A 56,987-nucleotide genomic window follows, 5' to 3' on the forward strand; every position below is an offset into this window, starting at 1 on the left:
GTTGCGGGGGCCGGATTTGAACCGACGACCTTCGGGTTATGAGCCCGACGAGCTACCGAGCTGCTCCACCCCGCGTCCGAATTGTACTGCCACCACAAGAGACAGAGCAGATGCCCCTTGCTGTCTTCGTCTCCACCGCCGCGCACTGCGCTTGCCATGGATACAAATAGTTGGTTGCGGGGGCCGGATTTGAACCGACGACCTTCGGGTTATGAGCCCGACGAGCTACCGAGCTGCTCCACCCCGCGTCCGTATTTTTTCGTCCAGGCTGAGCAGTAGCCTGTTCGAATTCTCTTGTTTATCAAACTATTGCAAGGCAAGCCTGATACAAGAACTCAGATGGTTGCGGGGGCCAGATTTGAACTGACGACCTTCGGGTTATGAGCCCGACGAGCTACCGGGCTGCTCCACCCCGCGTCTGAGGTCGCCAATAATAGGCGCCGGCGCTCAGATTGCAAGTAAATATCCTAAAAAAACTTCATTCGAAGATTAAACCGGCACAAATCGCAGGAATTTGCAACAGAGCGCCGATTTTTCAGACAAGCAGGTTTGGGGCCAGCTTGGCGCACTACACTCAGATGGTTTGTAACTCCTCGTTTTGGGTAGGTTTATCATGCGCATCTCCGCCGGTCATTGCCGTCAATTGGGGGCCACACCCGAGCACGACGGCGTCAACTTCGCCATCTGGGCTCGCCTCGCCAGCCGGGTCGAACTGCTGCTGTTCGCCAGTGCCGACGATACCACCCCTGAGGTGATCCCTTTGTCACCCCGTCTCAATCGCACTGCCTACTACTGGCACATCCATATAGAGGGCATCGAGCTCGGTCAACGCTATGCCTATCGCATCCAGGGCCCCTGGCGCCCCTACTACGGCACCCGCTTCGATGCGGACAAGGTGCTGCTGGACCCTTATGGCCGCAGCATCGAGCTGGGTGCCAACTACGATCGCTGGGCGGCGGCCCGCCCCGGCAGCAACCTGGCGGAGTGTGCCAAGAACCGGGTGGTGGACACCCGCCACTACGACTGGGAGGGGGACAAGCTGCCCGCCCACTCCCTCTCCCGCTCGGTGATCTACGAGCTGCATCTGAGGGGCTTTACCAAGTCGCCGAGTTCAGGGGTCGACCCCGCCCTGCGCGGCACCTACCTCGGTCTCATCGAGAAGATCCCCTATCTGCAATCCCTCGGCGTCACCGCGGTCGAGCTGCTGCCGGTATTCCAGTTCGATCCCCAGGACTCCCCCAGGGGGCTCTCCAACTACTGGGGTTACAGCCCCATGTCGTTCTTTGCCCCCCACGCCCAGTACGCCAGCGGCGAGGATCCCCTCACCGAGTTTCGCGACATGGTCAAGGCGCTGCACCGGGCCAACATCGAGGTGATCCTGGACGTGGTCTACAACCACACCGCCGAGGGGGGCGACGATGGCCCCACCTTCTCGTTTCGCGGCATCGACAACGAGGCCTACTACATCCTCGACGCCAATCAGAAGGACACCAACTATTCGGGCTGCGGCAACACCTTCAACGGTGCCCACCCGGTGGTGCTGCGCATGATCATGGACAGCCTCCACTTCTGGCGCCAGGAGATGCACGTGGACGGCTTTCGTTTCGACCTGGCGGCCATTTTGTCGCGGGACGAGTCGGGCCAGCCCCAGGCCAATGCGCCGACCCTGCGCACCATCGATACCGATCCTCGCATCGCCGACATCAAGCTCATTGCCGAGGCCTGGGATGCGGGGGGCCTCTATCAGGTGGGCAGCCTGGCTGGCGCCCGCTGGCGCGAGTGGAACGGCCAGTTCAGGGACGACGTGCGCCGCTTTCTGCGCGGGGATGACAATGCGGTTATGCCCTTCGTGGAGCGGCTGTGCGGCAGCCCGGACATCTACCACTACCATCACGCCGATCCGGAGAAGAGCATCAACTTCGTCACCTGCCACGACGGCTTCACCCTGTGGGACTGGGCCAGCTACAACGGCAAGCACAACGACGCCAATGGCGAGCAGAACCGGGACGGCTGCGATCACAACTTCAGCTGGAATCATGGTGAGGAGGGGCCGAGCGAGGATCCCCAGATCAACGCCCTGCGGCTGCGGCAAGCCAAGAACATGATGGTGGCCACCCTGCTCTCGGTGGGCTCCCCCATGCTGCTGATGGGGGACGAGGTGCTGCGCACCCAGCACGGCAACAACAACGGCTACTGCCAGGACAACGACACCTGCTGGATGCAGTGGCAGCCCGACGCCATGGGCCAGGAGATGTTCCGCTTCATGAAGGAGCTGATCCAGTATCGCAAGCACCTGTTCCAGCGCCCGGAGCAGGAGAGCATGCCGCTGTCGCTGACCGAGATCCTGCGCCACAGCGAGATCTGCTGGCACGGGGTCAACGCCGCCCAGCCAGACTTCAGCCCCCACTCCCACGCCATCGCCATGTCAGCCCTGTCGAGCGAAACCCGGCTGGCCCTCTACGTGCTGTTCAACGCCTACTGGGAGCCGCTCACCTTCAATCTGCCAAGCCCCCCCAAGGGGGTCGGTGGCTACTGGCGCCGGATCCTGGATACCGCCCTGCCCTCGCCCGAGGACATCAGCACCTTCGGTATGCCGCTGGAGGGGCTGACCCGGGAGTACCTGGCCCAACCGCGCAGCAGTTGCCTCTTCATCTGCGGTGCCGACGACTTTTACTAGGGGTCGCAAACCAGGGGCCGCACACGGCCAGCAAAAAGCCCACCCCGGGCAGCCGGGGTGGGCTTTTTCATGACGCCAGTCTGTCAGGCCAGCTGGTGTAGCACGCTGGTCGCCGCAAGCTGGGCGATGATGAGACCGCACAGGGCGGTGGAGACCACCACCGGGGCCGTCTCCTGCTGGCGATAGAGCGGGCTGAACCAGAGCAGCAAGGCCGCGATCAGCAGGGCAGCCTGGGTCAGTACAGCGGGGATCAGCGCATCGAGGCCGGCACTGCTTCCCTGCCAGCCCACCAGCACCGCCAGCCAGAGCAGACTCAGGATGGCGGCCACCAGCCCGGCCAGCGGCAACAGGGTATTGAACGCCTGCAGGCGGTGACGGGCCCGCAGCAGCATCAAATGGGCGAAGGCCGCCCCCAGCAGCACCATCTGCAGCAGGCCGCCAAGCCAGCCCTGGATCTGCAGCAAGCCGATGCCATAGACCAGCAGCGGCATGGCTGGCAGCCAGAACAGCGTGGCGGGAATGGCGCGCTTGCCCTCCAGCCTGGATTGGGCCAGCGACAGCACCACCCCCAGGATCAGGGCGGCAGCACCGCTCCAGATCAGCCAGTCGGCCGCCTTGGCCTCCACCGCCAGCATCAGGGAGAGGCCGGTGATCACCCAGACCGAGAAGAGCTGGGTGGTGATCCGCGAGCGCTGGCCCGGGCAGAGATCACCGCGCCAGAGCACCAGGCCCAGCGCGATGAGGGCCCCCAGCGCCATCAGGCCGGTCAGGGGAAAGAGCCAAAAAGGGAGTTGGACGAACATGACGCCTCCAGCAGCAAGGATTCAGAACGCGCCGATGGGCGCCGGATGAAGGGGCCGAGTATACCCAAAGCCGCCGCCATCCCCAATCCCTGCCAGGAGCACGGCCGTCATTGACCACTGGCAATCAGGCATCGGCAACGGGCGCCGGCCGCCTTGCCTGCCACGAGTTCAAGACCCTCGCCATCCGCTGCGACCAAGGCCGGCAGCGGTCAGCCCTGGCCGCGGGCCAGCGCCACCACCCGGGCGAACATCTGGCGCAGTACCGGCGGGATGTGCTCACCACCGAGTCGCTCCGCCTCCTCCACCACCGCCAGCGCCATGCCCGGCTTGCTGCGATGGTGAATCGCCTTGTTGATGATGCGCCCGGCGTTGAGAGTCGAGCGCCCCCCCACGCCGGCTTCACGCCGGAACACCGCCTCGAAGCCGTTGTGATAGAGATAGTGCTCTATGTCCGCCGCCGGCAACTGGGTCAAGCGATCCCGCTCCCGCTCGCCCTTGAGCAGGGAGCGGGCCGAGGTGGCGTACTTGACCCCCGCCTCGTCGCCGTCGGTGAGCAGATGCCACTCGATGCCAAAATCCCGCGCCACCTTGATAAGCGGTGACTGGCCGCACTGGGCGAACTCGATGATCCGCACCCCCTCTGCCCGCAGGCTGTAGCCGCAGATCTGGGCAAGCTCGGAGAGCAGCCAGATTTCGGTCTCACCCTCCACCAGCAGCCAGCAGCGGGCAAACATCGACATGGGGCGGTTGATGCGCACGTGGAAGGCTATCTTGCGCAGATCGTCGCTGCTGTAGCGCTCGCCCCCCAGCTGATGGCAGACGATGTCCTGCTGGCGGCGCACCAGCCGGCGGATCTGGTTGAGGGGCAGCGAGGAGAGCAGGTCCCCCGAATTGGTGGTGAGCAGCTTCTGCCCCGGCAGCTGTTCCAGCAGCCCCCAGGCCAGCGCCAGCATGGTGGGGTGCAGGCGGCTCTCCGGGTCTTCCAGGATCATGATGGGGCGCGCCCCCTGCTCCAGCTCCCGGTTGCCCCGTGCCTGCAGCAGGGTGGCCGCCATGCCCGCCATCGCCAGCTGCAGCGCCCGGTTGTCGGCATTGCGCAGCAGCGCCTGCAGATTGCCGGGGTTGCGCAGGGTCATGGGGCGATTGACGATCTCCCGCTGGCTGCGCGGCTTGTTCTTGATGGGGGCCAGCGCATTGAAGTAGTGATCCATCAGCTGGCGCACCGCCTGCAGCGCCTCCTTGAGCTCTGGCTCGCCGATGCGCTGGGGCTCGTCGATCAGCTTGTCGGCCAGCTCGCTCAACCGGTGCTCGGAGAGATCCCCCCACTGCAGGGTCTCCACCCCGTTGCGGGCGGTGCGGGCATCCCGCAGCCGAAACACCGGGTTCATGGTGATGAGCAGGCAGACCAGCTCATGGGCATCGTCGATGGGCAGGCTCTTGCCGATGCCGTCGAGAAAGTCGTGGGTGGTAGTGACAGTGCCGTCGCTCTGCAGTTCGGCGCTGGCGCGGTAGTGAATGCGGTGAAACTTGTCCTTGTGCTTGACCCAGGCCGCGCCAAGCCGGGCCAACCGGCGGGAGTGCAGGCACATCTGGGGTCTGTGCTCGCTGAAGGTGAGCACCAGTTGCAGGTGGCGGGCTGGCTCGAGTTCGGGATCTTCGGGCTGGTGAAAGTCATCGCTGCTGAACTGATAGGGCTCGGCATCCTGGCCCAAAAGACACCAGAGGGCGCGCAGCAGGCTGGACTTGCCCCAGGCGTTTTCGCCGATGAGCACTGTGGTGTTGTCCAGCCCGAGCGAGAGGCGATTTATTCCGCGAAAACCTTTGACTTCAATGCGTTCCAGAAACATGCGGCCATATCCAGTCCATCCTGATGGCGCAATAGTGGCAAAGTTGTCGGGAAAATCCTATCGGGTCGTGGCGATTTTCAGCGGGAACTGTGAGGAACGAGCGGTTCGGGCGGGGTCGGCATGCCAAGGCGGCCCTGGGGGGCATTCCAGTGGCTGAACCAGAGGTGGCGGGTACGGGTCTGACGTTTGCGATGATTCAAGGGCAACTCCTGTGCAGGTTGAAGGGACGAGGCTCCTCCTCGTTGCCAACCAATCTGCCGCCTATCTGTGACAGGAGGATGACAGCTGGCTGCGCCACTGCCCTGGCGTCAGGCCAAACGCCTCCCGGAAGCGGTTGCCAAGGTGGGCCTGGGACGAGAAGCCGCACTGGATGGCGATGCTGGCCAGGGAGTCGGCGCCGGCCAGCAGCTGCTTGGCCCGCTTGAGCCGCAGCCCCAGCAGGTAGCGGTGGGGCGGGCAGCCGAGGCTCTGGCCGAACATGCGGGCGAAGTGGTATTCGCTCAGGCCCGCCTCCTGCGCCAGCTCGGCCAGGGTGACAGGCTCCGCCAGATGGGCCAGCAGGTACTCCTGCACCCGCCGGATCACCCCTGGCGCCAGCCCGCCACGCACCTCGGGCAGGGGCGGCGCCTCCCGGGTGTGGTGGCGATAGGCGTGCAGCATCAGCATCCAGGCGCCGTGGGAGAGCGCCATCCGATCCACCTGGTGCTGCCAGTCCAGCTGCATCAGCTGGCCCTGCACCAGGGTGGCGGCCTTGGGATCGTCGATGAAGGTCTTGTCCTCCAGCAGCAGATGGCGCCCCTCCTTGTCGCACACCTCTTCGGCGATGCGGGTCAGGTGGGCCGGGGTGAAGTAGAGGTGGAAGAAGCGAAACTCCTCGCGCACCAGCCACTCGGATCTGTGGTGATCCGGCATGATGCACACCTTGCCGGTGCCGCCGTGGCCGCCCGGGCCGTCCAGCCGCTCGGTCTGCTCGCCCCCCTGCAGGTAGACGCTCAGGGTATGGTGGCCCGGCTTGTGGTAGCGGGTCTGATCGTAACAGTTGCGCCAGCTGGCGACGCCAAGGCCGGGTTCCAGCCAGCAAGCGTTCTCAAGGCGCGCGCCCGTGCTGACCAGTGCATCGAATACTCCCGCCGGCTTAGTCTGCAGCACCCGCTCCATTCCTCTTGTTGCTTGCCTGATGGCCCTTGTGCGCCATCTTAACGCGGCGCGGCGGCAAAGGCTGCGGCTACCCGCAAAAAACCGCAAGATGGTGTAAGCCCGCCGTCATCGCCCGCTGCATGCTGATCCCATGTCGTTGTCATCTCACCGGATATCCCATGAATCTGATGCTCTATCTTGCCACCGTCCTTATCTGGGGCAGCACCTGGATCGCCATCGCCTGGCAGCTTGGCCCCATTCCCATCGAGGTCTCGGTGCTCTATCGCTTCGCCCTGGCGGCGCTGGCGCTGTTTGCCCTGCTCACCGCCAGCGGCCGTTTCCCGCGCCTGCCCTGGGCGGGCCAGCGTTATGCCGCCCTGCTCGGCGGCCTGCTCTTTTCCACCAATTTTCTCTGCTTCTACCACGCCACCCTCTACATTCCGAGCGGCCTGTCGGCGGTGATCTTCGCCAGTGCCAGTATCTTCAACGGTCTCAACCTCTGGCTGTTCGAGGGGAAAAGACCCGGCCTGCGCTGGCTGCAGGGGTCGCTGTTGGGGCTCCTTGGCACCCTCTTGCTGTTCTGGCCGGTGCTGGCGGATGCGCAACTGGGTGCAAACGGCTGGAAGGGGCTGCTGCTCGCCTGCGGCGGTACCCTCTGCTTCTCGCTCGGCAACCTGGTCTCGGCCCGCGGCCAGCGCCAGGGCTACCATGTGCTGCAGTTGGTGCCCTGGGGCATGGTCTACGGGGTGGTGTTGCTGCTGGGCTGGGTCACCCTGCTCGGCCAGCAGCTGGTGATCCCGACCGATGGTCACTACCTGGCAGCCATGGTCTATCTCGCCCTGTTCGGCTCTGTCATCGCCTTCACGGCTTATCTCACCCTGGTGGGGCGGATCGGCGCCAGCAAGGCCTCCTACGCCACCGTGCTGTTCCCCCTGGTGGCGCTGACGCTCTCTACCTTCTACGAGGGGTTCATCTGGCAGCCGGTGTCGGTGGTGGGGGTCATGATCAGCCTGCTTGGCAACCTGGTGATCTTCGCACCGCCCCTGCGGGAGTGGCGCCTGCGCCCCGTCAGGGCAGCGAAGGATGCTTGATCCCAACCCCGTCAGCCCCTAAGGTAACGCCTTCCTACGCAGATGACGGGAGGCGATATGTTACTGGAAGGGCTGGAGACACTCTGCCTGCTGGCCAGCGAAGGCACCATGGCCAAGGTGGCCAGCCGGCTCTATATCAGCCAGTCGGCGGTGAGCAAGCGCATCGCCCAGCTTGAACAGCGCCTCGGCAAGAAGCTGGTCGAGCCGGACGGGCGCCAGATAAGGCTCACCCCCCAGGCACAAGAGCTGCTGGCCCGGGTCGCTCCCAGCCTCGCCGAGATGAAGGGGGTGCTGGCCGACAGCCAGACCCTCACCGACCTGACTCCCCTGCCCGTCGCCTGCTCCGAGACCCTGCTGGCGGGCTACCTCGCCCGCTTCATGCACGACTACCTGCGACAAGATCCCCACCTCGCCCTCTCCACCCACCATACCCCGGTCATTCTGGCTCGAGTGCGCAGCGGCGATGCCCTGCTCGGCATCTGCGCCGGACGCCTGCCACCGGGCCATGGCCTGGAGGCCAGGCTGCTGCTGGAGGAGCCCTTCTATCTAGTGGAGGGCGATCAGCGCGAGGGGGAAAACGCCGATCAAGGGCTGCGCCAGATCCTCACCATGGACCTGGACAACCCCTCCAATCGCTACCTGCGCGAACCGCTGGCGGCCCTTGGCCTTACCCCCGCCATGGAGCTTGACTCCTACCTGGCGCTGATCGAGCTGGCCAAGGCCGGCATCGGCCCGGTGCTGCTGCCGGCCGGCCTGCTGGCACTGGTCGGTGCACAGGGGACCCAGGCTCGCCCCCTCGCCGGGCTCGCCCGCCCGCTGCACCTGGTCTATCGGCCAAACAGCCTCAAGCGTGCGCGCATCGCCCAGCTGGTGCTGGCCCTGCAAGCCCACTTCCAGCCGCTGGCTGGCTGAGCGCCACAACACAAGGGGGCCCGATCTTGCGGATCGGGCCCCCTTGTGTTGACAGCCGTGACTGCCGGTGTCAGCGAAAAGCGCTTACCCCAGCCAGGCAAACAGCTCGGGGTACTGGCTCCACACCAGCTTGGCGGACATCAGCAAGGAGACGGTCACCAGCAGCGGCTTGATCAGCTTGACCCCTTGCTTGAGCACCATTTTGGAACCGAAACGGGCGCCGATGAACTGGCCCAGCGCCATGCAGAAGCCGACGCTCCACACCACCTTGCCCCCCAGCGCGAAAAACAGCAGCGAGGCGATGTTGGAGGTGAAGTTGAGCAGCTTGGTGTGGGCGGTGGCCCGCGCCATGCCAAAGCCCGCCAGCGCCACGAAACCGATGGCAAAAAACGATCCCGTGCCCGGCCCGAAGAAGCCGTCATAAAAACCCACCCCGCCGCCCACCAGCAGGGCGAACGCCATGGGAGCGAGGCGGCGGGAGCTCTCGGCATCGCTCACCCGGGGAGAGAAGAAGAAGTAACAGGCGAAGGCCATCAGCAGGAAGGGCAGCAACCGCTCCAGGATGGCGGCGTCGATGGTCTGCACCGCCAGGGTGCCAAGCGCCGCGCCGATGAAGGTGCAGATCACCGCTGGCCAGATGATGTGCCACTCCAGCAGCCCCTTGCGGGCATAGAACCAGGTGGCGGAGAAGGAGCCGAAACTGCTCTGCAGCTTATTGGTGCCAAGCACCAGCGCCGGCGGCATGCCGGTGGCGAGCAGGGCGGGCACCGTCAGCAGGCCGCCCCCACCGGCAATGGCATCGATAAAGCCGGCCACCAGGGCCACGCCGAACAGGGCAAGCAGGGTAAACAGTTCCAATTCCATCCATAGCCTCACAACATTGACGGGGCCGGCAAGGGCCGGCACAGCGCAGGCTCGCCATGAGCCTGATGAACAACGCTGGTCGCTATCCTAATGGGGCTTGGCTCATGAAGCTAACGAAACAGTGGCAGGCAATTGATTCCTGATTTTCATCAATGAATCATCCCTGTGAAGCGGCAGGCAAGCATGCCGCCCCCCTCACCCCCCTGCTCAGGCGGCATCGGGCGCGCAGGTCGCCTCATTGCCCTTGATGTCGGCCAGCGCCTGCTGCAGCTGAGCTTCATCCTCGCCGGGGGCCCGGCTGACCCGGCCCGCCATGTAACGGCTGCTGAAAAGATTGAACCAGAGCTGCAGTGCCTGCCCCGCCGCCAGCTCGCCGGCCACCTCCAGCACGCAGGCCGCCACTTCGGCGGTGCACAGATGCTCGTCGCAGTGCGCTACCCGCATACCATAGGTGGAGAGCGCATCGGGCTTGATGGAGAGCACCGGAAAGCCGTCCAGATAGGGGCTCTTGTTGAACATCTTGCGCGCCTCGGGCCAGGTGCCGTCCAGCAGGATGAACAGCGGCTTCTTGCCAGAAATCGGGGTCACCACCGAGGTGAGCCGGGCCGGCTCCTTCTCGCAGGCGGGAAACACTACATAGGGCTGCCAGACGGGATCCGCCAGCAGGGCCAGCAGCTCGGGATGGGGCTTGGTGCGCGACCAGAGAAACGCCCAGGTTGTATCCGGCAGCACATCAGCGATGAGGCGGCCGGTGTTGGACGGCTTCATCGGCTCGCTGTCGTACATCAGCAGGCAGAAGCCGGCCTCGGCCTTGAGCTCGGGGCGCCACTCGCAGGCACACCAGTCGTGGCGCAGCTGGCAGGCTTCGCAGCGCGGCACGCTGCCGCCACGGGCGAGAAAGGGTCGGGTCGAGACGCTCTTGCGCCAGATGCGCAGGCGATTGACGGCGTGATCGGGAATTGGCTTCATGGAACGCGGCTCTGGCGATGCCTGTGGCAGGACAAAAAGGGGGCAGATTGTAACGAGCCGTCCGCCGCGCAGCAAGGCCCCCCATCCGGGGCAAGCCGGGAGGCCACGCCTCTCTATACTTGGTCGTCAACCCATGCACCCACGCATGGGACACAGGAGGACAACGATGGCAGAACAAGATATTGCCCGCGAGCACGCCCTGGCCGAAGGCACTACCTTCACCTGGCACGAGCTCTATCTGCCCGATGCCGAGGCCGGGATCCGTTTCTACACCGCGGTGCTCGGCTGGGAGAGCCAGACCATGGCGATGGAGGGTGGCGACTACCCCATGCTGGTTGCCAATGGCAGGCCGATCGCCGGCGTGCAGGCTACCCGGGGCAATCCCGAGATGGCCGGCGTACCACCCCACTGGGCAACCTATATCGCGGTGGATGACGTCGATGCCAGGGTGCTCAGGGTCAACCAGCACGGCGGCAGCGTGGTGGTGCCCGCCATGAATATCCCGGGGGTCGGGCGCATGGCGCTGATTGCAGATCCACAAGGGGCGCACATCTGGCTGTTCACCCCGGAAGCCATGTGACATCGCCCACCGCAACAACGACAGAGGGGCCCGCAGGCCCCTCTTCATCATTCAGCTCGCCCTGCTCGGGCGCCGACCTCAGACCGCCTTGCGCAGGATCTGCTCAAGGTAGTCGGCGAAGCGGTGACCGTGATGCTCCAGCAGTTTCGGGAACATGGAGATGGAGGTCATGCCCGGGAAGGTGTTGATTTCGTTCAGCAGGATCTCGCCCTCTTCGGTCAGGAAGAAGTCGATGCGCGACAGGTGGGTCAGTTTGAGCTGACGGAACGCCTTGAGGGCGTACTCGTGAATGGCGTCAGCCTGCGCCTGGGTCAGCCCCCCGGCGCGCAGTGCGGTCTCGGTGTGACTGGCGCTGCTGTACTTCTCTTCATAGGTGTAGAACTTGTCCTGCGGCACGCAGATCTCGCCCGGGTAGGTCGCCACCAGCTCGTCACCGTACTGGTACACCGCCACTTCCAGCTCGCGCGGCTTGACCGCTTTTTCGATCAGCACCTGCTCGGAGTAACCGAAGGCATCGGCAATGCCCTTCACCAGATCCGCTTCGTTGCTGGCGGAGTAGCAGCCGACGGAGGAACCCTGGGAGGCCGCCTTGATGAAGACCTTGCCCCACTTGGCCAGCGCGGCTTTCGCCTCGCTCAGCGCCGCGTCGTTCTGCTCGGTCAGGAACAGATAAGGGGTGTTGGGGATGCCGATGGCGGAGAGCCACAGCTTGGTGCTGATCTTGTTGAAGCAGATCTTGCTCGCCTCGGCATCGCAGCCCAGATAAGGCAGGCCCGCCAGCTCGAGGAAGGATTGCAGGTCGCCGGTCTCGCCAGGGTAGCCGTGGATGCAGGGCACCACGTAATCCACCGGACGGGCCACGCTGTCAAACGACAGCAGCTTGTCCAGCCCCAGCTTGCATTCGCGGCCGTCGGCGCTGAGCCAGCGGTCGGCAAACATCTCGACCCGGGTCACGTCGACCCCAGGCAAAAGACCGAGCTGTTGCTCGAGAAAATTTGCGCTTCGCAGAGAGACTTCGTGCTCGGAGCCACCGCCGCCGCACAGCAGCAAGACATGCATGTTCTTCATTAGATGTGATCCCTTGGGAAAAGCGGCTTCGCCATCACCATTTAAAACCCAACCGCATTAAAACCGGACGAAGCCAGATACGAAGATAAGTGCGGGCCAGTGTAGCAAGGGAGATCAAGCCTTGTCAGCCGATGGGAGCCCCATCCGCCGACAACGGCCATAAAAATTCCCGCCTGTGTCAGAAATTGGATGAAAAGAGCTCAGCGCGGCGGATCGAGCCGGCCGTTGCCACTGCCGTTGACCCGAAACCAGCCGGCGATGCTGTAGCGCTCTTGGTTGGCGGGCAACACCTCGTGGGGGAACTCTTCGGATAAAAACAGCACCAGCCGCCCGCCCCGGGGCGAGACATCCATCAAAAACTGCTCGTCGTCATCGTACATCCGCAGCACCCCGCCTGCCTCTGGTTGCCAGTCGTTGTTGAGGTAGAACACCGAGGTGAGGCGGCGGTTGGAGCGCCCGGCGAAGGCGTCGCGATGAGTGGCATAGAAGTCACCGCTGCGATAGCGGGCAAAGTGGGCCTCGTAGTCGAACAGCCCCAGCATCAGCATCCGGTTGGCGGCCAGCCGCAGCGCTTCCATGCGGGCCAGATAGTCGGCCACCGGTGCCCCCAGGGAGGGTTCGAGCCAGTGGATCTGATCCCGGCGAATGGCGCGGTTGTCCTGATGCAGGGCATCGCGACCGATCCCCGCCGGCCGCCACGCATCCGGCAGACACGCCTTGAGGGCATCCACCTCGGCGGCGGTTAAAAAATCATCCACTATCACCCATCCCCGGGTGTATATGGCGTCCATGACGGCTTGATAGTCCAAGATTGACTCGCAACAAGTGGAGAGAGGGCGCTTTTTAGCGACTTCCAGGGCAAGACACAAACTGGTTTGCTTATCCTCAGAAGTCCCACCATCAATACGCTATCCGGGCGCACAAGGCCCCCATTATCTGGTCGCCCTCGCCAGCCTGTGATCCGGCGCACTCAAATGGCCTCAGACCGGGCCAGATCTTTCATGGCAAAGGGGAAAGCGGCGCTTGCTCCGCGCCGTCGCGCCCGTTACCGTGGAGCGATACGCCCTGAATGGGCCCCATGCAACAGGAGTGCTTCATGTCATTGCCCGACCTTATCCTGCAACGCCTTGACGGTACCGAACTGCCCTTGTCCACCCTGCAAGGCCAGGTCGTGCTGGTGGTCAACGTCGCCAGCCGCTGCGGCTTTACCCCCCAGTACACCGGACTGGAGGCGCTTTATCGCGAACTAGGCCCACGCGGGCTGGTGATCCTGGGCTTCCCCTGCGATCAGTTCGGCCATCAGGAGCCGGGGGATGCAGAGGAGATAGCCCGCTTCTGCTCCCTCGACTATCCGGTCAGCTTCCCCATCATGGCCAAGTGCGAGGTCAACGGCGAGCAGGCCCACCCCTTCTATCCGTGGCTCAAGAAGGAGAAACCGGGCCTGCTGGGGCTGGAGAACGTCAAGTGGAACTTCACCAAGTTTCTGATCGACCGGGACGGCAAGGTGGTTGACCGCTTTGCCCCCACCACCAAACCCGAGAGCCTGCGAGACGATATCCTGGCCCTGCTCTGAGGCCGCGGCACGCGGCGGCCGGACAACGCGACACGGCTGCTGCGTGCAGGGCGCGCATCTGCTATATTACGCCCCCGTTATCATTTCCATCTTGTGGCGGGTGCCAGCGCACCCACCATCCGCTGAGCCCAAGGCTCACCAGAGGAGTCTCTCTCGAACATGTCATTCAACGAACTGGGTCTGTCTCCGCACATCCTGCGGGCCGTCAAGGAGCTGGGTTACGAACAGCCAACCCCCATCCAGCAACAAGCCATCCCCGCCATTCTGGCCGGACAGGATGTGCTCGGCGGCGCCCAGACAGGCACAGGCAAAACGGCCGGTTTCACCCTGCCCATGCTGCAGCGCCTGCTGGCCAACCATGGCCGTGGCCGCCGTCAGGTGCGGGCCCTGGTGCTGACCCCGACCCGCGAACTGGCTGCCCAGGTGGGTGAGAGCATCATCAAATATGCCCACCACCTGCCGTTTCGCACCCTGATCGCCTACGGCGGTGTCAGCATCAAGCCCAACCTGGACGCCATCAAGCTCGGCATCGACATCCTGGTGGCCACTCCTGGCCGTCTGCTGGATCTGCTGACCCAGGGGGCGCTGACCCTGTCCGAGCTGGAAGTGCTGGTGCTGGACGAAGCGGATCGCATGCTCGACATGGGCTTCATCGTCGACATTCGCCGCATCATGAAGGCACTGCCGGCCGAACGGCAGACCCTGCTGTTCTCCGCCACCTTCTCAAACGAGATCAAGGCGCTGGCGGATGATCTGCTCAACAACCCCACCCTGATCGAGGTGGATCCCAGCAACACCGCCGCCGAGCAGGTGGCCCAGCGCATCATCCAGGTCGACCGGGAACGCCGCCGCGAGCTGCTCTCCCACATGATCGGCCGCGGCAACTGGCAGCGGGTGCTGGTGTTCGTGCGCACCAAGCAGATTGCCGATCGCCTGGCCCAGCAGATGCAAAAAGACGGGCTCGATACCGTCGCCATCCACGGCGACAAGAGCCAGGGTGCCCGCAACCGGGCGCTGGCAGATTTTCGGGAAGGCAAGGTGCGGGTGCTGGTGGCGACCGACATCGCCGCTCGCGGCCTCGACATCGATCAGCTGCCCCACGTGATCAACTTCGAACTGCCCCAGATGGCGGAGGATTACATCCACCGCATCGGCCGCACCGGCCGCGCCGGCCGTGGCGGCGAGGCCATCTCGCTGGTGAGCCAGGACGAGCTGGGCCAGCTCAAGGGGATAGAGGCGCTGATCGGCCAATCCCTCTCGGTGGAGATCCTGGAAGGGTATGAGCCAAGCGGCAAGCCGAGCCGGCAGACCCTGCCGGGCAGCAAGCCGGTACAAAACCCGCCGCGCGCCCGTGGCGCCGCCAATGCCAAGGGTGGCAACGGCAAATCCGCCGCAGGCAAGAGCAAGGCGAAGAGCGATGGCGGCAAGAAGCCAGCCCCAGCCCGCAAGCGGGAAGTGGTGGGCGAGGATATCGGCTTTACCCCCATGCGCCGCCTGCCCAAGGCCCAGCGCGACGACTATCAGGACAACTCCAACGAGGAGTAACAGGCCTTCCTGCTCACGTCATAAACAAAAAACCGCCCGAGGGCGGTTTTTTACTGGGCCGGTGTCACTGGCCTGCCAGTGTCATATGCAGCAATGGATAGGGTTTGCCCTGCCCGTCCAGTGGCGAGCGCCCCACCACCTCGAAGCCCAGGTGGCGATAAAAGCCGAGCGCCTGCTCATTCTGCTCGTTGACGTCCACCCGGGTCGCCCCCAGCCGGGCGATGGCATCGGCCACTAGCAGGCGGCCAACCCCGCCCCCACGCAGCGCCGGGTCGATGAACAGCATCTCGATGTTGCCCTCGTGCACCCCGCAAAAGCCGGCGATCCCCTGGTCGTTGCGGGCGCAAGTGAGGGTCACGGCGTCAAAGTAGTGTTCCAGAATGAGCTCGCGCAGGGTGGCGATCTCCTCATCCGGCAAGAAATGGTGGGTAGCGCGCACCGACGCCTCCCACAGTGCGATCAGGGCCTGATAATCCCCGCGCGATGGCTGTTCCAGTCTCATATCGTACTCACTCAATAGATTGATTGTTTGGAGCCTGCCCGGCCGGCGCCATGGCGTCGACATGCTTGAGGACAAACCCCTTCTCGATGCCGGCCTTGAAGCCGAGCGACGCATAGAGCCGGTGGGCCGCCTCGCGCCCCTCCCCCGACAGCAGCATCACCTTGTAGCAATCCTGCTGCCAGGCGAGCGCGAGGGCATGGGTCAGCAACTGTCGGCTGATGCCCCGGCGCCGAAACGCAGAGGCCGTCACCACGTGCTCCACCATGCCAAACGGCCGGCCGCCATTGGTCAGGGTCGCTACCACGCCGAGCTGGCAGGTGGCCGCCAGCTGGCCATCCACCTCCGCCACCAGCAGGTGAAGATGAGGCTGCGCCAGCAAGGCCGTCAGCGCCGTACGGGCAGCATCCGGCGCAAGTGCAGGGTCATGGGGGCGCAATTCCCGATAGAGCGCCAGCAGACCGGCCATGTCCTGCAGAGTACAGGCCCTGATGAGCGTCATCCTTCTTCTCCTTGAGCTGCGGGCGATGCGGCTTCACGCCTCGCGGGGGGCAAACATGATAATGGCCATGCCGCACAGGGCCACCAGCGACCCCACCAGATCCCACAAGCTGGGCCGGATGCCGTCCACCAGCCAGAGCCAGAGGATGGCCACGAAGATGTAGACGCCGCCATAGGCGGCATAGACACGCCCGGCTGCGGTCGGGTGCAGCGACAGCAGCCAGGCAAACAGCATCAGGCTCAACCCTGCCGGCAGCAGCAGCCAGACGCTGCGACCCTGGGTCAGCCAGAGATAGGGCAGATAACAGCCCAGGATCTCGGCCAGCGCCGTCACCAGAAACAACCCCATGGTTTTCAACTCGCCCATCGGCTACCCCATTATTCAACAACGTGTTCAACAACGTGTTCGGCAAAAAGAGCAATGGTAAGCCAAATGGCCGAGCCGGGTAAGCGGGACCGAGTAATAATCGCGAGGGGGAAGGATAGCGGATGCAACACGCAGCCGGCCTTCCCCCGCCCACACGGGGGAAGGCCAGGTCATCAGCGGGTCTTGACCGCCTGCAGCAGGACAGACAGATCCGGCCCGAACTGACGGGTGCGAATGGCCTCACGGATATCACTTTCGCTATAACGGCTGGCCGGATAGAGCAGCACGCAGGCGGTGTCGCCGGGCTTGAGGAAGTGGGTCTCGCCAAACGGGGTATAGCGGGTGGCCCCGATGCTGATGAGGACATGGGCCGGACGCCCGGCCTGGGCCAGCAGCCCCTGGATGTGCTCGGCCGGCCCCTCGTCCTGCTGATGGTTGAACTTGTCGATGGCCCACGTCAGCAGCTGGCCGTGGAAGTAGCTGTAATCCACCGCCGCGCTGTCGACTCCGTAGGGGTGCAGCTCGCCGTCCCGCTCCAGATAGCAGGCGATGCGGTAGTCATCGAGCTCGCAGCCGGCGGCGAAGTGGGAAAGGGGCAGCATCGCGGGGGCCAGCCCCTTGCTCTCTTCACCCCAGTTCTTCTTCTCGCTGATCTTTTTGGCGTTGGGACGGCGGATGGAGCAGTCGTTGTAGGCACCAAAGGCGCGCGGGTGGATGGCCACCACCTGCTCCCCCGCGTACTCCAGCTCGCACCAGAGCGCCACTTCCGGCTCTATCTGCACCTTTTCATCGCCGCTCACCGCCGCTTCCGGCAAGAAGATGGCGTCGCCGCTCAAGGGGAAGACGCCGAGCTGGCCGGGGTGGCCCGGCACGTAAAAGGGGAACAGCGCCTTGGGGGCGCTGGTGTCGCGCACCACCACCGTCACGAAATCCGAGGCCTCGCCGGCCTGCTCCAGATGACCGGCGAAATTGCCCGCCACCCCGAGTCCGATAAACTTGCTCTCTGCTGTCACTTGCATCTTGCTCACCTGCCTCTTGCCAAAGCGAAGGCAGCGGCCCGGCACGGGGCGGCTGCCGCAAACGTGGCGAGGATTAAAACACAGGGGTCTGCCCTCGCCCAGCCTGCACGCCCCATCCTGTGCGCCAGCGCGAACTTTTGCGAGCCGGTCGGCGAGCTTGTGAACAACCGCCATGCCCCAACTGACTCGACCGTGTGCGGGCCTGCCCTTGATCAGGGCGACAGGCGGCGCATTGATCAACCATGGGCCCCGGAAACAGATCGTTTCCACATCCTGCCGCCTTGCCCCTTGGGCCCGCCCGCCAACTTTGCTAGGCTGCCCGCCATGCCAATCCACACACTCAAGGATGCCTGCCGATGTCAGCACAGCACTTTCAGGGCCGCTTCGAGGTCGAGTTCAAATACAAGCTCGGCGATGTCGAGGCCTTCACCACTGCCCTCGCCGCCCTCAATCCCGAGGTGATGCTGGAGCGCAACCAGGAGCAGGACACCTACTTCGACACGCCGGACCGCAGCCTGAGCGCAGTGGGCAAGAGCCTGCTGATCCGCGCCATGCAGCCCTCCGGCATCCAGCTCTGGATCGTGAAGGGGCCCGAACCCGATCGCTGCGAGGCGGTCAACATCACCGACGCCGACAAGGCCATCAGCATGCTGCACACCCTGGGTTACCAGCTGATACTGACCCTTCGCAAAGTGCGCAGCATCTATTTCGTCGGCCCCTTTCACGTCACCCTGGATCACCTGGCGGGGCTTGGCGATTTTGCCGAACTGGCCATCATGACCGATGACGAATCCTTGCTGCCAGATTATCGCCAGCAACTGCTGTCCCTGGCCGCCCGGCTCGGGCTGAACCCCGAACGGCTGGAGAGCCGCTCCTATCGCACCCTGTGTGAACAAGCCACCACCCCATCACCAGAGAGACATTCATGATCGACAAACTCGCCTGGCTGACCTTCAAGGATCAGCAACTGCTCTGTGCCCGCTCCCACGGCAAGCAGATCTACTACATTCCCGGCGGCAAGCGCGAAGCGGGAGAGAGCGACGAGGCGGCGCTGATGCGCGAAATAGAGGAGGAGCTGGCCGTGGCCCTCAAGCCCGACACCCTGGCGTTTGCCTGCGAGTTCAGTGCCCAGGCCGACGGCAAGCCGCAGGGGGTCAACGTCAAGCTGCGCTGCTACACCGGCGAGGCTGACGGCACTCCCGTCGCCTCGGCGGAGATCGCCGAGCTGCGCTGGCTCGACAGCCGCCATATGGCCGAGATCTCTCCGGTTTCCCGGCTGCTGTTTGCCTGGCTGGTCGAACAGAAGCTCATCCGCTGAGGGAAACCCGCCTGGAGGGCGTGATCGGGCGCACCCGGCGAGCGACAACGACTTGAAACTGGCGGCAGAAACGGCGAGTCTAGCCAGTCATCCTGCCGCCGGTCCCGTTGGCGGCAGGCGCCGCGGCAGACCGGGCCGACGGCGTGAACTTCGTTGACAAGGACTCCTGATGGACATAGTTGAGGTTGATACCACCCAGGGCATCAAGCCTGCCCTCATCACTTTGCTGCAAGACAGCGTCGCCAGCGGCGCCTCGGTGGGCTTCCTGCCGCCGCTGACCGAAGAGCAGGGGCTCGTCTATTGGCAGGGCATAGAGACGGAGCTGGCCGCGGGCAGCCGCCGGCTCTGGGTCGCTTTCCTGCAACACCAGCTGGTCGGCGCCCTCCAGCTCTCGCTGTGCACCAAGGCCAATGGCCGTCACCGCGCCGAGGTGGAAAAACTGATGGTGCACAGTCTCCACCGTGGCAAGGGGGTCGGCCGTGCCCTGATGGCCAGCATGGAACAAGGGGCCAAAGAAGCCGGCCGCAGCCTGCTGGTGCTCGACACCCGGGTGGGCGATGCCGCTTCCCGCCTCTATCGCCAGCTCGGCTACCAGGAGGCGGGCCAGATCCCCGCCTTTGCCCGCAGTGCCGACGGCACCCTGGCGGCCACCCTCTTCTTCTACAAGCAGCTCTGAGCCACGCACCGCCTCCGCTTCGCACGCCTCTACACTGCTCGCCTCTACTCTGTAGCCACAGTGCGCCCTCCCCATGGAGGGCGCGTTGCGTTACCCCTCCCGCTTTCAAAAACAATCAAAAAAGTATCTGGATTAATTTTGAGTCTGCTATAGCCCCATTTGCATATGATTGTTCCTTCACCTCACCCTAGACGAGGCGTATGGTGTGGCAGAAAGACCCGTTTGCATACCAAACGGATACTGCTCACTGCCTTGAGGAATACTGCATGCCTATCCTGCCTCGTACCGTCACCTCCCCCAAAAAGTTCATCATTGGCCACGATCTGCTGCCCCAACTCCATGATCACGTAAAAGATTTCGGCGACAACGCCCTGCTCGTCAGCGACGAGTTCATTCTGGAGCGAGTACGGGAAGAGGCGCTGGCCGGCCTGCTGCAGGCTGGTCTGAAGGGAGCGGTCGAGAAGTTCAACTACGAATGCACCGACATCGAGATCCGCCGCCTGTGCGATCTGGCCGAGCAACAGGGAGCCAACGTCATCGTCGGCATCGGTGGCGGCAAGACCCTGGATGTCGCCAAGGCGGTGGCCTTCTACCTGCGCCGCCCCGTGGTGCTGTTTCCCACCATCGCCTCCACCGATGCCCCCTGCACCGCCCTCGCGGTGATCTACAACCCGGCGGGCGAATTCGAGCGCTATCTGTTCCTGCCCCAGAACCCGGATGTGGTGATCGCCGACACCGCCATCATAGCGGCGGCTCCCGCCCGCTTCTTTGCCGCCGGTGTAGGCGATGCGCTCGCCACCTATTTCGAGGCCCGCGCCTGTTACCGGGCGGACGGCATCAATCTGGTGGGCAAGCGCCCCTCCCGCACCGGCCTCGGGCTGGCCCGGCTCTGCTACGAGCTGCTGGGAGAGAACATCGAGCTGGCGATGGACGCGGTGCGCCACCATGTCACCACCCCGGCGCTGGAGCAGACCATCGAGGCCACCATCTATCTGAGCGGCGTGGGCGCCGAAGCGGGCGGCCTGGCGGCTGCCCATGCGGTCAACAACGGCATGTCGGTGGTGGCGGATCTGCACCGGGCCCAGCACGGCGAGAAGGTGGTGTTTGGCCTGCTCACCCAGCTGGTACTCGAGCGCGCGCCCCAGGCCGAGCTGGACGAGGTGATGCGCATCATCCAGCTGGCCGGCCTGCCCATGACCCTGCAGGAGATGGGGCTGAGCCGTTTCGTGGAGAGCGAATGGCGCCAGGTGGCCAAGCTTGCCTGCGATCCCCTCGACACCATGGGCAACATGCCGATGAGCGTCAGCGAGCAGGATGTCTACCACGCCATGATCGCGGCCAATGCCATGGCCGAGCGCTACCGGGCCCGTCACCCACGCGCCTGATCGGCACTCCAGCAAAGCCGTGATCACGCCGACAAGGCCGGCCCCAGCGGCCGGCCTTGTCATTCCCTGCCCGACCTGCTGCAATGGCCCCTTTATCCTTGGGACAAGGAGTCACCATGATATTGGAAGTCGCCCCTCTGCAGGTCATCCCCGGTCAGGCTGCCGCCTTCGAGCTGGCATTCTCCCAGGCCCAGCGCATCATCAGCACCATGCCGGGCTACGGCGGACACCAGCTCCAGCGCTCGCTGACCGATCCCCACCGCTATCTGCTGCTGGTCAACTGGCAGCGCCTCGAAGATCACACCCAAGGCTTTCGTGGCTCACCCCAGTACCAGCAGTGGAAGGCCCTGCTCCATCATTTCTACGATCCCTTCCCCACGGTCGAGCACTACCGGCAGGTCACCTTCGATGAGACAGAGCAGCGGGAACAGGATAACGGCCTGATCTGAACCAGATGCCCTGTGCCAGGACCAAGGTGACGGCTGAAGCGGCATTGCCTCGTTCGGTGTGCAACCAGATAAGCGGCGCAGTGGTGGGCTGTTAACTAAGAGAAGTGAGGAAGAGTGATCAGGGGGCCAAGCAGAACGTGGATCATCTACGCCCAGACTTGGCCCATGATGGGAAGATCAGGCCAGCCGTTCGGCCCGCGCCTTGATCAGGGGGGCGGCAAAGGCCTCCTGGGCCGCAATCAGTTGCAACTCATAGGCATCGGCCTGCCAGGTGTGCAGCAGTACCGCATCCACCGCCGCGTTGGTGCGCTCGAACGCGCTGACGGCATCGTAACCCGCCTGCAGATTGGCCAGCATCAGCGCGCTGATGAGATCCCCCACGCCCACCGGCTGGCGGGCAAACTCGTAGAGCGGACGGTCGATCAGATAATCCCCCTCGGGGGTGGCCAGCAGCATCTCGAAACGACCCGGCTCGCGGGCGGCACGTCCAAGATGCTTGACCAGCACCATCTTCACCCCACGTGCCAGCAGCTGATGGGCGGCGGCCCGCGTCTGCGCCAGATCCGTCAGATGGACGTCGCACAGGGTCTCCAGCTCCAGCAGATTGGGGGCCATGATGTCGGCCACCGGCAGCGCCTGCTCGGTCAAGAAACGGGTCACCCCAGGGGCGACGATGCATCCTTTCTCCGGGTGGCCCATCACCGGATCGCAGAAATAGATGGCGGCAGGATTGGCTGCCTTGACCGCGGCCACCACCGCCAGGATCTCGTCCCCCTGCTCCGCCGATCCAAGATAACCGCTCAGCACGGCGTCGCAGTGGGCCAGCACCTCGATGTTCGAGAGCCCTTCGCACAGGGCGCTGATATGCCCTGCGGGCATCGCCATTCCCTGCCAACCGGCCGCATATTGGGTGTGGTTGGAGAACTGCACCGTGTTGATGGGCCATACCTCCATACCGAGACGGCGCATGGGAAACACGGCGGCGCTGTTGCCGGCACAGCCGAACACCACGTGGGACTGGATAGAGAGAATGCGTTTCATCGACATCACCGCAGAGAAGAGTCAGGGGAAAGGCGCAATATATCGGATGAAGATATTGATCTTCCACCCTTGATCAGCACAAACCCTTATTTGGTCGGCAAAATTCTCGATGACGCTGGTTGCCATCGCCATCACCGGCCCCCTCTTTACTGACATGCCGCAGCTTGCAACCGCAAACACGGCCGACGTGGTCTAATAAAGTGATACAAAGGTTTTGTTTGATGGCATATGAGATTAATAAATGGGCTTTTGGTGCGCAGAGCCATCTGATGGCGAGTAAACAAGCGGGTGTCTGTGGCAGCCCTGGCCCTCAGGCAGCAAGGCAGCAAGGCAGCAAGGCAGCAAGGCAGCAAGGCAGCAAGGCAGCAAGGCAATGTAGTGGAAGGAGGCAACGGCATCGGTGCAAGTGAAGGTATCACCAGACAGCCAAAGGCCGGATCGGGCTGGTCAGCCCGATCCGGTTCATCAGGGGCGAGTGAAGTGGTAGACCCAACCCTCGTCCAAAGCCATCTCTGCGGGCGGCGCCACCAGTGCCGGTAACAGGGAGACACTCCCCTTGGCGGCATATTGCAGCGCCATCAGGGCGCAGATGGCGGCGTCGTAGCGATCGGTCCCCGCCGTCACATCGGCTGGCAGATGCACCAGCAGCTCGGCGCGCACCGCCGATGCCTTGCCCCCCACCTTGGCAAGGGCGGGATAGACCTCCAGCACGGCGCGATCGGCCTGCGGTTGCTGCTTGGGCACCAGCTGCAAGTCGGCCAATCGGGGCAGCATGGCGAGCGCCAGGGTCGCGTTGTTGCCGAGCCTGTCGAAGGTGGCCGAGAGCGGCTTCTTGCCATATTGCCGGTGCAGCCAGCGCTCGCAATCCCGGTAGGCATAAGGGTTGTCTATCTCGCGCTGGGGCACGGCGCACTCGGTCGTCCTCCCCGCCAGCAGCTCGACCAAGGCGCGAGGAAACGCCAGCGGCGCGTCGATCCCCAGCGCCAGCTGCGGGCAGGCCAGCACCTGCAGCAGGTGGATCTCGTCGTGCAGTGCCGGGCGCAGCAAGGCATCCAGATCCGGCGCAACCCGTGAGCTCAGTCGAAACAGGGGCGATACCCCAAACCAGTGCAGCCGCTGTTCACGCGCCTGCCACCCCACCACAGCCACCGCCTGGGCACTGCCCTGCCAGCCTCTTACGTCCCAGCCGATGCCGATGGCATCCATGTGTTCCATTGTCATGCCAGTGTCACCTCTGCACGCTATCAATGCAGCACAGGGTAATGGCTGGAGCCCCTAAAGCAAGGTTGGCGGCGCTGCTTAGAAGGATTTCTTGAAATTGATCAGCGGCAAGATGGGGAAAACCCCGTTCTCGGCGTAGTTGGCGAGGCCAATCTGCAGACCGTCCAGGTGCTTGGTGGCGTTGATGAAGCCCAGCTGGAAGGTGGCGCGCTCGGCATAGTTGACGAAGCCGACGTTGGCCAGGGCGTTGCCCTTGGCGATGTTGACGGCACCCCAGTTGAGGCCCTGCACATTGTTGGTCAGGTTGACGAAGCCAAGGTTGACGCCCTTGTCCTGACCCTCGTGCCAGTTGACCGCGTTGATCGCCACCCCGCCAAACTGGTGGCGTACCCGGCCGGCGCCGAGGAAGATGCCAAGCTGCAGACCGGTGAATTGATCCACGTCGGAGAGGGCGAAGACCGGCAGATCGATCCCCTTCACCTGACCGGTGCGCCCATAGAGAACGGAGGCTCTGGCCCCCTCGACCTGATGGGACGCGGGCAGATTGACGCCGGGCAAGGAGAGCTGGACAGGGGTACTGGCGTGGGCAACGCCGCCAAGGGCCGCAGCCCCCAGGGCAAGCAGCAGGCGAGCAGGTTTCATCGATGCATTCCTCAAGACTCAGGGAGTGGCATCAGCCTATCAGCCCCGCGACCTGGGAACGAGTCCCGACGGACGTGGCTGCGTCACCCCTCGTCTGAATCGGGCCAGCCAAACTGGACAGACCAGAATCAATATTTCGCCAAAAATTAACATTTATATTATTTACATCAAGCCTCATTTGGTAACACAATGCCTAAACGTGCGTTTGAACAGAGCAAATGACACGTGACGACTTAAGGATGTAGTCGAACGGATGTAACCGAAGAATGGGCCCATCGGCCTTTTGCAATACCCTTCTGCCAACCACGGAGACACGCGATGAATATGGACGTAATCAAGACCTTTACCGAGCAGATGCAAGGCTTTGCCGCCCCCCTCACCCGTTATAACCAGCTGCTGGCCAGCAACATCGAACAGCTGACCCGGCTGCAGCTGGCGTCCGCCAGCGCCTATGCCGAGCTGGGACTGAACCAGCTGCAGGCCGCCGGCAAGGTGCAGGATGCCCAGAGCCTGGCAGCCCTCGGCACCGTCCAGCTGGAGACCGCCTGCCAGCTCTCCCGTCAGATGCTGGACGACATCCAGAAGCTCAACACCCTCGGTCAGCAGTTCAAGGACGACCTCGACGCCCTGGCTGCCGACGGCATCAAAAAGAGCACGGGCAAGGCCTGATATCCCCCTGGCTGCCCGCTGCGGGCAGCCACATCTCCCCATGCTCCGTCACGACAGGCTCGCCCTGCGCCGGGGATGGGTGAAGGAGAGAACATGAGCCAATCATCTTACGGCCCGCTGTTCGAGGCCCTGGCCCACTACAACGACAAGCTGCTGGACATGGCCAAGGCGCAGACCGAGCGCACGGCCCAAGCCCTGCTGCAGACCAATCTCGACGATCTCGGTCAGGTGCTGGAACAGGGTAGCCAGCAGCCCTGGCAACTGATCAATGCCCAGATGAACTGGTGGCAGGATCAGCTCAAGCTGATGCAGCACACCCTGCTCAAAAGCGCAGGCCAGCAGAGCGAACCGCTCATCACTCCCGAGCGCAGCGATCGCCGCTTCAAGGCCGACGCCTGGAGCGAGCAGCCCATCTATGACTACCTCAAGCAATCTTATCTGCTTACCGCCAAGCACCTGCTGGCTTCGGTGGATGCCCTCGAGGGGGTGCCCCAGAAGAGCCGGGAGCGGCTGCGTTTCTTTACCCGCCAGTACATCAACGCCATGGCGCCAAGCAACTTTCTGGCCACCAACCCGGAGCTGCTCAAGCTGACCCTGGAGTCCGACGGTCAGAATCTGGTGCGCGGGCTGGCGCTGCTGGCCGAAGATCTCGAGCGCAGCGCCGATCAGCTCAACATCCGGCTGACCGATGAGTCCGCCTTCGAGCTCGGCCGGGATCTGGCGCTGACGCCGGGCCGGGTAGTGCAGCGCACCGAGCTGTATGAGCTCATTCAGTACAGCCCGACCACGGAAACGGTGGCCAGGACGCCGGTACTGATCGTGCCGCCCTTCATCAACAAGTACTACATCCTGGACATGCGGCCCCAGAACTCCCTGGTGGCCTGGCTGGTCGCCCAGGGCCAGACGGTGTTCATGATCTCCTGGCGCAACCCGGGTCCGGCCCAGGCCGACATCGATCTCGACGACTACGTGGTGGATGGCGTCATCGCCGCACTGGATGGCGTAGAGGCGGCCACCGGCGAGCGGGAAGTGCACGGCATCGGCTACTGCATCGGCGGTACCGCTCTCTCCCTGGCCATGGGCTGGCTGGCCGCTAGGCGCCAGAAGCAGCGGGTTCGCTCCGCCACCCTGTTCACCACCCTGCTCGACTTCTCCCAACCGGGGGAACTTGGCATCTTCATCCACGAACCCATCATTGCGGCGCTGGAAGCCCAGAACGAAGCCAAGGGCATCATGGACGGGCGCCAGCTGGCGGTCTCCTTCAGCCTGCTGCGGGAAAACAGCCTCTACTGGAATTACTACATCGACAGCTACCTCAAGGGGCAGAGCCCGGTGGCGTTCGATCTGCTGCACTGGAACAGCGACAGCACCAACGTGGCAGGCAAGACCCACAGCAGCCTGCTGCGCCGGCTCTATCTGGAGAACCAGCTGGTGAAGGGGGAACTCAAGATCCGCCACACCCGCATCGATCTCGGCAAGGTGAAGACCCCGGTGCTGCTGGTCTCAGCCATGGACGATCACATCGCCCTCTGGCAAGGGACATGGCAAGGCATGAAGCTGTTCGGTGGCGAGCAGCGCTTCATCCTGGCTGAATCGGGCCACATCGCCGGCATCGTCAATCCACCGGACGCCAACAAGTACGGCTTCTGGCAGAACGACACCGAGGCCGCCAGCCCCGAGGCGTGGCTCGCCGGCGCAAGCCACACCCCAGGCTCCTGGTGGCCGCAGATGGCAGCCTTCATCCAGAGCCGGGAAGAGGATCCCGCCCCCCTCCCTGCCCGCATCCCGAGCGAAGGGCTGGAAGCGGCGCCCGGCAGCTACGTCAAGGTCCGGCTCAACCCGGTCTTTGCCCAGACCCCCGAGGAGGAGCCAGCATGAGCACGCTTCCCTTCGAAGTGGGCCAAAAGGCCAGCCTGATCAAGCGGTTCGGTGCGGCAGAGGTCGAGGCGTTTGCCGGACTGTCGGAGGATTTCAATCCGCTGCACCTGGATCCCGCCTTCGCCGCCACCACGCCGTTCGAGCGCCCCATCGTGCACGGCATGCTGCTGGCCAGCCTCTTCTCGGGGCTGCTGGGCCAGCAACTGCCGGGCAAAGGCACCGTCTACCTCGGTCAGAGCCTCGCCTTCAAGCAACCGGTGTTTGTGGGAGATGAGGTGACGGCAGAGGTGGAGATCATCGCCCTGCGCAGCGACAAGCCCATCATCACCCTGGCCACCCGTATCCTGACGGCCACCGGCACCATCGCCGTCAGCGGTGAAGCCGTGGTGAAGTTCGGCTGAAAGCAGTTTGCTCCATGATCTCAGTCAGCCCGGCTACAGCCGGGCTGACTGCTATGGTGCGCGCCCCCAAAATGGTCTTGCAAGCCACAATTGCCTGCATAGAGGTGCCCTTGCCCTTTCCTTGACGACCCGAACTGCCTAGAATAACCGCCCTGCTGTTTCAGCCATTCATCCACTAGAGGATTTCCCATGGAGACGTTTCTGCTCGAAGGCCACCCCTTCGTTGCCTTGTGCGACCTTATCAAACATCAGGGTTGGGCCGATTGTGGCGGTGCGGCCAAGGCGCTGGTCGCCGAAGGGCTGGTAGAGGTGGATGGTCAGGTCGAGACCCGCAAACGCTGCAAGATAGTCGCCGAGCAAGTAGTCAACTTCAACGGCATGAAAGTGGTCGTGAAAGAAGGCATCAGCCCCGAGATCCTCTGACCTCGCTTGAATAAGGGCGCCGACGCGCCCTTTGGTATTCAGCTGGCCTTGATCGACAGGGTCAGCACGAAGCGCGCCATCGCCTCATCCCCGTTCAGCGACGGACAGGTGGCCACCACCTGGATGGGGCGGTTGATGCGCTGACCGCTGGCCAGCGACTCGTCGATCATGGCGTCGATCTCCTCCCCGGCCGCGCAGTCAAACTGCACATCCCCCTCGGGCCGTTTCAAAAACTCCCCCTGCACATCCTTGAAGGCGAAGTGCACCTTCTTGCGCCGCTGCCGCCCCTTCTCCATCACCAGCAGACCGCCCACCAGATCGGCGCCGGTCGCCAGCGCGCCGAAGTACATGCTGCCCAGGTGGTTGCGGGTGCGCCAACCGAGCGGAATGCGAATGCGCAACGCCTTGGCGCTCATCTCTTCGATGACAGGGGCACAAAATCCGATGACAGGGATATAGCGCCAGGCAAAGAGCCGGAGCGCCAGGTTGGCCTTCAAACGTTGCAAATCCATATGCAAACTGATCCGATGAGTTGATGTAAACAACATGTTGCCAGCATGGCTAGCGTTCGACAAGGACGCGGATCACGCTTGCCGTCATTTCCCCTCATCAAAAAAGAGGGAACCCCACGGGTTCCCTCTGCTCGTTCCTGTGGTATTCGATCAGGCCCGCCTCTCTTCCAGCCAGGCTCCCTGGCTCTGCATCTCGAACAACTGGGCATAATGGCCACCCAGCGCCATCAGCTCGCCATGGCTACCCCGCTCGTTCACCTGACCGCGCGAGAGCAGCAGGATCTCGTCCGCGTCGACGATGGTCGAGAGGCGGTGGGCGATGGCGATGGTGGTACGGCCGCGCCGTGCCGCCGCCAGCGCCGAAGAGAGGGCCAGCTCGGTCTGGGAGTCCACGCTGGCAGTCGCCTCGTCCAGAATGAGGATGCGCGGATCGCCCACCAGGGCGCGGGCAAAGGAGAGCAGTTGGCGCTGGCCGGCGGAGAGGTTCTTGCCCCCCTCCTCCATCAGGGTGCCCAGCCCATCCGGCAGACTTAGCACGAACTCGGCCAACTGTACTTCGGTCAGCGCCTGCCAGAGGCGCGCCTCGTCGATGCCGTCGCGGCCAAGACGCAGGTTTTCCGCCAGGGTGCCGACGAAGATAAAGGGATCCTGCTGGACCAGCCCGATGCTGCGTCGCACCGCCGAGAGCGACAGGCTCGCCATCGGCTGATCATCGAAGCGGATGGTGCCCTGATCCAGCGGGTAGAAGCCCATCAGCAGGCTGATGATGGTGGACTTGCCGCTGCCGGTATGACCCACCAGCGCCAGCATCTGACCCGGTTTGGTGGTAAAGCTCACGTCACGCAGCACCTGCTGCTCGCCATCGTAGGAGAAGCTCACCCGCTCGAAGCTCACCTGCCCCTTGAGCGGGCGCATCTCGCCCTCGGTGCTCTCGCGGGTTTCATCGAGCAGGGCAAAGACCCGCTCCCCGGCCACCATGGCCTGCTGCAACTGGTTGAGCTGGTTGGTCATCTCGATGAGCGGCTCGATCATCCGCCCCAGATAGCTGATGAAGGCGTAGAGCACCCCCACCTGGATGGCGCCCTCCGCACTCAGCCCCTCGCGGGCAAACAGCGCCAACAGGCCGATCAGCACCATCATGTAGAAGAGATCGATGAGCGGGCGCAGCAGGATGCCGTTGATCTTGAGGCTCTTGAGGCGCGCCGCCCAGTGCTGCTGGTTCACCTCGGCAAAGGCGTTGGCGAAATGGCGCTCCTGCACCATGGCCTGAATGACCGGCATCCCCTGCAGCGACTCGTTGAGACGGCTGTTGATGTCGGAGAGCAGGCTGCGGGTCGCCCGCACCACGGGCACGCTCAGTTTCTGATAGAGCCACATCACCCCGCCCACCGCCGGCAACAGACAGGCGCAAACCAGCATCAGCCGCAGATCCAGCAGCGCCATGGAGATGAGGATGCCGCACAAGAGCACCACCTTCTGCACCAGCAGCCCAATCACCTGCACATAGAGGTTCATGATCGCCTCGGTGTCGTTGGTGATGCGGGAGATGAGCGAGCCGGAGCGATGCTGGTCAAAGTAGCGGGCCGGCAGCCGGATGGCGGTGGCAAACACCTGCTCGCGCAGCCGCTGCACCACCGCCTGGGCGATGCGGTTGAAGCGCAGGGACTGCAGGTAAAAACCGGCCGCAGACAATACCTGCAAGCCGAGATAGCCGGCGGCGATGGCCGCGATGGCGGGCCACACCAGCTGGCGCGGCGTCAGGTAGTCATCGATGAACAGCTTGATGAGCAAGGGACCGGCCACTTCGGCGCCGGTGGCCAGCAGCAGGCAGATCCCCGCCTGAATGAGCCAGCGCGGATAACGGGCGCAGTACCCGAGCAGTCGTTTGATGGTCGGGTTCACAGGCGCTCCTCCACGTCTTGTTTCAGCCGCTGATGATGAGGCCCCAGGCCGGCATACCAGCACTCAGGTTCAGCTCCACACCGAGTGAAGGCGCTCTTGATGAGTGGGCTCACAGGCTCTCCTCCACGTCTTGTTTCAGCCGCTGATGATGAGGCCCCAGGCCGGCGGCATACCAGCACTCGGGCTCAGCGCCACACCGAGTGAAGGCGCTCTTGATGAGTGAGCTCACAGGCTCTCCTCCACGTCTTGCTCGAGACGCTGGTAACGCACCATGTCCGCGTACCAGCCGTTGTGGGCCATCAGGGCGCCGTGGCGACCCCGCTCACTGATATGGCCCTCTTCCAGCACCAAAATCTCGTCGGCCTGCTCCACCGCCGTCATCCGGTGGCTGACCAGGATCAGGGTACGCTTGTGGGCCTTGAGGGCGTGCAGGATCTGCTGTTCTGTATGGGCATCCACCGCCGAGAGAGCATCGTCGAGCACCAGGATGGGTGCCTCCAGCAGCAGGGCTCGGGCGATGGCGAGCCGCTGTTTCTGACCACCGGAGAGGGTCACCCCCTTCTCCCCCACTTCGGTCTCGTAGCCTTTGGGGAAACGGCTGATGTCGTCGTGCACGCAGGCGATGCGCGCCACCCGCTCAATCTCCTCCCGGCTGGCATCGGGGCGGCCGAGGGCGATGTTGGCGGCAATGGTGGTGGAGAAGAGAAACGGCTCCTGCGGCACATAGGCAAACTGGCCGCGCAGCTCACCCAGCGCCAGTTGCGAGATGGGCGCCTCCCCCATGCGGATCTCCCCCGCGGTGGGGTTGGCCAGTCGCATCAACAGCTTGAGCAGAGAACTCTTGCCCGCGCCGGTGCGCCCGACGATACCCAACATGCCGCCGGCTTGCAGGGTGAAATCCACATTGCGCAGCAGGGTGCGCTGCTCGAGCTGGTAGTTGAGCGCCACGGCGCGCAGCGGAAAGGCCGAGGTCAGCGCCACCGGCTGGGCCGGCTCTTCGATGTCGCTGCGCTCGCCGAGCAGGCTTTCAATCCGCGAATAGGCGGCGCTGCCACGCTCGATGATGTTGAACAACCAGGCGATGGCGAACATGGGCCAGATCAGCTGGCCGAGGTACATGGTGAAGCTGGTGAGCTCCCCCAGGGTCAGCTCGCCCTGCAGCACCAGGGCGCTGCCGCCGGCCACCGCCAGAAAGTAGGAGCAACCGATGCAGAGGTAGATGACGGGATCGAACTTGGCATCGATGCGGGCCACCGCCATGTTGCAGGCGCCCGCCTCCCGGGTCAGCTCGGCAAAGCCGCGATCTTCGAGCGATTCCACCGCATAGGACTTGAGCACCCGCACGCCGGAGAGCGCCTCCTGGGTCTTGTTGTTGAGCCGCGAGAAGGCCCCCTGCGCCGCCTTGAACTCCTTGTAGATCTGGGTACCGAAGCGGTTCATGAAGAATGCCATCACCGGCAACGGCAACAGGGAGAGCAGGGTCAACTGCCAGGAGTACTGGCTGCACATGATGGAGAGCACCAGCACCCCGACGATGATGGAGTCCACCAGGGTCAGCACCCCTTCCCCGGCGGTCATCTCCACCGCCTGGATGTCGTTGGTGGCGTGGGCCATCAGATCGCCGGTACGGTGGCGCTGATAGAAGTCCGGGCTCATGCGGGTGAAGTGGCTGAACAGCCGGTTGCGCAGCACATAGGCAAGCCGGTAGGAGGCGCCAAACAGCATGACCCGCCACACGTAGCGCAGCAGATAGATCAGCAGACCGAGACCGAACAACCCGGCCAGATAGCCCGTCATGGTTGCACTATCAAGGGACCCTTTGGCGATGCCATCCACCACCCAGCCCACCACCTTGGGCGGGATCACGGTCAACAGGGCTACCATCATCAACAGGGAGATGGCGATCAGGTAACGCCGCCACTGCTCCTTGAAGAACCAGCCCAGCCTTGCAAATACGCTCACGTAGATATCCTTTGTCGCGACCGGCCCAGGGCCGGCGCCCATCACGGGGAAGCTCAATGCAATCGCCCCCGGCTGGGGGCGATACGAGGGGGTCATGATAGCCTGAAGCAAGCGGCTTGAGAATTATTGCTATTTCACCTGTTACAACAAGCGATCATCACGCTGTCCGAAGCCGGCGTACGGTGTTTCATGCTGCTCCCCGGTGAGCAGGAAGTGGGACACCTCCTCCCGGGTCAGACTGAACACCTGTTGCAGCTGCTCCAGATCCTGCTCGGTCAGCTCCTCCTGCTGGCGCAACCGCCACTCCAGCTCACCGGCCATGATCTGCAGGCGGGAGGCGGAAATATTGGCGGAAACCCCCTTGAGGGTATGCAGCAACCGGCAGGCGATGTCGGGCTGCTGACGACGCAGGGCGGAGCGGATCTCCCACAGGTCGTCCTTGTGCTCCGACATGAACAGCTTGAACAGGATCTGCAGCGCCTCCTTGTCCTGCTCCAGCCGCCTAAGGGCATCCTCCAGATCCAGCACTCCCATCAGGTCGGGCGGTTTCACCTCGAGCGGCACCCGCCGCTCGCCGCTGGCGCTCTTCACCCACTGCAGCAGGTTGTTGTAGAGATCGAGCTTGCTGACCGGCTTGGTGACATAGCCGTTCATGCCGACCCCGAGGCAACGTTCCCTGTCCCCCGGCATGGCGCTGGCGGTCAGGGCGATGATGGGGACATCGTGCTTGTCGACCATCTTGCGGATCTGGCGGGTGGCATCCAGCCCGTCCAGCACCGGCATCTGCAAGTCCATCAGGATCACGTCGAAGGGCTGCTCGGCCACTCGCTCGACCGCCTCCCGACCGTTGCCCACCACGGTCACCAGGGCATCGACCCGGCGCAGGTATTCGATGATGAGCTGCTGGTTGACCCGGTTGTCCTCGGCCAGCAGTACCCGGATGCCTTGCAGCAGCTCGCGAAAATGCTGCTGATCCCCCTGCGCCTCGGCCTGACGGAACTGCTGATCGTGGGAGCTGCCGTTGAGCAACTCGTCCACCTTGGCCAGCAGGGCATTTTCGGTCATCGGCTTGGGCAGAAAGTGGGTCAATCCCATGCTCTCCATCCGCCCATGCAGTCCCTCCTTGGCCCAGGCACTGGTCATCAGGATCGGCAGACGGCGCCACTGGCTGTGCTGATACATCTCGAGCGCCAGATCCAGCCCGTCTTCCTGCCCCATACGCCAGTCCAGAATGGCCAGCCGGATATTCTGTCCCTCTTCCCGCAGCACCTGACGAGCCCGGGAGAGGCTGTTGACCGCCATCACCCTGGCACCGGCCCGACCCAGGATATCCTTAGCCAGATCCAGCACCAGCTCGTTGTCATCCATCACCAGCACCAGCGGCTGATGTTCGAAGAAGACCCGCCGCCCGGAGACACCATAGACAGCCTTGGTCATGGGGATCTCGAACTGGAAGACCGAGCCCGTTCCCGGCTTGCTCTGTACAGTGATCCGGCCCCCCATCAGTTCGACCAGACGCTGGGAGATGTTCAGACCCAGCCCGGAACCGCCGTATTTGCGGGTATTGCCTGCCTCCAGCTGGGTGAAGGGCTGGAACAGCTGGGCCTGTTTCTCCTCGGCGATGCCGATGCCGGTGTCACGCACGCTGAAACGCACCTGCATGGGGTGCTGGTTGACCAGGGTGATGGCTACCTCCACCTCGCCCCGCTCGGTAAACTTGATGGCGTTGTTGACCAGATTGACCAGCACCTGGCCGAGGCGCAGCGGATCGCCGCGCAGAAAATCCGGCACGGCCGGCGACTTGTTGATGATGACCTCGACCTGCTTGCGCTCGGCCAGGTCGGCAAACATGCCAGCCAGCGAGTCGATCTGCTCGCTCAGATCGAAGTCGATCTCCTCCAGGGTCAGCTTGCCGGACTCCACCTTGGTCAGATCCAGAATGTCGTTGATGAGCAGCAGCAGGGTATCCGACGAGGATTTGATCTTGCTGAGATAATCCCGCTGCTGCTGATCCAGCTCGGTCTGCAGTGCCAGCGAGCTGAACCCGATGATGGCGTTCATGGGGGTACGGATCTCGTGGCTCATATTGGCCAGAAAATCGCTCTTGGCCTGGGCCAGCAAGCCGGTCTGGCGCGACAACTCGCTCAGCTTCTGGTTGCGCCGCCACAGGGTCACCGCCACCAGCCCGAAACAGAGCATGGCCCCCCCCAATACCATCAGATAGAAGCGGCTCTTGAGGGAGGAGGCCTGCTCCATCTTGCTCTGCTTCCAGAGTGACAGCCCCTCCAGCTCGTGCATGTCGATCACCTGGTTGCGCAGCACGTGGTACTCCACCACCTGATGGCTGACATCCTCGCTCAGCTGGGTTAGCCCCGCCACTTCGGGATTGTCGGGATAGGCCGTCTTGAGGCGGCGCTGCAGGGCCTGCAGCCGCAGCTGCTCGCCCTTGTCCCAGCTGCGCTTGAGGTAGTGACTGAGCTGGGCCAGCTCGGTCAGGTCGATGGCAAGCTGAGAATCTGCCGGCAAGGTGGCCAGCAAGCCGTTCAGCTGCTTTTGAAACGGCTGCTCTATGTACTCGATCGCCATCTCCATGGAATAAAGCTTGGCCAAGTCGAGCAAATAGCTATCGATGTCGTGCAACAGGGATTGGGAGTGGGGATTGTCGGCAGAATCGGGATCGTTGCGCACCTGACGCACGAAGCTGTCGAGGTTGCTCGACAACTGGTTGAGACGTTGCTGTACGTTGCCGTCGTTGGCCTTCTCGCGGCCAAGCAGATAGACGGTGTCGGTATTGACCCGGTTGAGGATCAACTCTGCGGCAACGCTGAGCTCGGAGGCCTTCTGCTGCTGGCTGAGCAGCTGCCAGCAATAGCCGGAAAACCCCAGCAGCGATACGATGATCAGGCTAAGCACAACACGATTGACCCGTGTCACATTATTCATCCCGTCTCGATTCTCATGTCATGGCCACGCATCCACCGACATCATGTCGACACAGGATAACTGGCTGTGAAAGATAACTGACTACTATGTTACCGTTACTCTGCCCTGTCAGTGCAATAAGATGTTGCAGGGCTTATGCATACAGGAATCAATTATGTCATTTATCACTACCTATTGTAGCCATTGCTTCACCAGGAACCGCCTGCCTGAAGATAAAGTGGATTCAAACGCGAAACGTGGCCGCTGCAAGAGCGGGCTGTTCGCCACCACCCCGGTCAACGGCCAGGAGCAGCAGTTCGATACCCTGATCCAGTCAGACATCCCGGTCGTGGTCGACTTCTGGGCCAGCTGGTGCGGGCCATGCCTTCAATTTTCACCTGTTTTTCAACAAGTTGCCAGTGAACTTGAACCAAGACTCCGCTTCGTCAAGGTCGATACCGAGCAACAAGCCACCATTGCGGCCCGTTACGCCATTCGCAGCATTCCCACCCTGATGGTCTTCAAGCAGGGCAAGATGGTGGCACAGCGCAGTGGCTCCCTTCCTCCCAGCATGTTCAAGGAGTGGTTGCACAGCTTCATCTAGGCCACAAATGATACCGATATGTTTAATTTGTGTTTATTTAATGTTTTCATTTACCTTGACTCTGTGAGTCCCGGCATGCTTTGACCAGTTCCCCCTGTTTCAAACGGGGGGATGAATGTAATCTCGGCAACACAACAACAACCATAAATTAACCGAGAGAACAATATGCACACATCTGCAGTACCCTCCACTACCCCATCACGCTGGCTGGACATCAAATCCGGGATCGTCATCCTGGACGTGTTGCTGCTCTGTGCCATGCTGGCCTGGCTCCCCTTTGACCCCAACGTCAACAAGGGGCTGGGGATCCTGGTCTTCATCGCCATCCTGTGGCTGACTGAAGCAGTCAACATCACCATCACGGCCCTCTCCATCCCGGTACTTGCCACCCTGCTCGGGGTCTTTGACATGAGCACGTCGCTGACGGACTTCGCCAACCCGGTGCTGTTTCTGTTCTTCGGCGGCTTTGCACTGGCTGCCGCACTCTCCAAACAGGGGCTGGATACCCAGATCGCCGCCAAGGTGATGCAGCTTGCCAGAGGCCACCTCGGCTGGGCCGCCATCGTGCTCTTCACCATCACGGCTGCCCTCTCCATGTGGATCAGCAACACCGCCACCGCCGCCATGATGATGCCGCTGGCCCTCGGCATGCTGAAAGGTCTCGACGCCCACAAGGAGCGCCGTACCCTGGTCTTCGTCCTGCTTGGGGTTGCCTACAGCGCCAGCATCGGCGGCATCGGCACCCTGGTCGGCAGCCCGCCCAACGCCATCGCCGCCGCCCAGATGGGGCTGGGTTTCACCGACTGGATGAAGTTCGGCATCCCGGTGGTACTCATCTTCATGCCAGTGGGCATCGGCCTGCTTTATATGGTGACTCGTCCCAATCTCTCCCATCAGGTCAGCACCGAGCAGGTCACCATCCAGTGGACCGGTCAACGCAAGATCACCCTGCTCATCTTCCTGACCACAGTACTGCTGTGGATCGGCTCCCAGCCCATTGCCAAGGCACTGGGAGGCATTCCCCAGTTCGATACCCTGATCGCCATGGGCGCCATCGTGGCCATTGCCATCAGCCGGGTGGCCAGCTGGGATGACATCAACCAGAACACCGACTGGGGCGTGCTGATGCTGTTTGGTGGCGGCCTTACCTTAAGCGCCATCCTCAAACAGACCGGGGCCAACGCCTTCCTGGCGGAGCACCTCTCCAACGGTCTGGCCACCATGCCGATCTTCATCATCCTGCTCTGTCTGGCCGCGTTCGTGGTGTTCCTGACCGAGCTAGTCTCCAACACCGCCACCGCCGCCCTGCTGGTGCCGCTGTTTGCCGGGGTTGCCCAGGCGCTGGGTGTATCGCCCATCGTCGTCTCTGTGCTGATCGCCGTCGGCGCCTCCTGCGCCTTCATGCTGCCGGTGGCCACCCCGCCCAACGCCATCGTGTTCGCCAGCGGCCATATCAAACAGCGTGAGATGATGCGGGCCGGCCTGGTGCTGAACCTGGTCTTCACCGTCATTCTGACCCTGCTCGCCTACTTCATGGGTGACATACTGCACTGATATGCCTAGTACCAAGGCCCCTGACGGGGCCTTTTTATTGCCTCTTCTGTATGCAGTCTCGGCCAGACAGCCCCCCCTTCTCACCCGTTCACCACCTGTGAACAGCCACAGCTTGCACCTAAAAGAGTCGTACTATGGCGGCTCTGGTTTGACGTCTCCCTCTTGTGCTCTCTTTTCCGCAATCCCCCATCACCAACACCGCCCACCCAAAATAAAAAACCCCCGCATGGCGGGGGTTTGCTGGTTTACCGTCTCATCAGCCGATGCTGCAGGGTTTCAGTTGCCAGATGCGATCCACATAGTCCTGGATGGAACGATCGGAGTTGAACTTGCCCATGGTGGCCGAGTTGATGATGGCCTTCTTCGCCCACAGGGCCGGATCCCGATACCAGGTATCGATCAGCTTGTGGGCTTCCGAGTAGGAGGCGAAATCGGCCAGGGTCAGGTAGGGATCCCCCCCTTCCAGCAAGGAGCGCTTGATGGAGGAGAGCTCACCCGGACGACCCGGCGTGAAGTAGTCGGTATCAAACCAGTCCAGCACGGCCTTGAGCTCGGAGTTGGCATAGTAGAAGTCGTACGGGTTGTAGCCGCGGCCCTTCAATGCCTTCACCTCGTCCACGTTCAGACCAAAGATGGCGCAGTTCTCGGCTCCCGCCTCTTCGGCGATCTCGATGTTGGCGCCGTCCAGCGTGCCGATGGTGATGGCACCGTTGAGCGCCATCTTCATGTTGCCGGTACCGGAGGCTTCATAGCCGGCGGTGGAGATCTGCTCGGAGACATCAGCCGCCGGGATCAGTTTCTCGGCCAGGCTCACGCGGTAGTTCGGCATGAACACCACTTTCAGCTTGCCCTGGATGCGCGCATCGTTGTTAACCCGCTCCGCCAGCTTGTTGATGGCGTAGATGATGTCTTTGGCCAGCTTGTAACCGGGCGCCGCCTTGGAGCCGAAGATGAACACCCGCGGGTGCATGTCATAGTCGGGGTTGGCCAGCAGGCGACGGTAGAGCGCCATGATATGGATGAGGTTCAGCTGTTGACGCTTGTACTCGTGCAGACGCTTGATCTGGACGTCAAAGATCGCCTCCGAGCTCACCTCGATGCCGGTTTCGGCCTTGATCACCTTGACCAGCTTCTCCTTGTTGTGGCGCTTGATGGTCATGAACTGCTGCTGGAATGCCTTGTCGTCGGCAAATTTGACCACGCTGCGCAGCTTGTCGAGCTGCAGCGGCCACTCTTTGCCCACCACCTCGTTGTAAAGCTCGGCCAGTTCCGGGTTGCAAGCCAGCAGCCAGCGACGCGGGGTCACCCCGTTGGTGACGTTGCACATCTTCTGGGGCCACAGCTCGGCATACTCGGGGAACAAGTCTTCCTTCACCAGCTTGGAGTGGATCTCGGCCACACCGTTGACCTTGGAGGAGCCGATGACGCACAGGTTGCCCATGCGCACCTTGCGCACATCACCCTCTTCGATGATCGAGAGCTTGGCCTTGATGGCATCGTTACCCGGCCACTTGGGCTCAACCAGCTCGCTCAGGAAGCGGGCGTTGATCTCGTAAATCACCTCAAGATGACGGGGCAGCACCTTCTCGAACAAACTGACCGACCACTTCTCCAGCGCTTCCGGCAGCAGGGTGTGGTTGGTGTAGGAGAAGACCTGATAGCTGATGGCCCAGGCCGCGTCCCAGGTCAGCCCCTCTTCGTCCACCAGCACCCGCATCAGTTCCGGGATGGCCACGGTCGGGTGGGTATCGTTGAGCTGGATGGCAATCTGGGCGGCAAAGTTGCTGAAGTCGGCACCATGCACCCGCTTGTAGCGACGCATGATGTCCTTGATGGAGCAGGCACAGAAGAAGTACTGCTGGATCAGGCGCAGCTCTTTGCCCGCATCGGTCTCATCGTTCGGATAGAGCACCTTGGAGATGGTCTCGGCCTGGGCTTTCTCCGCCTGGGAATCGATATAGCCACCGGCGTTGAACACGTCCCAGTCAAAGAACTCGGAGGCGCGGGATTCCCACAGGCGCAGGATGTTGACGGTATGACCGCCAAAACCGACCACCGGGATATCCCAAGGCACTCCTTTGATCTTGCGGCCGGCGTGCCACACCTTCTTGAGGCCACCGTTGTCGCCAAAGACGGTCTCCACATAGCCGTAGAGCGGGATCTCCTGCACGGATTCCGGGCGGCAGATCTCCCAGGGGTTGCCATATTCACGCCAGGAGTCGGGACGCTCAATCTGGCGACCATCCTGAATTTCCTGACGGAACAGGCCGTGCTCGTAGTGGATACCATAACCGACCGCCGGGTAGTTCAGGGTCGCCAGGGAATCGATGAAGCAGGCGGCCAGACGGCCCAGACCGCCGTTGCCGAGCGCCATGTCGGGCTCTTGTTCACACAGATCGGTCAGTTCCAGACCGAGTTCACCCAGCGCCTCTTCGCAAACTTTGTATAGAGAGAGGTTGTGCAGGTTGTTGGAGGTCAAACGCCCCATCAGGAATTCAGCAGAGAGATAGTGAATCGCACGAGTATCTTTCTTGAAGTGAGTCTGCTGAGTACGGGTCAGGCGCTCGTACACCTGTTCGTTGACGGCGGCTGCGGTCGCTTTCCACCACGCTTCTGGCGAGGCTTTCTGTTCGCTTGTACCCAAGGTAGAACGCAGGTGACGCACGATACTCGCCTTGAGCTGATCTTTATCCAGTTGGAGATCCTGGTCTGTCTTCTTCTTGGTAGCCATAAACCATTTCCTTCGTTACAGAATAATAAATTGTTATCCCATCAGGGACCGGCGCTGTTGTTATCTCAGAATATGTTCCGGCGTGGGCATACTAGCTAAAGCCGCTGGTTTAAAAGTTAACGCAAGTCACACTTTAACGCATAAAAATGACAGTTCAAGCTTGAAAACCCTTTCCTGAAACCTGCCATTATGAATCTTTAATTTCATTAAAAATCATACAGTTAATCTCTTAATGAAAATATAAATACGTGAATAGGTTTTCAATGATTGCCAAGCGCTGAAAATCCTTGAAAATAACTGAAAATTCAGCGCACATTGAAAACGATTTCAATGTGCGCTGTTCATCAAAAGCAAAGACCAAGGCTGTTCGGTTGATTTCTGCGGGTCAGCCATGGGCCTTGAACTGGTTGCTCATGGGGTCATAGTGATAGCCTATCTGCAATAAGCGGGTAGCCAGCTGATCTTCCGTCATGTCGTAGTAGGCCAGCAACTCTTCCAGCCCGTCACACTCCAGCCGCAGCTTCTCGTTGATGATCCCGAGCAGGATATTGGCATCCAGTCGTTGCAAGGTACTGACGTCCATCTCATCTCTCCTCTGTGCAAGACATACTGTATAACCATGGGCGTCCCCTTCTGCTTTGTCCATAGGCGAAAAAACACCCACCACCAACATCAAATAAATAATCTTTATAATCAATACCATAGATCAAATCACTACCAATTCGATCACATTTTTGACCACAAATGGCTTGTCACTGGCATCAACAGCAACTACTGTATGCACATACAGCATGGTTATTCATACAGGACAAACATATGAGCCAGCCCATGAGTCAGCCCCCGGTCACCACCTCAGCCGGTATGAGCAATCCCTGGCCCACCCGGCATCAAGGCAACAGGGACGATGAGCGTTACAGCGCAACGATTGCCCATGAAGCCCCGCTGCTTGATGAGCTGGTGAGACTGAGCCATGGCGATACCGGCTGGATCCTGTTGATTGCACCACCCGGTCTGCCAGTAGCCAAGCAGTTGCAGGCACAGGGGATCAATCCCGCCAGAGTATTGGTGGTGCATAGCCCCAAGATCAAAAACTGGCAGCGTACGCTGGAACAGAGTCTGGGCAACGGCCGCTGCGCCGCCGTGCTGACCTGGCTGCCGGAGCAGGTCATGCTGGATCGCGCCAAGTTGAGCAAGTTGGGACAACGCTGCGGGGTACTGACCCGTTTCTTCGAGCCGGCCACATCCTCTCCTGTCCACAGTGGTTCACTGGTCTATGGCGGGCAGGATGTCTATCTCAACCACTGACAGGTGCCAAGAGTGCGAGGAGACACCTTGTCGGATTGGCTGGTGAGTTGAACGGGCTTTTCGGTAAGCGCTGAACAGCCCAGCAATCACTCAGTGACAAGAGCCCTGCAGCCATCAGACAACAGCGGCAAGTGCCTGCCAACAGAGGGAAGTGGAGGCCGGCATTGAAAGCAAGGCGCAGAGCCCGCGCACTGAGCACAGTTGGTAGTTGGTAGTTGGTAGTTGGTAGTTGGTAGTTGGTAGTTGGTAGTTGGTAGTTGGTAGTTGGTAGTTGGTAGTTGGCATGACTCAGTCGACTGCACGCAGGCCAAAAGAGAAGGCGACCCTGGGTCGCCTTCGTTCTGTCTGCTATGGCTGCAGTGGTATAACGGTGGTATCGATAACAGTCACGCGCCGTGTCCGCTCACGCTGTGCCTCGAGACAAGTCTCAAGAGCACGCGTGAACAGCCATCAAACAACTTTCGCTCACGCCAGCTTGCCGTCGAGCTCGGCAATCTTGGCAGACCAGTAAGCCGGGCCTGTCTCATGGATATTGTTGCCCTGAGAGTCGACCGCCACGGTTACCGGCATGTCTTCCACCTCGAACTCATAGATGGCTTCCATACCCAGGTCGGCAAAGGCCACTACCCGCGCCTTCTTGATCGCCTTGGCCACCAGATAGGCGGCCCCGCCGACGGCCATCAGATAGACAGCCTGGTGCTGCTTGATACTCTCGACGGTCTTGGGGCCTCGCTCGGATTTGCCGATCATGCCGATGAGGCCGGTTTCTCCCAGCATCATGTCGGTGAACTTGTCCATCCGGGTGGAAGTGGTCGGGCCGGCCGGGCCGACCACTTCGTCACGCACGGCATCGACCGGGCCGACGTAATAGATGAAACGGTCGGTGAAGTCGACCCCTTCCGGCATCCCCTCGCCTTTTTTCAGCATGTCGGCAATACGTTTGTGAGCGGCATCGCGACCGGTCAGGATCTTGCCGGAGAGCAGCACGGTATCCCCGCTCTTCCAGCTGGCAAGCTCTGCCTTGGTGATGCCGTCGACATTGACACGGCGCACGTTGCCGCCGGCCGAGCGGGTGATCTCCGGCCAATCTTCCAGCTTCGGCGGGGTCAGCTCGGCCGGGCCGGAGCCATCCAGTTCGAAGTGCACGTGACGGGTCGCTGCGCAGTTGGGGATCATCACCACCGGCTTGGAGGCAGCGTGGGTCGGCGCAGATTTTACCTTCACATCCAGCACGGTAGTGAGACCGCCGAGCCCCTGGGCACCGATCCCCAGCTTGTTGACCTTGTCATAGAGTTCAACCCGCAGCTTCTCTTCGGTGGTCTCCGGACCACGGGCGATCAGCTCCTGGATGTCGATATGCTCCATCAGGGCCTCTTTGGCCAGTACAGCTGCCTTCTCGGCGGTACCGCCGATGCCGATCCCCAGCATGCCCGGTGGACACCAGCCGGCCCCCATGGTCGGCACGGTTTTGAGTACCCACTCCACCACGTCGTCGGAGGGGTTGAGCATCACCATCTTGGACTTGTTCTCGGAGCCGCCGCCCTTGGCCGCAATGCTCACTTCCACCTTGTCACCCGGGATCATGTCGATGTGCACCACGGCCGGGGCGTTGTCCTTGGTGTTCTTGCGGCTGCCGGCAGGGTCGGCCAGCACGGAGGCGCGCAGCGGGTTGTCCGGATTGGTGTAGGCACGGCGGGTGCCCTCATCCACCATCTCCTGCACCGTCATGTCGCTGTCCCACTGTACCTGCATGCCAATCTTGACGAAGCAGGTGACGATGCCGGTATCCTGACACAGGGGGCGATGCCCTTCAGCGGACATGCGGGAGTTGATCAGGATCTGGGCCAGGGCGTCCTTGGCGGCCGGGTTGATCTCGCGGTCATAGGCAGCCTTGGCGGCCTGCACGAAATCGAGGGGGTGGTAGTAGGAGATGTACTGCAGGGCGTCGGCGATGGAATCGATAAAATCCTGTTTTTTAATGATGCTCATATCATCCTCACTGGTCCTTGTCTCCGGCGCGATGCAGAGCAAGGGCTTCCATATGAGCCGTGCTTCGGTGGGGTGGTGCCAGGCGGCTTGCCTGTCGGCCCGATAAGACAACGGCGTGTTTTTTCTAAAAATTCCGGCTGCTATGATACGCTTGCCACCCCCGTACCGGCTAGGGAGCAGGCTGTAAACTGTTGCCTGTGTAACAAAAAATGAAACCAACGTTGCATATCCACCATTTTGATCACCAGACGGCGCTCCATGCCCTGTTCGCACGCCTTCATCATCTGCCCTGGGCCATGTTGCTGGAATCCGCCGGCCCGCTGGGAGCGGACAACGGCTTTGACATCATCACCGCCGATCCGCTGGCCACTTTGCAGACCGAGGGAGCGCTGACCCGCATCGCGCAGGGAGATCAGCACGAATCCAGTGAAGATGATCCGTTGATGCTGCTGGCCCAACGCCAGCACGCCCTGCTGGGAGAGGTCATCAGTCAAGCGACGCACCTGCCCTTCATCGGCGGTGCACTCGGCCTGTTTGGCTATGATCTGGGCCGCCGTTTCGAGCGTCTGCCAAGCCTGGCTGCCCGTGACGTGACCATCCCGGAAATGGCGGTCGGCATCTATGACTGGGCCCTGCTGCGGGACGTGGCAACGGGCCAGTGGCAGCTGGTGCACTGGGGCGATGAGGCCGGCCTTGTCCGCCGCCTGCAGTGGCTTGAGGCGCAGCAGGCAACCGCCACTGAGCCCTTTGCCTTGCAGGGAAAATGGCAGAGCAACATGAGCCGCGCGCAATACGGTGACAAGTTTGCCAAGGTCCAGGCCTATCTGGCCGCCGGGGACTGCTATCAGATCAACCTGACCCAGCGCTTCAGCGCGCCCTATCGGGGCGACGAGTGGCAGGCCTATCAGGCGCTGTCACAGGCCAACCGTGCCCCCTTCTCGGCCTTCCTGCGCTTGCCGCAGGGCGCGATATTGAGCCTCTCCCCCGAGCGCTTCCTGTTGCTCGACCAGCGCCATATCGAGACCAAGCCCATCAAGGGCACCCGCCCGCGGCTGGCCGACCCGGAGCAAGATCAAGCCAGCGCCCTGGAGCTGGCTGGCGCCGACAAGGACAGATCGGAAAATCTGATGATCGTGGATCTGCTGCGCAACGACATCGGCCGGGTGAGTCGGCCCGGCTCGGTCAGCGTGCCCAGCCTGTTTGCGGTAGAGTCCTTTCCGGCGGTGCATCACCTGGTGTCCACCATCCACGGCGAGCTGGACGCGCAGTGGCAGGCGGTGGACCTGCTGCGCGCCTGTTTCCCTGGCGGCTCCATCACCGGCGCCCCCAAGATCCGGGCCATGGAGATCATCGAAGAGCTGGAGCCCCAACGGCGCAACGCCTACTGCGGCAGCATCGGCTATCTGAGCCAGCATGGCCGCATGGATACCAGCATCTGCATCCGCACCCTGATCGCCGCACAGGGCCAGCTCCACTGCTGGGCCGGTGGCGGCGTCATTGCCGACTCCGACGTGGACGACGAATATCAGGAGACCTATGACAAGGTGGCCCGCATTCTGCCGCTGCTGGACACACTGCGTTGAAAGCCTGACAAAATGGATTACAGCAACTGGAGCGAAGAAGAATCGAGATGGAACGTGCCGAACTGCTGACCCGCTTTTTATTGCAACGCCCCGCCCCCGCCCACCGGCTGACGGTGGACGGGCTCAAGCCCGCCGCCGTGCTGCTACCGCTGGTCGAGCGGGCCGACGGCCTGCAACTGCTGCTGACCCGGCGCAGCCCGCACCTGCGCCACCACGCAGGGCAGATAAGCTTCCCCGGCGGCAGACAGGATCCGGACGACCGGGACCTGATCCACACGGCGCTGCGGGAAACCCAGGAAGAGCTCGGCATAGTCCCTGCCCAGATAGAGGTGCTGGGTACCCTCACGCCCCTCAACACCGTCTCCCAATACGACGTGCTGCCGGTGCTGGGGCTGGTCACGGCCGACTATCAGCTCACCCTGAGCCGGGACGAGGTCGACCAGGCTTTCGAAGTGCCGCTCAACCACCTGCTGGATCCACGCCACCATATCGCGCTCACCATTCCCAGAGCCGATCACCTGCACACCATCTACTGGATCCCCTGGCAGCACCACTTCATCTGGGGCGCCACCGCCAGCATGATCCGCCAACTCTATCGGCAACTTGCCATATAACATTTTGCCTACAAAAGGTTGTGCAACATTCGCGCATTAACATTAAACTAACGCAGGTTTTTATAAAAAATAATTGATTAATTCTTCTTTCGATCACATTTCCACAAAAGAATGCGGGTTTGAGCCCCATAAAGGTGAATTTGATCAACATTTTTGATTAAAAAAACCGTATCCTTGCGCCGATTCAATAAAAACCACAATTCGGGGTGAGACACATGTCTAATACTGTCACCGGCGCACAGGACGTTGCGACCTCACAGGAGCAAGGAACCCGCTCCATCCAATCGCGTGGTTGGACCAAACAAGACACCAGCTGGGTGATCAGCCTGTTCGGCACCGCCGTCGGCGCCGGCATTCTGTTTTTGCCCATCAACGCCGGCATGGGTGGCTTCTGGCCACTGGTGGTGATGGCGCTGCTGGTCGGCCCCATGACCTACCTGGCCCACCGCGGCCTCGCCCGCTTCGTACTCTCCTCCAGCAGACCCGATGCCGACATCACGGAAGTGGTGGAAGAGCACTTCGGCGTGGGTGCCGGCAAGTTGATCACCCTGCTCTACTTCTTCGCCATCTACCCCATCGTGCTGATCTACGGGGTGGGCATCACCAACACGGTTGAGAGCTTCATGGTCAACCAGTTGCAGATGACGGCGCCCCCGCGCTGGATCCTCTCCATCGTGCTGATCATGGGCATGATGTCGGTGATGCTGGCCGGTGAAAAACTGATGCTGAAGGTGACCGAGTTCCTGGTCTACCCGCTCATCGCCATCCTGGTGGGGATCTCCTTCTATCTCATCCCGGACTGGACCGGCGCGGCCCTCTCCCAGATGCCGTCCGGCAAAGACTTTGCCATTACTCTGTGGCTGACCATTCCGGTGCTGGTGTTCTCTTTCAACCACAGCCCGGCCATCTCCAGCTTCTCGCTGGCCCAGCGCCGCGATCACGGCGAGCACGCGGTCGAGAAGTCTGACGCCATCCTCAAGCGCACCGCCACCATCCTGCTCGGTTTCGTGATGTTCTTCGTCTTCTCCTGCGTGATGAGCCTGACCCCGGCGCAGCTGGCAGAAGCCAAGTCTCAGAACATCGCCGTGCTCTCCTACCTGGCCAACCAGCACGCCAGCCCCATAATCTCCTACTTCGGCCCGCTGGTAGCATTCGTGGCCATCGTCTCCTCCTTCTTCGGCCACTACCTGGGTGCCCGTGAAGGCCTGAAGGGGATGATCGTCCAGAACCTGCGCAAGTCCGGCAAGGAGCCGAACCACAAGAAGGTCGAGATGTTCATCATCGCCTTCTTCATCCTGACCCTGTGGGGCACCGCGGTGATCAACCCCTCCATCCTCGGCATGATCGAGTCAATGGGCGGCCCCATCATCGCCACCATCTTGTTCATCATGCCGATGTACGCCATCAAGCGCGTACCGGCCATGGCGAAGTATCAGGGCCATATCAGCAACGTCTTCGTGGCTGTGATGGGGATGACGGCCATCTCCGCCATCCTCTACCAACTGCTCGGCTGACACTCGGCCATGCCAGCAACAATGCCAGCCGGGTAACCGGCTGGCATTTTTTATGGTGCCAACAGCAGCGGATGATGGCTCTCCAGCAGGCGAGCATGCACAGGCATGTTGGCCGACGCGCCACTCGCAAACACCGGCCCAGCTCCCCATCCCTCCTATTCCCCTCTTATCTCGTCATCCCCCTCGAACGGCAACCGGCAATTGGCCAGCCCGTTACGCGGGCAGCTTATACAAGCCGGTGCCACACCGCCTGCCTGGCAAGGCGTTCATCCGGGCTCTTGATGCGCCCACTGCATCAACTTCATCCTCCCCCCTAATCTCCTGCAGATGCAGACCGGACCAGCCCCCAGACCACCAGACAATAAAAAACGCCCTCGAATGAGGGCGTTTTCAGTGCGGTGAAGGCGGTGCTATCAGGCTTCGCTGTTGGGCATCGGCGCGGCATCCAGCAGGGTTTCATCTTCGGCCATGCAGGCCGCGGCGGTAAACAGCACGTCGGTGGAGCTGTTGAGAGCCGTCTCTGCAGAATCCTGCAGTACCCCGATGATGAAGCCCACGGCGACCACCTGCATGGCGATGTCGTTGCTGATGCCAAACAGGCTGCACGCCAGCGGGATCAGCAGCAGGGAGCCGCCGGCCACGCCGGACGCGCCACAGGCACTGATGGTGGCGACCACGGAGAGCAGAATGGCGGTCGCCAGATCCACTTCCATCCCCAGGGTGTGTACCGCCGCCATGGAGAGCACGGTAATGGTGATGGCGGCACCGGCCATGTTGATGGTGGCACCCAGCGGGATGGAGACCGCATAGGTGTCTTCCGGCAGGCGCAGTTTCTCGGCCAGCGCCATATTGACCGGGATGTTGGCGGCGGAGCTGCGAGTAAAGAAGGCGGTCACGCCGCTCTCTTTCAGGCAGGTCAGCACAAGCGGATAGGGGTTGCGTTTGATCTTCCAGAACACGATCAACGGGTTGACCACGAAGGCGATGAACAGCATGCAGCCGATCAGCACCACCAGCAGTTGGGCATAGCCGAACAGGGCGTCAAAACCGGTTTCCGCCAGGGTGGAGGCAACCAGGCCCAGAATACCCAGCGGCGCGCAGCGGATCACCGCTTTCACGATGGTGGAGACACCGTGGGACAGGTCGGTGATCACTGCCTTGGTCCCCTCGCTGGCGTGGCGCATGGCGATGCCAAGGCCGATGGCCCAGGCCAGAATGCCGATGTAGTTGGCATCCAGCAGCGCCTTGACCGGGTTGGTCACCACGTTGAACAGCAGGGTCTGCAGTACCTCGGTGATGCCGCCCGGCGGGGTGATCTCGGCACTGTTGGCCACCAGATGCAGGTTGGAGGGGAACAGGAAGCTGGCCACGACGGCGACCGCAGCAGCCAGGAAGGTACCCAGCAGATAGAGCAGCAGGATCGGTTTCATGTTGGTCTTCTGGCCCTGCTTGTGGCCGATGATCGCAGCCATGACCAGTACAAAGACCAGCAGCGGGGCGACCGCCTTCAGGGCGCCAACGAACAGGCTGCCGAGCAGACCCGCTGTTTTGGCCCATTCCGGCATGAACATGGCAAGGAGGATACCGAAGACCAGACCGACCAGGATCTGGCTAACCAGGCTGGTACTGTTGACCAGTCTTACGAGGGGGTGTTGTTGTGTCATCAAATAGTCCCTGAGCACCGAAGTGCGTGAATCATTAGTCCTGTTGGCAACCGCTACGCCAGGCGACACCCATGTCACGGCTGACGTCATCTGCCCCGGCAAGCCTTCTGTTGAGCCTGTCCGGTAACACACGGGGTTGCGGACAAGGAATATCCCATCTGCAACCGCTTTTTTCCATATAATCACTGAAAAATATCCGGTTTACCTCACAAAAAAACCACAACAATGTGATAACACAATATCAACAGCATTCAAATGGATGCCGTTTTCCCTCGCGTGGCCATCCAGACACTCCCCGGCGGTGGTATCATGACGGTTTTTGCGCTGGAGCCCTGCCATGATCTCATCCCTGTTGACCCGTCACTTCGGCTTCGATCGGTTAAGACCGGGACAGGAGGCGGTGATCAGCCGATTACTGGCCGGCCAGAGTGCCGCCGCCATCTTCCCCACCGGCTCCGGCAAGTCCCTCTGTTATCAGTTGCCGGCGCTTGCCCTGCCCCATCTGACCCTGGTGATCTCGCCGCTGATCGCGCTGATGCACGATCAGCTCGCCTTCCTTCGCAGCAAAGGGATCGCCGCCGCCACCCTCGACTCGAGCCTGACCCCGGAAGAGAGCCGCCGGGTGATGCAGCAGGCCAGCGATGGCCAGCTCAAGATCCTGATGATCTCGGTAGAGCGGCTCAAGAACGAACGCTTTCGCCGTTTCATCCAACAGGTGCCGCTGTCGATGCTGGTGGTGGACGAGGCCCACTGCATTTCGGAGTGGGGCCACAACTTTCGCCCCGACTATCTCAAGCTGCCGGATTACCGCCGTGAATTGCAGATCCCGCAGGTGTTGCTGCTGACGGCCACCGCCACTCCGGCGGTCATGGCCGACATGCAGGCCAAATTCGAGATCGAGGATGAGGGGCTCATCGTCACCGGCTTTTATCGCGCCAACCTGGACTTGGCCGTGGTACCGCTGCCTGACGAGGCTCGCGATGGCTGGCTGCATGCCGAGCTGGCTCGTGACCCTGCCGCACCGACCATCATCTATGTCACCCTGCAGCACACCGCAGAGCAGTGCGCCGCCCGCTTGCAACAAGCCGGGATCAGGGCGCGCGCCTATCACGCCGGGCTCGATGCCACCCTGCGCAGCCAGATCCAGCACGACTTCATGGCCGGCAAGCTGGACTGCATCGTGGCGACCATCGCCTTCGGTATGGGGATCGACAAGGCCGATATTCGCCGGGTGATCCATTACGATCTGCCCAAATCCATCGAAAACTACAGTCAGGAGATAGGCCGCGCCGGTCGGGATGGTCTGCCTTCCCGCTGCGTGGTACTGGCCAATCGCAGCCAGTTGCCGGTGCTGGAAAACTTCGTCTATGGCGACACCCCGGACAGAGCGGCCATCGTCACCTTGCTCGAGATCCTGCAGCAAAGCGGCAGCGAATGGGAATTTGGCTTGCTGCGCCTCTCCAACGACACCAATATCCGCCAGCTGCCGCTCAAGACCCTGTTGGTCTACCTGGAGATGGCGGGCATCATAGCGCCGGCCTACAGCTATTTTGCCGAGTATCGCTTCAAGTTCGTGCTGGACAAGGCCGACATCCTGGCCCGGTTCAATCCGGCGCGACGCCAGTTTCTGGAGCAAGTGTTCGCCAATGCTCCGCAGGCGCGCAGCTGGTGCACCATGGACTTCGAGGCGCTCTGGCAGGGTTATCAGGGGGAGCGGTCGCGGGCCGCTGCCGCGCTGGATTACCTGCAGCAGCAAGGCTGGATTGAGCTGGAGAGCAAGCAGATGACCGAGGTTTATCGGGTGCTGCAACAAGATCTGGACATAGCACCGCTGGCCGATCAGCTGCACTCACTGTTTGAAAAGAAAGAGCAAAGCGAGCTGGCGCGTCTGCAAGCATTGCTGGGGTTCTTTACCTCTAGCAGTTGCCTGAGCCATGAGCTGGCCCGCTACTTTGCCGATCAGGCCGCGCCCACCCATTGCGGGCACTGCTCAGTCTGTCGGGGAGAGGTGGCACAGCTTCCCTCCTTACCCAGCCGGACACTCCCCAATGAACAGGGGCTCAGAGCCTGGTGCGATCCACTGGTGGCCCTGTGTCACAGTCGGGATCCCCGCATCCTGACGCGTTTCCTGTGCGGCATCACCACCCCGCTCACCACCCGGCTCAAGGCCAGAAGCCTGGCTGGATTCGGCCAGCTGGCGTCCCACCCCTTTGCCGATGTGCTGGCGGCCGTATCCAACATTTATGCCGCTCGCCAACAGGAATAAGCGGCCTAAACATCGGGTAGAGCCCAAAAAAATAAGACCCTCGCATCTGCGAGGGTCAAGCCAACGGAAACGTGCTTAAACAGAGCTTTGTATCAGCAACCAGCCACTCTCTTGCTAAAGCGCTGACTGCCTGACACAGGGCCAATCTAGAGCAGTCGCAATGTAGCGTCAATGTAAAAATTAGAGCTAAAACACCAAACAAAACACTTTCCGTGCACGTAAACGTAATGCCGGTTCGTCTCGTCTATGCCCTGCCCCTTGCCCCGTCTGTGCTGCAGCCAGTCTCCCAAATAAACACGATGTCATTTCCATTTTCTGACAAACATTTATTTTTTATGTCTTTGACATTTACCTCACTATCGTGGCAAAAATAATTTAACAGTCAGTAACATAGGTGTGTCACTGATTGCGCCTTCCCGCATTGGGTCGGGAAGTACCCTTGCAAATTTAAACCAATAGTTGGTGATGGATTACTGGGGGCTGTTGACTAGGCTTAATGAGGTAAACAGAACAAAAGTAGTGATCCACTCTTTTCAGGGTAAGCGACTATAACGAGGGCAAAGTTATGGGCATCTTCGAGCATTATCAACAGCGATATGAGAAAGCCAGGGAAGAGGAATACACCATCCAGGAATTTCTGGATATGTGTAAGCAGGACAAATCCTGCTACGCCTCCGCCGCCGAGCGTTTGCTGGTCGCCATCGGCGAACCGGAAATGATCGACACCTCGGTCAACCCCAGACTCAGTCGCCTTTTCTCCAACCGCGTCGTGGCACGCTATCCCGCCTTCAAAGATTTCTACGGCATGGAAGAGGCCATCGAACAGATTGTCTCCTATCTCAAGCACTCCGCTCAGGGCCTGGAAGAGAAGAAGCAGATCCTCTATCTGCTGGGGCCGGTTGGCGGTGGTAAATCCTCGCTGGCAGAGAAACTAAAATCCCTGATGCAAAAAGTGCCTGTCTATCGCATCAAGGGTTCACCGGTCAACGACCACCCCTTCTGCCTCTTTGATATTGAAGAAGATGGCGAAATTCTGGAGAAGGAGTACGGCATCCCGCGCCGTTATCTGCGTCCCATCATGTCCCCCTGGGTCGCCAAACGACTGCACGAGTTTGGTGGCGACATCACCAAATTCAAGGTGGAGAAGGTCAATCCCTCCATCCTCGACCAGATTGCCATCGCCAAGACCGAACCGGGCGATGACAACAACCAGGACATCTCCTCGCTGGTCGGCAAGGTGGATATCCGCATGCTGGAGCACTTTGCCCAGGATGATGCCGACGCTTACTCCTACTCGGGCGCGCTGTGCAAGGCGAACCAGGGGATCATGGAGTTCGTCGAGATGTTCAAGGCGCCCATCAAGGTGCTGCACCCGCTGCTGACCGCCACCCAGGAGGGCAACTACAACGGGACCGAGGGGCTCTCCGCCCTGCCCTTCGACGGCATCCTGCTGGCCCACTCCAACGAATCCGAGTGGCAGCAGTTCCGCAACAACAAGAACAACGAGGCCTTCCTCGACCGGGTCTACATCGTCAAGGTGCCTTACTGCCTGCGCGTGTCGGAAGAGGTGAAGATCTACGAGAAGCTGCTGGTCAACAGCGAGCTGACCGATGCCAAGTGCGCCCCCGGCACCCTTGAACTGCTGGGACAGTTCTCCGTGCTGTCACGCCTCAAGGAGCCGGAAAACTCGAGCCTCTACTCCAAGATGCGGGTCTATGATGGCGAGAGCCTCAAAGACACGGATCCCAAGGCGAAAAGCTATCAGGAGTATCGCGACTACGCCGGCGTGGACGAAGGGATGAATGGCCTGTCGACCCGCTTCGCGTTCAAGATCCTCTCCCGCGTCTTCAACTTCGACCACGCGGAAGTGGCGGCCAACCCGGTACACCTCTTCTATGTGCTGGAGCAGCAGATCGAACGCGAGCAGTTCCCGCAAGAGCTGCATGATCGCTACCTTGAGTTCATCAAGGGCTATCTGACTCCACGTTATGTTGAGTTCATCGGCAAAGAGATCCAGACCGCCTACCTCGAGTCCTACTCCGAGTACGGTCAGAACATCTTCGACCGCTACGTCACCTACGCCGATTTCTGGATCCAGGATCAGGAGTACCGTGACCCCGAGACCGGCCAGCTGTTTGACCGCGCGTCGCTCAACAGCGAACTGGAGAAGATTGAGAAACCTGCCGGGATCAGCAACCCGAAAGATTTCCGCAACGAAATCGTCAACTTCGTGCTGCGTGCCCGGGCCAACAATGCAGGCCGTAACCCCAACTGGACCAGTTACGAGAAGCTGCGCACCGTGATCGAGAAAAAGATGTTCTCCAACACGGAAGAGCTGCTGCCGGTTATCTCCTTCAACAGCAAAACCTCAGCCGAGGAGCAGAAGAAGCACGATAACTTTGTCGAACGGATGATGGAGAAAGGCTACACCCGCAAACAGGTGCGACTGCTCTCCGAATGGTATCTCAGGGTACGCAAGTCATCCTGACCCTGACTGTTCAAGGGGGAGTTATGGCGCATTTTATCGACCGCAGGCTCAACGGCAAAAACAAAAGCGCTGTCAATCGGCAGCGCTTCATCCGCCGCTACAAGAAGCAGATCAAACAAGCGGTCTCTGATGCTGTCTCCAAGCGCAGCATTCAGGACGTAGACACAGGCGAGAGCATCAGTATCCCGACCAAGGATATCGGCGAGCCCCATTTCCATCAGGGGCAAGGCGGCAAACGGGAGATGGTGCATCCCGGCAATGACCAGTTCGTCTCCGGCGACAAGATTGACCGCCCCAAGGGAGGAGGCGGCGGTCAAGGCTCTGGCGAAGGGCAGGCTTCCAACCAGGGAGAAGGAGCGGACGACTTCGTCTTCCAGATCTCCAAGGATGAGTATCTCGATCTGTTGTTTGAAGATCTCGAGCTGCCGCGGCTGCAGAAGACCCAGCTCAACCAGCTGATGGAAGTCAAAACCTACCGGGCGGGCTACACCTCCAACGGGGTGCCCGCCAACATCAACGTAGTGCGTTCGCTGCAAAACTCGCTGGCCCGTCGGATGGCGCTGCAGGCCGGCAAGAAGCGCCAGCTGCATGAGCTGGAAGACAGGCTGGCCCTGCTGGCGGCAGATCCCAACGAACATTTTGCCGAAATAGCCCAGCTCGAGAAGGAGATCAGGGAGCTGAAAAGACGGATCGACGCGGTGCCTTTCATCGACACCTTCGATCTCAAATTCAACAACTTCGTCAAGCGGCCCGTCCCCTCCAGCCAGGCGGTGATGTTCTGCCTGATGGACGTGTCAGGCTCCATGGATCAGGCCACCAAGGAGATGGCCAAGCGTTTCTACATCCTGCTCTATCTATTTCTTAGCCGGACCTACAAAAACGTCGAGGTGGTCTATATCCGCCACCATACCCAGGCCAAGGAGGTGGACGAACATGAGTTCTTCTACTCCCAGGAAACCGGCGGCACCATCGTCTCCAGCGCCCTCAAGATGATGAACGACATCATCAACGAGCGTTATCCTGCCCATCAGTGGAACATCTATGCGGCGCAAGCCTCGGATGGCGACAACTGGGCCGACGACTCGCCACAATGCCGGGAGATCCTGGCGCGGGACATCATGCCGCGAGTACGGTACTACTCCTATATCGAGATCACCACCCGTGCCCACCAGACGCTGTGGCACGAATATGAATCGGTCGCCAGCGAGTTCCCCCACTTCGCGATGGAACACATTCGCAAGGTAGAGGATATCTATCCGGTATTCCGGGAGCTGTTCAAGAAGCAAGCGGCGTGAGGGAGGTCATATGGTAGAAACCGCAAGAAAAGTCGCACCGCTGGACGATGGCCCGGACTGGAACTTCGACCTGCTGGACATTTACCATCAGGAGATAGCCCGGGTCGCCAAGTTCTATCGACTGGATACCTACCCCAACCAGATCGAGGTGATCACGGCAGAGCAGATGATGGATGCCTACTCCAGCGTCGGCATGCCCATCGGTTATCAGCACTGGTCATTCGGCAAGCGCTTCATTCACACCGAGCGCAACTACAAACGTGGCCAGATGGGGCTGGCCTACGAGATCGTCATCAACTCGGATCCCTGCATCGCCTATCTGATGGAGGAGAACACCATGCCGATGCAGGCATTGGTGATGGCCCACGCCTGCTACGGCCACAACTCCTTCTTCAAGAACAACTACCTGTTCAAGACCTGGACCGATGCCTCCTCCATCATCGACTATCTGCTGTTCGCCAAGAACTACATCACCGAGTGTGAAGAGAAACACGGCATCGATGCGGTGGAAAAGCTGCTCGACTCCTGCCATGCCTTGATGAACTTCGGGGTAGATCGCTACAAGCGGCCCCAGAAAATCTCGCTGGCCGAAGAGAAGCGGCGCCAGAAGGCACGGGAAGACTATCTGCAGACTCAGGTCAACGAGCTGTGGCGCACCCTGCCCAAGCAGCACAAGGCCTCCGGGGTGGAAGACAGACGCTACCCGGCTGAACCACAGGAGAACATTCTCTATTTCATCGAGAAGAATGCCCCTCTGCTGGAGCCCTGGCAGCGCGAGATAGTGCGCATCGTGCGCAAGATCAGCCAGTACTTCTATCCGCAAAAGCAGACCCAGGTGATGAACGAAGGGTGGGCCACCTTCTGGCACTACACCATCCTCAACCACCTGTATGACGAGGGCAAGATCAGCGATCGCTTCATGATTGAGGTGCTGCACAGCCACACCAACGTGGTCTACCAGCCCCCCTACAACAGTCGCTACTACTCGGGGATCAACCCCTACGCTCTCGGCTTTGCCATGTTTACCGACCTGCGCCGCATCTGCGAGAACCCCACCGAGGAGGACAGATACTGGTTCCCCGATTACGCCGGCAGCAACTGGGTCGATACCCTGCATTTCGCCATGCAGAACTTCAAGGATGAGAGCTTCATCAGCCAGTTCCTCAGCCCCAAGGTGATGCGTGACATGAAGCTGTTTGCCATTGATGACGACGATCTGAAGAACTATCTCAAGGTCTCCGCCATCCACAATGACGAGGGTTACCGCCAGGTGCGCAATACCTTGTCGGCCCAATACAACCTGAGCAACCTGGAGCCCAACATCCAGGTATTCAACGTGGCGGTGAAAGGCGATCGCTCGCTGACGCTGCGCTACGTGCCGCACAACCGGATCCCGCTGGGTGACTCCCGTCACGAGGTGCTCAAGCATCTGCACCAGTTGTGGGGGTTCGATGTGGTGCTGGAGCAGGACAATGGTGAACTGCCTGCCGATATCATCGGGCGTTGCCCAGAGAAAAAACCGGCTTGAGCAAGCAACCATCCACCATAAAAAAACGCGCCATTCGGCGCGTTTTTGTTGCATCAGAATACGATCAGTTGTCGCACAGATTGCTCGGCATGTCCTGACGCAGACGGGTCCACAACTTGCCTGACTCGATGCCGTACTGACGTACCGTCATGAACACGGCCTCGTGATTCTTGGTCTCGGCCAGGTTCAGCAAGGTCTTGTAGTAGGCATCGGCTGCTTCACGGGCCTGCTTGTCGGAGAAGTAGTAACGGCCAACCCGGCTATACAGCCCCTTGAAGCCGTTGAGGATCAGGGCATAGATCGGGTTGCCTGAAGCAAAGGAGAGCTGGTGGTGCAGGCGATAATCAAACTCGGCATAGGCTTCCGGGGAGTTCTCTACCGCGTCGGCACCGCGCAGGATCTCGGCGGCTTGCTCCGGATTGTTGCGGATCGCACCACGAATGAAGATGGTGCAGATGTTGGTGCGCGCCGACAGCAGCTGGGCCACCAGATCCGGCACCTTGTCCTGATCCAGTCTGGCCAGGGTCTCCAGAATGTTGAGGCCCGAGGTTTCCCAGAAGTTGTTCACCTTGGTCGGTTTGCCATGCTGAATGGTGAGCCAGCCATCACGGGCCAGACGCTGCAGCACTTCACGCAAGGTGGTTCGAGTCACGCCAATCAGCTCGGACAGCTCACGCTCGGCCGGCAAGATGGATCCTGGAGGAAAGCGATTGTTCCAGATGGACTCGATGATATATTCCTCGGCAAACCCTGCAGGGCTCTGCGCTTTTATGACCATGTAGTGACTCTGTTGTAGTACGTAAAAAGGCTCACGAATAATAGCAAAGCAGGGAGGGCTGGCAAGCAGAAGGTCGGTCCTCTGCTCACATAAGCAGGCCATTTTGTTAAAAATATGTATTGATTGCAGCGATGGGTGTCAGCCAACCCCATCGATTGGCGATAAAACGGCCAATCTCGTGGGCAAGGCCGACTATGTTATTTATAGTTAATGCTCTTTTT

49 protein-coding genes and 3 tRNA genes are annotated in these 56,987 nt (G+C 61.5%); 25 read left to right on the top strand and 27 right to left on the bottom strand.

Translation table 11 applies throughout. The features are described 5' to 3' along the window. Position 1 precedes the first annotated feature (1 nt). The 3 genes from PG899_RS01740 to PG899_RS01750 all read right to left on the bottom strand — a co-directional run bounded on the left by PG899_RS01740 (position 2) and on the right by PG899_RS01750 (position 417). Positions 2-75 (bottom strand) — tRNA-Met (locus PG899_RS01740). 96 nt (positions 76-171) lie between these two features. Then, a tRNA-Met gene (locus PG899_RS01745) sits at positions 172-248 on the bottom strand. Positions 249-340: 92 nt separating this feature from the next. After that, positions 341-417: transfer RNA gene (locus tag PG899_RS01750), tRNA-Met, on the bottom strand. Positions 418-613: 196 nt separating this feature from the next. Here PG899_RS01750 and glgX point away from each other — a divergent pair. Next, positions 614-2,677: a glycogen debranching protein GlgX gene (glgX, locus tag PG899_RS01755; RefSeq protein WP_190284247.1), complete on the top strand. Its 2,064-nt coding sequence runs from the start codon at positions 614-616 to the stop codon at positions 2,675-2,677. Between the two features lie 83 nt (positions 2,678-2,760). Here the strand turns inward: glgX and PG899_RS01760 are convergent, their stop codons facing one another. The 4 genes from PG899_RS01760 to PG899_RS01775 form a co-directional block, all read right to left on the bottom strand. Beyond that, positions 2,761-3,480, bottom strand: a complete 720-nt coding sequence (locus PG899_RS01760) for a hypothetical protein (RefSeq protein ID WP_076360836.1) — start codon at positions 3,478-3,480, stop codon at positions 2,761-2,763. A 209-nt stretch (positions 3,481-3,689) separates the two neighbouring features. Then, complete coding sequence (locus tag PG899_RS01765; RefSeq protein ID WP_011706231.1) at positions 3,690-5,327, bottom strand: ATP-dependent endonuclease; 1,638 nt, start codon at positions 5,325-5,327, stop codon at positions 3,690-3,692. A 77-nt stretch (positions 5,328-5,404) separates the two neighbouring features. Continuing rightward, on the bottom strand, positions 5,405-5,527 hold the full coding sequence (locus PG899_RS01770) for a hypothetical protein (RefSeq protein WP_254902163.1): 123 nt from the start codon (positions 5,525-5,527) through the stop codon (positions 5,405-5,407). Positions 5,528-5,588: 61 nt separating this feature from the next. Further along, the gene (locus tag PG899_RS01775; protein WP_190284246.1) at positions 5,589-6,476 is read right to left on the bottom strand and encodes a helix-turn-helix domain-containing protein; all 888 of its coding nucleotides are present in this window, start codon (positions 6,474-6,476) and stop codon (positions 5,589-5,591) included. 167 nt (positions 6,477-6,643) lie between these two features. On the opposite strand from PG899_RS01775, the gene PG899_RS01780 reads away from it, so the two are divergent. Together PG899_RS01780 and PG899_RS01785 are read left to right on the top strand one after the other, a co-directional pair. Next, a complete protein-coding gene (locus PG899_RS01780; RefSeq protein WP_043163776.1) occupies positions 6,644-7,555 on the top strand; it encodes a DMT family transporter in 912 nt (303 codons plus the stop codon). Positions 7,556-7,612: 57 nt separating this feature from the next. Continuing rightward, positions 7,613-8,467 (top strand): LysR family transcriptional regulator, encoded by an 855-nt coding sequence (locus PG899_RS01785; RefSeq protein ID WP_190284245.1) that lies wholly within the window; start codon positions 7,613-7,615, stop codon positions 8,465-8,467. Between the two features lie 84 nt (positions 8,468-8,551). On the opposite strand, the gene PG899_RS01790 is transcribed toward PG899_RS01785, so the two are convergent. Continuing rightward, a complete protein-coding gene (locus PG899_RS01790; protein ID WP_011706235.1) occupies positions 8,552-9,331 on the bottom strand; it encodes a TSUP family transporter in 780 nt (259 codons plus the stop codon). Between the two features lie 207 nt (positions 9,332-9,538). Beyond that, entirely contained in the window at positions 9,539-10,300 is a 762-nt protein-coding gene (locus tag PG899_RS01795; RefSeq protein ID WP_190284244.1) for a tRNA-uridine aminocarboxypropyltransferase, read from the bottom strand. A gap of 166 nt (positions 10,301-10,466) precedes the next feature. Between PG899_RS01795 and PG899_RS01800 the strand changes: the two genes are divergently transcribed. Further along, entirely contained in the window at positions 10,467-10,880 is a 414-nt protein-coding gene (locus tag PG899_RS01800; protein ID WP_042067492.1) for a VOC family protein, read from the top strand. Positions 10,881-10,958: 78 nt separating this feature from the next. On the opposite strand, the gene PG899_RS01805 is transcribed toward PG899_RS01800, so the two are convergent. Together PG899_RS01805 and PG899_RS01810 are read right to left on the bottom strand one after the other, a co-directional pair. Continuing rightward, positions 10,959-11,948: a D-alanine--D-alanine ligase gene (locus tag PG899_RS01805; RefSeq protein WP_190284243.1), complete on the bottom strand. Its 990-nt coding sequence runs from the start codon at positions 11,946-11,948 to the stop codon at positions 10,959-10,961. A 200-nt stretch (positions 11,949-12,148) separates the two neighbouring features. Then, on the bottom strand, positions 12,149-12,757 hold the full coding sequence (locus tag PG899_RS01810) for a 2OG-Fe(II) oxygenase (protein ID WP_043163784.1): 609 nt from the start codon (positions 12,755-12,757) through the stop codon (positions 12,149-12,151). 287 nt (positions 12,758-13,044) lie between these two features. Between PG899_RS01810 and PG899_RS01815 the strand changes: the two genes are divergently transcribed. Then, positions 13,045-13,521, top strand: coding sequence for a glutathione peroxidase (locus PG899_RS01815; RefSeq protein ID WP_190284242.1), 477 nt, complete (start codon positions 13,045-13,047; stop codon positions 13,519-13,521). Positions 13,522-13,680: 159 nt separating this feature from the next. Further along, positions 13,681-15,066, top strand: coding sequence for a DEAD/DEAH box helicase (locus tag PG899_RS01820; RefSeq protein ID WP_139707234.1), 1,386 nt, complete (start codon positions 13,681-13,683; stop codon positions 15,064-15,066). Positions 15,067-15,130: 64 nt separating this feature from the next. Here the strand turns inward: PG899_RS01820 and PG899_RS01825 are convergent, their stop codons facing one another. The 4 genes from PG899_RS01825 to PG899_RS01840 form a co-directional block, all read right to left on the bottom strand. Then, entirely contained in the window at positions 15,131-15,568 is a 438-nt protein-coding gene (locus PG899_RS01825; protein ID WP_016350593.1) for an acetyltransferase, read from the bottom strand. A 7-nt stretch (positions 15,569-15,575) separates the two neighbouring features. Beyond that, positions 15,576-16,067: a GNAT family N-acetyltransferase gene (locus PG899_RS01830; RefSeq protein ID WP_103826821.1), complete on the bottom strand. Its 492-nt coding sequence runs from the start codon at positions 16,065-16,067 to the stop codon at positions 15,576-15,578. A gap of 33 nt (positions 16,068-16,100) precedes the next feature. Continuing rightward, positions 16,101-16,433: a YnfA family protein gene (locus PG899_RS01835; RefSeq protein ID WP_011706244.1), complete on the bottom strand. Its 333-nt coding sequence runs from the start codon at positions 16,431-16,433 to the stop codon at positions 16,101-16,103. Positions 16,434-16,606: 173 nt separating this feature from the next. After that, on the bottom strand, positions 16,607-17,452 hold the full coding sequence (locus PG899_RS01840; protein ID WP_190284241.1) for a DUF5718 family protein: 846 nt from the start codon (positions 17,450-17,452) through the stop codon (positions 16,607-16,609). Between the two features lie 356 nt (positions 17,453-17,808). Between PG899_RS01840 and cyaB the strand changes: the two genes are divergently transcribed. The 5 genes from cyaB to PG899_RS01865 all read left to right on the top strand — a co-directional run bounded on the left by cyaB (position 17,809) and on the right by PG899_RS01865 (position 21,280). After that, on the top strand, positions 17,809-18,381 hold the full coding sequence (gene cyaB, locus PG899_RS01845) for a class IV adenylate cyclase (RefSeq protein WP_190284240.1): 573 nt from the start codon (positions 17,809-17,811) through the stop codon (positions 18,379-18,381). After that, the gene (locus tag PG899_RS01850; protein WP_190284239.1) at positions 18,378-18,770 is read left to right on the top strand and encodes an NUDIX hydrolase; all 393 of its coding nucleotides are present in this window, start codon (positions 18,378-18,380) and stop codon (positions 18,768-18,770) included. The genes cyaB and PG899_RS01850 overlap by 4 nt, the downstream gene beginning before the upstream one ends. A gap of 169 nt (positions 18,771-18,939) precedes the next feature. Next, entirely contained in the window at positions 18,940-19,446 is a 507-nt protein-coding gene (locus PG899_RS01855; RefSeq protein ID WP_041217453.1) for a GNAT family N-acetyltransferase, read from the top strand. Between the two features lie 266 nt (positions 19,447-19,712). Beyond that, positions 19,713-20,831, top strand: a complete 1,119-nt coding sequence (locus PG899_RS01860) for a glycerol dehydrogenase (protein WP_016350588.1) — start codon at positions 19,713-19,715, stop codon at positions 20,829-20,831. A 116-nt stretch (positions 20,832-20,947) separates the two neighbouring features. Beyond that, entirely contained in the window at positions 20,948-21,280 is a 333-nt protein-coding gene (locus tag PG899_RS01865) for an antibiotic biosynthesis monooxygenase family protein (RefSeq protein WP_041217451.1), read from the top strand. 177 nt (positions 21,281-21,457) lie between these two features. Here PG899_RS01865 and pdxY read toward each other — a convergent pair whose 3' ends face one another. From pdxY to PG899_RS01880, 3 genes are all read right to left on the bottom strand, one after another. Next, entirely contained in the window at positions 21,458-22,321 is an 864-nt protein-coding gene (pdxY, locus tag PG899_RS01870) for a pyridoxal kinase PdxY (protein ID WP_190284238.1), read from the bottom strand. A gap of 465 nt (positions 22,322-22,786) precedes the next feature. Then, positions 22,787-23,542 (bottom strand): DUF429 domain-containing protein, encoded by a 756-nt coding sequence (locus PG899_RS01875; RefSeq protein WP_158197201.1) that lies wholly within the window; start codon positions 23,540-23,542, stop codon positions 22,787-22,789. A 78-nt stretch (positions 23,543-23,620) separates the two neighbouring features. After that, a complete protein-coding gene (locus tag PG899_RS01880; RefSeq protein ID WP_190284237.1) occupies positions 23,621-24,184 on the bottom strand; it encodes a VC2662 family protein in 564 nt (187 codons plus the stop codon). Between the two features lie 318 nt (positions 24,185-24,502). Between PG899_RS01880 and PG899_RS01885 the strand changes: the two genes are divergently transcribed. From PG899_RS01885 to ybcJ, 4 genes are all read left to right on the top strand, one after another. Further along, the gene (locus tag PG899_RS01885) at positions 24,503-24,853 is read left to right on the top strand and encodes a phasin family protein (RefSeq protein ID WP_190284236.1); all 351 of its coding nucleotides are present in this window, start codon (positions 24,503-24,505) and stop codon (positions 24,851-24,853) included. A gap of 93 nt (positions 24,854-24,946) precedes the next feature. Beyond that, entirely contained in the window at positions 24,947-26,731 is a 1,785-nt protein-coding gene (locus PG899_RS01890; protein ID WP_190284235.1) for a class I poly(R)-hydroxyalkanoic acid synthase, read from the top strand. Beyond that, complete coding sequence (locus tag PG899_RS01895; protein ID WP_190284234.1) at positions 26,728-27,132, top strand: MaoC family dehydratase; 405 nt, start codon at positions 26,728-26,730, stop codon at positions 27,130-27,132. The genes PG899_RS01890 and PG899_RS01895 overlap by 4 nt, the downstream gene beginning before the upstream one ends. A 189-nt stretch (positions 27,133-27,321) precedes the next feature. Next, a complete protein-coding gene (gene ybcJ / locus PG899_RS01900; RefSeq protein ID WP_005324920.1) occupies positions 27,322-27,555 on the top strand; it encodes a ribosome-associated protein YbcJ in 234 nt (77 codons plus the stop codon). Positions 27,556-27,593: 38 nt separating this feature from the next. On the opposite strand, the gene PG899_RS01905 is transcribed toward ybcJ, so the two are convergent. The 4 genes from PG899_RS01905 to PG899_RS01920 form a co-directional block, all read right to left on the bottom strand. Next, entirely contained in the window at positions 27,594-28,067 is a 474-nt protein-coding gene (locus tag PG899_RS01905) for a DUF4442 domain-containing protein (RefSeq protein WP_005300417.1), read from the bottom strand. Positions 28,068-28,217: 150 nt separating this feature from the next. Further along, positions 28,218-29,969 (bottom strand): ABC transporter transmembrane domain-containing protein, encoded by a 1,752-nt coding sequence (locus tag PG899_RS01910; RefSeq protein WP_190284233.1) that lies wholly within the window; start codon positions 29,967-29,969, stop codon positions 28,218-28,220. Between the two features lie 225 nt (positions 29,970-30,194). Continuing rightward, positions 30,195-31,931, bottom strand: a complete 1,737-nt coding sequence (locus tag PG899_RS01915; RefSeq protein ID WP_190284232.1) for an ABC transporter transmembrane domain-containing protein — start codon at positions 31,929-31,931, stop codon at positions 30,195-30,197. 141 nt (positions 31,932-32,072) lie between these two features. Next, a complete protein-coding gene (locus PG899_RS01920) occupies positions 32,073-34,874 on the bottom strand; it encodes a hybrid sensor histidine kinase/response regulator (protein ID WP_190284231.1) in 2,802 nt (933 codons plus the stop codon). Between the two features lie 154 nt (positions 34,875-35,028). Between PG899_RS01920 and trxC the strand changes: the two genes are divergently transcribed. After that, positions 35,029-35,457 carry a thioredoxin TrxC gene (trxC, locus tag PG899_RS01925; protein WP_270696886.1) on the top strand — a complete coding sequence of 143 codons (429 nt, stop codon included), beginning with the start codon at positions 35,029-35,031 and terminating at the stop codon, positions 35,455-35,457. 165 nt (positions 35,458-35,622) lie between these two features. After that, positions 35,623-37,011, top strand: coding sequence for an SLC13 family permease (locus PG899_RS01930; RefSeq protein WP_190284229.1), 1,389 nt, complete (start codon positions 35,623-35,625; stop codon positions 37,009-37,011). Between the two features lie 256 nt (positions 37,012-37,267). Here PG899_RS01930 and PG899_RS01935 read toward each other — a convergent pair whose 3' ends face one another. Together PG899_RS01935 and PG899_RS01940 are read right to left on the bottom strand one after the other, a co-directional pair. Next, positions 37,268-39,742 (bottom strand): glycogen/starch/alpha-glucan phosphorylase, encoded by a 2,475-nt coding sequence (locus PG899_RS01935; RefSeq protein WP_011706264.1) that lies wholly within the window; start codon positions 39,740-39,742, stop codon positions 37,268-37,270. A 385-nt stretch (positions 39,743-40,127) separates the two neighbouring features. Beyond that, on the bottom strand, positions 40,128-40,325 hold the full coding sequence (locus PG899_RS01940) for a DUF4250 domain-containing protein (protein ID WP_005300391.1): 198 nt from the start codon (positions 40,323-40,325) through the stop codon (positions 40,128-40,130). Positions 40,326-40,558: 233 nt separating this feature from the next. Here PG899_RS01940 and PG899_RS01945 point away from each other — a divergent pair, with 233 nt between their 5' ends. Continuing rightward, the gene (locus PG899_RS01945) at positions 40,559-41,047 is read left to right on the top strand and encodes a cell division inhibitor SulA (protein WP_190284228.1); all 489 of its coding nucleotides are present in this window, start codon (positions 40,559-40,561) and stop codon (positions 41,045-41,047) included. Positions 41,048-41,512: 465 nt separating this feature from the next. Here the strand turns inward: PG899_RS01945 and PG899_RS01950 are convergent, their stop codons facing one another. After that, positions 41,513-43,036 carry a fumarate hydratase gene (locus PG899_RS01950; RefSeq protein ID WP_190284227.1) on the bottom strand — a complete coding sequence of 508 codons (1,524 nt, stop codon included), beginning with the start codon at positions 43,034-43,036 and terminating at the stop codon, positions 41,513-41,515. 296 nt (positions 43,037-43,332) lie between these two features. Between PG899_RS01950 and pabB the strand changes: the two genes are divergently transcribed. From pabB to PG899_RS01965, 3 genes are all read left to right on the top strand, one after another. Continuing rightward, on the top strand, positions 43,333-44,619 hold the full coding sequence (gene pabB, locus PG899_RS01955) for an aminodeoxychorismate synthase component I (protein ID WP_232105308.1): 1,287 nt from the start codon (positions 43,333-43,335) through the stop codon (positions 44,617-44,619). A 47-nt stretch (positions 44,620-44,666) separates the two neighbouring features. After that, entirely contained in the window at positions 44,667-45,233 is a 567-nt protein-coding gene (locus PG899_RS01960) for a CoA pyrophosphatase (protein WP_190284225.1), read from the top strand. A 215-nt stretch (positions 45,234-45,448) separates the two neighbouring features. Then, positions 45,449-46,747, top strand: a complete 1,299-nt coding sequence (locus PG899_RS01965; protein ID WP_011706270.1) for a serine/threonine transporter — start codon at positions 45,449-45,451, stop codon at positions 46,745-46,747. A gap of 413 nt (positions 46,748-47,160) precedes the next feature. On the opposite strand, the gene sstT is transcribed toward PG899_RS01965, so the two are convergent. After that, entirely contained in the window at positions 47,161-48,411 is a 1,251-nt protein-coding gene (sstT, locus tag PG899_RS01970; RefSeq protein ID WP_190284224.1) for a serine/threonine transporter SstT, read from the bottom strand. A gap of 337 nt (positions 48,412-48,748) precedes the next feature. Between sstT and PG899_RS01975 the strand changes: the two genes are divergently transcribed. The 4 genes from PG899_RS01975 (at position 48,749) to PG899_RS01990 (ending at position 55,988) form a co-directional block, all read left to right on the top strand. Continuing rightward, a complete protein-coding gene (locus PG899_RS01975; RefSeq protein WP_190284223.1) occupies positions 48,749-50,677 on the top strand; it encodes a RecQ family ATP-dependent DNA helicase in 1,929 nt (642 codons plus the stop codon). Between the two features lie 565 nt (positions 50,678-51,242). After that, positions 51,243-53,165, top strand: a complete 1,923-nt coding sequence (locus PG899_RS01980; protein WP_011706273.1) for a PrkA family serine protein kinase — start codon at positions 51,243-51,245, stop codon at positions 53,163-53,165. Positions 53,166-53,188: 23 nt separating this feature from the next. Continuing rightward, positions 53,189-54,460 (top strand): YeaH/YhbH family protein, encoded by a 1,272-nt coding sequence (locus PG899_RS01985; RefSeq protein WP_016350566.1) that lies wholly within the window; start codon positions 53,189-53,191, stop codon positions 54,458-54,460. Between the two features lie 10 nt (positions 54,461-54,470). Then, complete coding sequence (locus tag PG899_RS01990) at positions 54,471-55,988, top strand: SpoVR family protein (protein ID WP_011706275.1); 1,518 nt, start codon at positions 54,471-54,473, stop codon at positions 55,986-55,988. 64 nt (positions 55,989-56,052) lie between these two features. Here the strand turns inward: PG899_RS01990 and fadR are convergent, their stop codons facing one another. Next, entirely contained in the window at positions 56,053-56,766 is a 714-nt protein-coding gene (gene fadR / locus PG899_RS01995) for a fatty acid metabolism transcriptional regulator FadR (protein WP_016350565.1), read from the bottom strand. Between the last annotated feature and the right edge of the window lie 221 nt (positions 56,767-56,987).

This window comes from Aeromonas sp. QDB39 (assembly GCF_027707585.1).
Classification (GTDB): Bacteria; Pseudomonadota; Gammaproteobacteria; order Enterobacterales; family Aeromonadaceae; genus Aeromonas; species Aeromonas hydrophila.

What these genes read in the sequence shown, in the direction of transcription:
- PG899_RS01765 (WP_011706231.1), bottom strand. Translation starts at nt 5,327, where the DNA reads ATGTTTCTGGAACGCATTGAAGTCAAAGGTTTTCGCGGAATAAATCGC.
- trxC (WP_270696886.1), top strand. Translation starts at nt 35,029, where the DNA reads ATGTCATTTATCACTACCTATTGTAGCCATTGCTTCACCAGGAACCGC.
- PG899_RS01785 (WP_190284245.1), top strand. Translation starts at nt 7,613, where the DNA reads ATGTTACTGGAAGGGCTGGAGACACTCTGCCTGCTGGCCAGCGAAGGC.
- PG899_RS01760 (WP_076360836.1), bottom strand. Translation starts at nt 3,480, where the DNA reads ATGTTCGTCCAACTCCCTTTTTGGCTCTTTCCCCTGACCGGCCTGATG.
- sstT (WP_190284224.1), bottom strand. Translation starts at nt 48,411, where the DNA reads ATGACACAACAACACCCCCTCGTAAGACTGGTCAACAGTACCAGCCTG.
- PG899_RS01805 (WP_190284243.1), bottom strand. Translation starts at nt 11,948, where the DNA reads ATGAAGAACATGCATGTCTTGCTGCTGTGCGGCGGCGGTGGCTCCGAG.
- PG899_RS01880 (WP_190284237.1), bottom strand. Translation starts at nt 24,184, where the DNA reads ATGAAACCTGCTCGCCTGCTGCTTGCCCTGGGGGCTGCGGCCCTTGGC.
- pabB (WP_232105308.1), top strand. Translation starts at nt 43,333, where the DNA reads ATGTTGCTGGAATCCGCCGGCCCGCTGGGAGCGGACAACGGCTTTGAC.
- PG899_RS01940 (WP_005300391.1), bottom strand. Translation starts at nt 40,325, where the DNA reads ATGGACGTCAGTACCTTGCAACGACTGGATGCCAATATCCTGCTCGGG.
- fadR (WP_016350565.1), bottom strand. Translation starts at nt 56,766, where the DNA reads ATGGTCATAAAAGCGCAGAGCCCTGCAGGGTTTGCCGAGGAATATATC.
- PG899_RS01860 (WP_016350588.1), top strand. Translation starts at nt 19,713, where the DNA reads ATGCCTATCCTGCCTCGTACCGTCACCTCCCCCAAAAAGTTCATCATT.
- PG899_RS01975 (WP_190284223.1), top strand. Translation starts at nt 48,749, where the DNA reads ATGATCTCATCCCTGTTGACCCGTCACTTCGGCTTCGATCGGTTAAGA.
- ybcJ (WP_005324920.1), top strand. Translation starts at nt 27,322, where the DNA reads ATGGAGACGTTTCTGCTCGAAGGCCACCCCTTCGTTGCCTTGTGCGAC.
- glgX (WP_190284247.1), top strand. Translation starts at nt 614, where the DNA reads ATGCGCATCTCCGCCGGTCATTGCCGTCAATTGGGGGCCACACCCGAG.
- PG899_RS01850 (WP_190284239.1), top strand. Translation starts at nt 18,378, where the DNA reads ATGATCGACAAACTCGCCTGGCTGACCTTCAAGGATCAGCAACTGCTC.
- PG899_RS01945 (WP_190284228.1), top strand. Translation starts at nt 40,559, where the DNA reads ATGAGCCAGCCCATGAGTCAGCCCCCGGTCACCACCTCAGCCGGTATG.
- PG899_RS01885 (WP_190284236.1), top strand. Translation starts at nt 24,503, where the DNA reads ATGAATATGGACGTAATCAAGACCTTTACCGAGCAGATGCAAGGCTTT.
- PG899_RS01890 (WP_190284235.1), top strand. Translation starts at nt 24,947, where the DNA reads ATGAGCCAATCATCTTACGGCCCGCTGTTCGAGGCCCTGGCCCACTAC.
- PG899_RS01935 (WP_011706264.1), bottom strand. Translation starts at nt 39,742, where the DNA reads ATGGCTACCAAGAAGAAGACAGACCAGGATCTCCAACTGGATAAAGAT.
- PG899_RS01875 (WP_158197201.1), bottom strand. Translation starts at nt 23,542, where the DNA reads ATGACAATGGAACACATGGATGCCATCGGCATCGGCTGGGACGTAAGA.
- PG899_RS01930 (WP_190284229.1), top strand. Translation starts at nt 35,623, where the DNA reads ATGCACACATCTGCAGTACCCTCCACTACCCCATCACGCTGGCTGGAC.
- pdxY (WP_190284238.1), bottom strand. Translation starts at nt 22,321, where the DNA reads ATGAAACGCATTCTCTCTATCCAGTCCCACGTGGTGTTCGGCTGTGCC.
- PG899_RS01830 (WP_103826821.1), bottom strand. Translation starts at nt 16,067, where the DNA reads ATGACGCTCATCAGGGCCTGTACTCTGCAGGACATGGCCGGTCTGCTG.
- PG899_RS01800 (WP_042067492.1), top strand. Translation starts at nt 10,467, where the DNA reads ATGGCAGAACAAGATATTGCCCGCGAGCACGCCCTGGCCGAAGGCACT.
- PG899_RS01840 (WP_190284241.1), bottom strand. Translation starts at nt 17,452, where the DNA reads ATGCAAGTGACAGCAGAGAGCAAGTTTATCGGACTCGGGGTGGCGGGC.
- PG899_RS01905 (WP_005300417.1), bottom strand. Translation starts at nt 28,067, where the DNA reads ATGGATTTGCAACGTTTGAAGGCCAACCTGGCGCTCCGGCTCTTTGCC.
- PG899_RS01980 (WP_011706273.1), top strand. Translation starts at nt 51,243, where the DNA reads ATGGGCATCTTCGAGCATTATCAACAGCGATATGAGAAAGCCAGGGAA.
- PG899_RS01790 (WP_011706235.1), bottom strand. Translation starts at nt 9,331, where the DNA reads ATGGAATTGGAACTGTTTACCCTGCTTGCCCTGTTCGGCGTGGCCCTG.
- PG899_RS01820 (WP_139707234.1), top strand. Translation starts at nt 13,681, where the DNA reads ATGTCATTCAACGAACTGGGTCTGTCTCCGCACATCCTGCGGGCCGTC.
- PG899_RS01985 (WP_016350566.1), top strand. Translation starts at nt 53,189, where the DNA reads ATGGCGCATTTTATCGACCGCAGGCTCAACGGCAAAAACAAAAGCGCT.
- PG899_RS01865 (WP_041217451.1), top strand. Translation starts at nt 20,948, where the DNA reads ATGATATTGGAAGTCGCCCCTCTGCAGGTCATCCCCGGTCAGGCTGCC.
- PG899_RS01895 (WP_190284234.1), top strand. Translation starts at nt 26,728, where the DNA reads ATGAGCACGCTTCCCTTCGAAGTGGGCCAAAAGGCCAGCCTGATCAAG.
- PG899_RS01960 (WP_190284225.1), top strand. Translation starts at nt 44,667, where the DNA reads ATGGAACGTGCCGAACTGCTGACCCGCTTTTTATTGCAACGCCCCGCC.
- PG899_RS01855 (WP_041217453.1), top strand. Translation starts at nt 18,940, where the DNA reads ATGGACATAGTTGAGGTTGATACCACCCAGGGCATCAAGCCTGCCCTC.
- PG899_RS01950 (WP_190284227.1), bottom strand. Translation starts at nt 43,036, where the DNA reads ATGAGCATCATTAAAAAACAGGATTTTATCGATTCCATCGCCGACGCC.
- PG899_RS01825 (WP_016350593.1), bottom strand. Translation starts at nt 15,568, where the DNA reads ATGAGACTGGAACAGCCATCGCGCGGGGATTATCAGGCCCTGATCGCA.
- PG899_RS01835 (WP_011706244.1), bottom strand. Translation starts at nt 16,433, where the DNA reads ATGGGCGAGTTGAAAACCATGGGGTTGTTTCTGGTGACGGCGCTGGCC.
- PG899_RS01815 (WP_190284242.1), top strand. Translation starts at nt 13,045, where the DNA reads ATGTCATTGCCCGACCTTATCCTGCAACGCCTTGACGGTACCGAACTG.
- PG899_RS01920 (WP_190284231.1), bottom strand. Translation starts at nt 34,874, where the DNA reads ATGAATAATGTGACACGGGTCAATCGTGTTGTGCTTAGCCTGATCATC.
- cyaB (WP_190284240.1), top strand. Translation starts at nt 17,809, where the DNA reads ATGTCAGCACAGCACTTTCAGGGCCGCTTCGAGGTCGAGTTCAAATAC.
- PG899_RS01990 (WP_011706275.1), top strand. Translation starts at nt 54,471, where the DNA reads ATGGTAGAAACCGCAAGAAAAGTCGCACCGCTGGACGATGGCCCGGAC.
- PG899_RS01795 (WP_190284244.1), bottom strand. Translation starts at nt 10,300, where the DNA reads ATGAAGCCAATTCCCGATCACGCCGTCAATCGCCTGCGCATCTGGCGC.
- PG899_RS01965 (WP_011706270.1), top strand. Translation starts at nt 45,449, where the DNA reads ATGTCTAATACTGTCACCGGCGCACAGGACGTTGCGACCTCACAGGAG.
- PG899_RS01780 (WP_043163776.1), top strand. Translation starts at nt 6,644, where the DNA reads ATGAATCTGATGCTCTATCTTGCCACCGTCCTTATCTGGGGCAGCACC.